Here is a 56,346-nt window from a genome sequence, read left to right as displayed (position 1 = left end):
GTTCCTCCAGACGCTGGACCATGTCGTCCTCGTAGATGTCGTCGAAGTCGACGGCGTCGTCGAGGGTCAGCTCCTCGAAGACCTTGGTGGCCTTCTGCAGGCTGCTGTAGAACTTCGTGCGCCGCTCCTGCACGCGCAGCTCGGGGTCGGCCTCGACGGTCTCGGCGACGAGGGTCTTCACCGTGTCGTACGCCTCCGCGGCCCACTCACCGGCCTCTTCGGAGTCGTCCAGCTCGTCGAGGAGGGACAGGTGCCGCTCGGCCTCGGCGCGCAGTTCGGCGGGGGCGTCCAGCTTCTGCCCGGCGGGCGTGCGGATCTGGCCCTCCTCGGCGACCTTGCGGACGTACTCGATGCGGTCCGCTGCCCTGGTCTCGCCCGCGACGGCCTTCTTCAGGTCGTCGGTGCGGGCGATGTCGCGGGCCAGCTCGGTCTGGAGGGCCGGGTCCTCCTTGAGGCGGTCGAGCAGCGCGTGCCGGGCGGCCTGGGCGGTGGAGGGGTCGGCCAGGATCGCGGCGCGCAGCGCGGTGGGGTTCTCGGCGACCTCCAGGGCCTTGGTCGGGCGGATGCCCTCTGCCTCGGCGGCGGCGGTGATCGCGGTGCCGCGCGCGGAGGTGGCGCTGGAGCGCGGCACGTAGTAGGTCAGCCAGACGTCGGCGTCGGGGAGTTCGACGTCCCCGCCAGGCGTCAGGGCCTCGAAGTGCGGCACGAGGCCGTCGTCGGCGGCCTTGTCCCAGGCCTTGTAGTAGCGCATGACGCGCTCGGCGGAGCACCCGGCCAGCTCGGCGAACTCCTTCGCGGAGACCTTCGGCGTGCCCTCGGCGGCCTGCCCGCCGGGCCGCACGCTGCGGGCCACCTTCAGGCCGAAGGTCCAGCCGCCGGTGCGGGCGTAGGCGCCGAAGTCACGGGCGTCGCGCGTCACCAGCTCCCGCGCGTCCTCGGGCGTGCCCGCCTGCGTGTCCGCGGCCGCGTGGGCGTCCGTGGGGGCGTCGGCGGCCGGGGCGAGGTGGGCGACCTCGGCTTCGGCCGGTGCGGCGGCTTCGGACGGGGCGATCGCTACGGTCACTGGTAACTCTCCGAGTGGGTCACGGGCTGAAGCAAACAGAACGTACAGCCTATATCGACCTGTTGCTCCCGCTTTCCACCGACGCGGCCGGTGCCCGCGCGGGTCCGCCGTCCCGTGGAGCGGTGTTCCCCGGGACGGCGGACCCGCGCGGGCCGACCGGCTAGCTCGCGCTCCGCAGCGGGCCGAAGAACGTCCGCAGCTCGGCGACGACCTGGTCGGGCTCCTCGTGCGCCATGAAGTGTCCGCCGCGCTCCGGCGTGTTCCAGTGGCGCAGGTCGGCGAAGACCCGCTCGGCGAGGCTCTTCGGGTAGTCCGTGAACGCCGGTTCGTTGCTGAGGGTGACGGCGGCGGGCACGGTGATACGCGGCATCCGCTTGTTCAGGTGGTAGTCGTAGTACTGCCGGAAGGACGAGCCGATGCTGCCGGTGGCCCAGTAGAGCGTGGCGACGGTCAGCAGGGTGTCCCGGTCCCAGCGCCGCGCGACGTCACCGTCGCAGTCGCTCCAGTCGCGGTACTTGTCGACGATCCACGCGAGCAGCCCGGCGGGCGAGTCCAGGAGCGCGGCGGCGATCGTGTCGGGCCGGGTGCACATGATCTCGCTGTAGCCCTGGTCCCCGATGTCGTATGCGGCAAGGGCGTCCAGGTACGTCTGCTCGGCGGGCGTCGGCGGCTCCTCCTCGAAGTCCGCGCTCGCCACGGCGGACGTGATGTGCACCCCGGCGACCTGCTCCGGGTACAGCGCGCCCAGCCACTGGGTGACGCCGCCGCCGATGTCGCCGCCGAACGCCCCGTAGCGGTCGTAGCCGAGGGTCTCGGTCATGAGGGAGTGCCAGATCTCGGCGACGTGCCGGCGGGTGAACGGCGCCTGCGGCAGGCCGGAGTAGAGGAATCCGGGCAGTGAGGGCACGACCACGTCGAAGGCGTCGGCGGGGTCGCCGCCGTGGGCGGCCGGGTCGGCGAGGCGCCGGGCGGCGCGCAGCATCTCCACGAAGCTGCTCGGCCAGCCGTGGCTGAGCACGAGCGGCAGCGGCGCCGTGGCGCCCTCGGGGCGTCGGGCGCGCAGATGGATGAAGTGCACCGGGGATCCGGCGACTTCGGCGATCCGGTGCGGGAATTCGTTCAGGGCGGCCTCGGCGGCGCGCCAGTCGAAGCCGTCGGCCCAGTACGCGACGAGGTCACGCAGGTGGTCCGGGTCGGTGCCCGCCGCCCAGTGGGCGGTGTCGGACGCGGTGGTGAAGCGGGTGCGGGTCAGTCGTGCGCGCAGGTCGCTGAGGACGTCGTCGGGCACGGCGATCCGGAAAGGCGTAGCGGTCATGGTTCCTTCGCTCAGGAGTGCTTCGATGCGGTGACATTCGATTGCTTGGACCGGGCGGGCCAAGCGGGGCGCTCCTGCGCGGCGGCCGTACGGATCAGACGCGTACGGCGGTCAGGAGGGCCCGGACTGTGATGCGTTCGGTTGAGTACTCGCGCATCGGGCTCACCTCCTTCTCTGGCACGCCACGCGGACTTGGTGCCGCGCGGCGTGAGGTGACTATACATACCGGGCGGGTGCGCCGGCCATGCGGAATCGGGGCACCTTGGACCTAGGTCCGGGGACGGGGGCCGGTCCCGCCCCCGGTCGGTGGCCGCACCGGCGGGCCGCGGTGAGACTTGCCCCATGGATACCGCCCGGACAGCCGCCTACCTGCGCCGCATCGGCGCCGACCGCCCCGCAGCCCCGACCTCCTCGGCCCTGCGCGCGCTGCACCTCGCCCACCTGCGCAGCGTCCCCTTCGAGAACCTCGCCATCCACCTCGGCCAGGAGGTGGACCTCACGGAGAAGGACCTGGTGGCGAAGGTCGTCGACGAGCACCGCGGCGGGTTCTGCTACGAACTCAACGGCGCCTTCGCCGCGCTCCTGACCGCGCTCGGCTTCGAGGTCACGCTGCTCCAGGCCCGGGTGTACGGGGACGAAGGACGACCCGGCATTCCGTACGACCACCTGGCGCTGCGAGTGCGTACCGAGGACGGCGGCGACTGGCTCGCCGACATCGGCTTCGGCACCCACACCCAGTTCCCGCTCGACCTCAGCGAGCGCGGGGACCAGGCCGACCCCGGTGGCACGTTCCGCGTCGTGGAGACGCCCGGCGGTGACCTCGACGTCCTCAAGGACGGCAAGCCGCAGTACGTGCTCGACCAACGCCCGCGCGAGCTGGCCGACTTCACGGCCGGGGCGTGGTACCACCGCACGTCCCCGAAGTCGAACTTCACCCGGTCCACCGTGTGCACGCTGGTCACCGAGGCGGGCCGGGTCACCCTCAGCGGCAGCAAGCTCACCGTCACCACCGGCGAGGAGCGCGACGTCACGGAACTGGCCACGGACGCCGAGGTCCTCGCCGCGTACGAGACGCACTTCGGCATCGCCCTGGACGAGGTGCCGCGGGTGGCGGAGCCGGTCCGGGTCGGTGGGCGCTGACGGTCCCCGGGAAGCGGCGCGCGGTGTCCGGAGGACGATCTTCCGGGTAGGGTCGGCGGAGCCGCCCGGCGTCCTGTGACAAGACACGCGGCGGCTCGGCGGAGCACTCGCGCACCCCGTCACGAAGCACGGGCGGACCCCTTTGTCCAGCCCTCTTGGCGGGAATCGAACGCCGATGCTGGCGGTGATGTTCATCGCGGCATTCGCGGCCTTCCCGGACGTAGGCTGCTGCACTGTGAAGAGACACATACCTTTCGAACGGCTGCACAACTTCCGTGACCTGGGCGGCTATGTCACTGAGGACGGCCGTGCGGTGCGCTGGGAGCAGGTGTACCGGTCCGACTCGCTGAGCAAGCTGCGAGGCGCCGACTGGGACCGCTTCCTCGCCCTGGGTGTCCGCACCGTCATCGATCTGCGCCAGCCGGGGGAGATCGAGGCGAAGGGCCGGGTGCCCGAGCACCCGGCGCTCGCCTACCACCATCTGAGCGTCGAGCACCGCTCCCACTCCCAGCCGTCGTCGAGCCCCGACCTGCCGTTGGGTCCCCACCTCCGCGAGCGCTATCTGGAGATGGCGGAGGATGGCGTGAAAGAGCTGCGCCGGGCCCTCGAAGTGCTCGCCGACGACGGCGCGGGCCCGGTGGTCTTCCACTGCGTGTCCGGCAAGGACCGCACGGGTCTGCTCGCCGCCCTCCTGCTCGCCCTGCTCGGCGTGCCCGACGCCGACATCGTCGAGGACTACGCGCTCACCGAGCTCGCCACGGACCGCTTCCTCGCGGACTGGCGCGCCGAGCACCCCGAGGGCGAACCGGCCTGGCTCGGCTTCGGGCGCGCGCCCGCCGAGGTGATGCGGCTGTTCCTCGCGGGGATGTCCGAGCGGTACGGGTCCGTGCGCGCGTACGCCGAGCATCTCCTCGGCGCCGACGCGGAGTTGGTGGCCGCACTGCGCCGCAACCTCCTGGAACCGGCGGCGGGGCGCGAGCTGTCGTTCCGGCGCGCCGACGAGTCCGACGTCCCCGTGCTCGTACGCCTGCGGGACGAGGCGGCGCGCTGGCAGATCGCGCAGGGCATCGCGCAGTGGAAGCCGGGCGAGCTGGGCGAGGAGCACTTCCGGGCGCGGCTCGTGGACAGCGAGATCTGGATCGCGACGCTCGGCCCGGACGGGCCGGTCGCGGGCGCCTGGGAGCTGTGGTGGGACGACCCGGCGGCGTGGGGCCCGCAACCGCCCACGGCCGGGTATGTGCACCGCCTGATGACCGACCGCCGGGTCGCGCCGCCCGGCACCGGCCGCCGCATGCTGGAGCACGCCGAGCGCCGGGTCCGCGCCGCGGGGCGCAGCCTGTGCCGTCTCGACTGCCGCGCCAACAACCCGCGGCTGCGGGCGTACTACGCCGCCGCGGGCTTCGAGGTCGTCGGCGAGCAGCCGTCGAAGGACGGCGGTGTGGCCGGACGCTTCGCGGCGACGCTGCTGCAGAAGCGGGTCCGCGAGGACGAGCAGCGACGGGGCGGGCGCGCGCACGCGGCCGACGGCGGGCAGTTGTCGGCCGACGGCGGCGCGGCGCTGTTCCACGGCGGCGCCTGGCGGCTCAAAGCGACGCTTTGATCCTGCGGGGCGCGTCGGCGAGCCGGCTGACCAGTGAGACGACTTCGGGCGGCTGACGGCTCGCGTGCCGGTCGGCGCTGAGCACGTAGTAGATCTGCTCCAGCGAGGGCGGACCCACGGCGACCGTGCGCAGCGCCGCCTGGCTGGGCGTCGCCTGGCCGGTGCGGACCAGGTACGCGGCGGTCATCGAGCCGGTGCGGCCGACGCCCGCGCCGCAGTGCACGAAGACCGGGCCGCGCGCGTCCGCGACGACGCGCAGGAACTGGTCGACCTGGCGGCCGTCGGGGGTCTGTCCGTCGCGGATCGGCATGCGGACGACGTGCAGTCCGGCGCGCTTCGGTTGCGCGAGCGCCGCGGCGCTCAGGTCTTCCGCGCGCAGGTCCACGACGGTGTGGATGCCGTGCGCGACGAGCGCGCGGTAGCCCGCCCCGCTGGGCGCGGAGCCGCGCCACAACCGGTCGTCGACCTGCTGGAAGTGCCGGATGCCCGCCAACTCGCCGTCGGCGGGGGCGTGTTCGCCCGCCCAGGCCGACACGGCGAGCACGCCGAGGGCCGAGGTGAGCCAGAAGACGGTGTAGCCGAGGACGCACAGGCCGACGGTCTTCAGCGTCCGGCGGGCGAGGGGGCGGCGGGGTGTGAGTCCGCCGCGCGCTCTGGCCCCGGCGGCGCGCACGGTGCCGAGCAGGGCGGCGGCGCGGGCCGACAGGGCCCTGGAAGGGGACGACGACGAAGGCGAAGCAGAGGGCGCGGAAGACAAGCGGTCACCACCTGATGGGGTACGCGCGGCGCACACCAGCACGGGACGGGGAGGAAACGCAGACGCCTTCAGGCTACCCGCGCGCGAGCGGCCCCGTGACCGCGCAAGACCGCCTCACCAGTCTCAATGACCTCTCCAACACGCCCTGATATCAAGGGAGTTGGCGTTACGGGGAGCTGCCCTCAGTGCGCTCACCCCTCCCGTCGGGCCGGTTCCACCTGGCTCTCGCCGAGGACCCGCGCGCGGGTGCGGTGGGCCGTCGCGTCGGTCAGGCAGCCACTGAGGCGCATCACGTCGTGCTCGGACAGGGCGGGGCGGATCACTCCGGCCCAGACGTCCGTGTCCAGACGGATCAGCGGGGCCCGCACGTTGAGGGCGGCGGTCGAGCGGCGGCACCGCTCCCACAACTCGCGCGCGGCCAGGGCGCGGGCGTTCGCGTCGTCGCTGCCGTGCACCTCGACCCGGTAGACGAGGGTGGTCGCGGCCGAACCCGTCGCCTCGCCCGGGCGGGTCTGGGTGGCGTCGGACAGGGTGTCCACGAGGAGGGCGAGCAGCAGCCCGCACGCCGCGACCACGACGGTCAGGAGGAGCGTCCGCGCGGCACGGGGGCGCGGTACGGCGGGCCTGGCCTCCAACTCCGGCGCCCGGCCGAGGAGTTCTTCGTGCGGCGCGGTCAGTGCCGTGAGGCGCCCGGCGAGCCTGCGCTCCGCCCCGGGCCGGGCGGTGGCCGCCGAGATCCGCTGCACGACCCAGGCGGCGCCGGACAGCAGCACCCCGGCCGCCATCAGGACGGGCACGAAGACGTACGTGCGGTGGGCGCCGTCGGGCTCGCGCGGCTCCAGCCAGCGGAACCGCGCACCCTGTTCCGGGCCGGACTCCCGCAGCCGCCGCCACACCTCCTCGGTGCGCTCCCCCGTGTCGGCGATCCGCCGTTCCAGACGGCCGATGCGGCCCAGGAGCAGCGCGCACACGAGCAGGCCCTCGACGACCAGGAGCAGCACGCCGCAGATGAGGGCGCGCTGCCACTCCCAGCGGGTGAGGTAGACGACGCTGTAGGTGGCGGCCGCGGCGGCGGTGAGGCCGCCGAGGAGATAGCTCACGTACTTCATGACGCCATGCCCTCCCGGTAGTCGGGGCAGTCGGGCGGGACGGGCCCGTGCACGTCGCCGTCGCTGTGGCTGTCGCTGTCGCTGTCGCTGTCGCTGTCGCGGGAGCACGGCGGCACGTCGGGCCCAGTGCCCGCCCGGGACGCTCCGCCGCGCTCGACGACTTCCTCGCCGACGGGTTCGACGCCGCCCACCTCTGCCCCGGCCGCCTCCGCTCCGGACTCCTCGGTGTCCGCCGGGTCCGCCACAGCCGTCACCCGTACCACGGCCACCTCTCCCGACCCCCCGTCCACGGAGAGCCGCGTCCCTTCCGGGAAGCGGCCGAGCGCGTCGGGGACGCCGACCGCCGTGGCCACCCGGTACTCGCGGGCGAGGACGGCGAGGTGGGACAGGACGCTGCCGGTCTCGGCGACCAGGCCGGTGAGCCCGGGCAGCAGCGGCGCGAGGGCCGGGTCGAGGGTGCGGACGACCAGGACCGGGTGCCGGGGCGGCGCGCCCGTCCCGTGCCAGGCGGTGCCCGAGCCGAAGCCGCCGCCCGCGCCCTGGCCCGGGCTCTTCTTGCGGCGGTCGCCCGGTTCGGGCACCGGGCGTCCGGCGGCGAGGCGGAAGGCGGCGGGCAGGGCGGGCCGGTGCGGGCGGGGCAGCCGTTCGGGCAGGTCGGCGGGGAGGCCGGCGCCGTCGCTCGCGGACGTCAGCTCGGTCCAGCGCAGCAGGGCGGCGCGGGACGGGTCGTCGATGAGCCCGGCCGCAGTGAAGCGTCGGGCTATCTCGCGCACCATGGCGGCCTGCATCTCCTGCACCCAGCGGACGCGCAGCCGCAGCCCCTCGCGCGTCGGCAGGGCCGCCGTACCGCGCGGCACCCCGGCCCACGCGGTGCGCGCGGGCAGCGGCGGGCGCGGGCCGAGCGACGGCGGCTGCAGGGAAAGCAGCACGGGGTGCCGGGCGACCAGGCGCGCGTCGTCGGGTTCGGCGGCGCGCGCCTCGGCCAGGACGGCCAGGGCTTCGCCGACGGCGGTGGCACCCGAGTCCTGCGCCAACAGGGCTCCGGCCAGAGCCTCTTGGGCGTGGAGCGACGCCAGGACGGTACGGCCCCAGGAGACGGCGGCGAACAACCGTCCGCTCAACATCGCCTCGGGTGGCGGCAGTTCGCCCAGGTAGCGGTCCACGTCGGCCATGAGGTCGACGGCGAGCATCGGCAGGGCGGCGCGCAGGCGTCCGGTCCGCCAGGCCGCGGCGGCGCGGCGGGCGCCCGGGGCGGGGTTGAGGAAGGCGAGGGCCGGATGGCGCGCCGGGGCCGCCCCGAGGAGGCGCAGGTCGGCGGCCGCGCGCCCGTCGACGGTGGTGACGACGGGCAGTCGGCGCAGCCGCCCGCGCGGGGCGGAGCCCGTGAGGTCGAGGGCGAGCGTCAGGCCGTACGACATGGGGGCCAGCCACAGGTCCTCCTCCAGCGGCTGTACGACGCCGGGGAAGGTCTCGGCCACCGGGCCAGGGCCGAGCAGGCGGGCGCCGCGGGGCGGGGCCGTGGGCATCGCGGTGATGGGGCGGGTCTGGAACAGCCAGAGGCGGTCGTCGGCGTCGAAGCCGAACTCGATGTCCTGCGGGCCGCCGAACTCCCGCTGGGCCAGGCGCGCGAGGCGCACCAGGCGGCGCAGTCGGCCGCGGCCGAGGAGGCGGGTGCCGCGCGGCTCGACGGGTTCGGTGCGGACCAGGCGGGCATGCCGGGTGAGGTGGTAGCGGACGCCGTCGACGACGCCGTCGACCAGCCGGTCGGGGCCGCCGGGCACGGCGCTGACGAGCACCCGGTCGTACCGCCCCGCGAGCGGGTCCGCGCCGAACATCACCCCGCCGGCCACGGCGCGCACCATGGGCTGCACCAGCACGGCCATGTCCGCGCGGGCGGCGCCGTCGTCCCCGCGGTCCGGCACGTGCCGTACGGGGACGCGGCGCGCGGAGCGGAGCACCCGCCGCACGGCGTCGGTGAACGCGTCCCAGCCGTGCACGTCGAGGACCGTCTCGAACAGGCCCGCCAGGGACGACTCGGCGCCGTCCTCGTGCGCGGACGACGACCGCACGACGAGCGGCCGCGCACCCCCGTCGCTCAACTCGCTCCAGGCGCGCCGCAGTTCACTCTCGCCCACATACTCGTCGGTGGTCTCCGCCGTGGCCGCCACGACGAATCCGGGCAGCACCGGCAGACCCGCTCCCGCGGCCCGCGCCAGATGCGCCGCCTTCGCCCCCGCGATCCGGACGTCCCGGGCGCGCCGGGAATCCAGAGCGACCACCGCGAGCCGGTCCCCGTCGACCTCGATCATGGTCAACCTCCTCCGCGCGACCGCGCCCCCGGGCCTTCGTCCGAGGAGCACGCGACACCGCTCCACGCGGGACGAAGGGCCTGGCAGCCGGGCTGAAAACGGCCCACCCCTTAGCACGGACGCGTGTCGTAGCACCGAAGTTGACTTCACGAACACGCGAATTGAGCCGAATCACCTCTTCGGTGCCGTTCCTTGCCGAATCAGCGCTGTTCAGCGTGTTTGGGCGCCCCGCCCGCCGCGGAGGTGGTCGAGGCGTATCCGGCGCGGTGGGCGTCCCGGTCGCCGACGGCGCTCTCCTCGACGGCGTCCAAGGCGAGTACGCCGACGGCGGTACGCAGGTGTGCGCCGGGCCGGGGCCGGGCGAAGGCGGCGGCCACCAGCCACCAGCCACCAGCCACCAGCCACCAGCCACCAGGAGGAGTCTCCATCAACCGGACGGCGGCCGCACGGGCAGCCGGGCCGCGGCCGCACAGCGCGGCGGCCCGGTGACCGTCTCGGTCACCGGGCCGCCGTACTACTCACGATGCGGTGTGCTGTCGGCCGTGGCCGAGCACGTCATCGCACGCGCTGCAGCTCACGCTCCGGGTCGCTGTACGGCGCGGCTCCGCCGTTCACGTCACCGAGCTGCTTGTGCAGCTTCTCGCCCTCCACGTCCACGTTGGGCAGGATCGCGTTGAGCCAGCGCGGCAGCCACCAGGCGGACTTGCCGAGCAGCGCGAGCACCGCGGGCACGATCGCCATGCGGACCACGAAGGCGTCGAAGAGGACGGCCGACGCGAGGCCGAAGCCCATCATCTTGATCATGTCGTCGTTCTCCATGATGAAGCCGGAGAAGACGCTGATCATGATGACCGCCGCCGCGGCGACGACGCGACCGCTGTGGGTGAAGCCGGTGACCACGGCCTCGCCGGGGCGCGCCCCGTGGACGTACGCCTCACGCATCCGCGTGACGAGGAAGACCTCGTAGTCCATCGCGAGACCGAACACCACACCGATCATGAAGATCGGCATCATGCTCATGATCGGACCCGGCTGGTCGACACCGAAGACTCCGGCGAGGTGGCCCTGCTGGAAGACCGCCACGACCGCGCCGAGCGCCGCGAGCACCGAGAGGAGGAAGCCCAGGGCCGCCTTCAGCGGAACCAGGATGGAGCGGAACACCAGCATCAGGAGCAGGAAGGCCAGGCCGACGACGAGAGCCAGGTACGGGATCAGGGCGTCGTCGAGGGTCTGCGAGAAGTCGATCGTCATGGCCGTCGAGCCGGTGATCAGGACCTCGGTGCCGGTCTTGGACTCGACGTCGCTGATGTCCGAGCGGATCTTCTTGACGAGCTTTTCCGTCTCGGCGTCGCTCGGGCCGGTCTTCGGCACGACGGTCATCGTCGCCGTGTTGTCTTCCTTGTTCGGCGCGGCCGGGGTGACGTTGACGACGCCGTCGAACTTCTTCAGCGCCTCGCCTACGTCCTTGGCGGCGGCACCCGCGCCCTTGCTGTCCTTGTCGACGACGACCGTCAGCGGGCCGTTGAAGCCCTTGCCGAAGGAGTCCGACAGCATGTCGTACGCCTTGCGCTGGGTGGTGTCCGTCGCGAACGTGCCCTCGTCGGGCAGGCCGAGCTCCAGCTTGGCGGCCGGGGCCGCGATGGCGCCGAGGCCGACGACGGCGAAGAGCAGCACGATCAGCGGGCGGCGCAGCACGAACCGGGCCCAGCGGGTGCCGAGCTTCGGCTTGGCGTGCGCGTCGGCGAACGGCGTACCGAACGGCTTCTTGCGGTCCTTGCGGCGCAGCACCTTGCGGCGGCCGAAGCCGAGCAGCGCCGGGATCAGGGTGAGGGCGATCAGCACGGCGATGACGACCGTGCCGGCCGCGGCCATGCCCATCTTGGTGAGCAGCGGGATGTTGACGACCATGAGGCCGGCGAGCGCGATGACGACGGTGAGTCCGGCGAAGACGACGGCGGACCCGGCCGTGCCGACGGCGCGGCCCACCGCGTCCTCGGGTTCACGTCCTTCGGCGATCTCGGCCCGGTAGCGGGAGACGATGAACAGCGCGTAGTCGATGCCGACCGCGAGACCGATCATCATCGCGAGCGTCGAGGTGGTGCTGGAGAGCTCCAGGGTGCTGGCGAGCGCCGTGATGCTGGAGATGCCGATGCCCACGCCGATGAGGGCGGTGAGGATGGGCATGCCCGCGGCGATCATCGAGCCGAAGGTGATGAGCAGGACCACCGCGGAGACGCCGATGCCGATCAGCTCGGCGCTGCCGCCCATGCTCTGCTCGGTCTTGACGGCGTCACCGCCCGCCTCGACGGTCAGGCCGTCCTTGCGGGTGTCCTTGAGGAGCTTCTCGAGCGCGTCCTTGTTCTTGTCGCTCAGCTCCGTGCCGGTGTCCGTGTAGGACACGGTCGCGTAGACGGTGGTCTTGTCCTTGCTGACGGCACCCGTCTTGAACGGGTCGTCGACCTTGGAGACCTTCGCGCCCTTGCCCAGGGCGGCGACGAGCTTGTCGACCTTCTCCTTGTTGTCCGTGGCGGTGATCTTCTCACCGTCCGGAGCACGGACCACCACGCGTGCGGTGGCACCGTCGGACTTGGTCTGGGGGAAGCGCTCGTCGAGCAGGTCGAAGGCCTTCTGCGACTCCGTGCCAGGCATGGAGAACGTGTCGGCGGGTGCTGCGGGGGCTGCCGAGGCGGCGAAGCCGGCGCCTACGAAGAGCAGCACCCATATGAGCGCCATCCACCAGCGCCGTCTGAACGCGAGACGGCCCAGCTTGTAGAGGAACGTAGCCACGGCGAAAGAGACCCCCGTCGGGATTGGCAGGCAAGGGTGACCATCCGGCGGCACGTTGATGCTCGTCGGTACAGGTCTTCAGGTTCCCCTCCATCGTGCCGTCCGCTTGGGGTGCCCAAGTCAGACTGCGGGCCGGACTATCGGCCCACGACCGGTGTAGTCCTGGCAGGTGCCCCTCATCCTCGGGTAGGAGACGCACAGAATCGGTGTAGGTCTCATGTACCAATGCCGCCGAACCGGTGTGATCTGCGTCTCTCGGGCATCAACTTGCCCACAATGTGCCCCATTTCAGGACAGAGGCCGCGTCCTTGATCACGGAACGAGAGTGATGCGGATACCCACGGTGCCGCGCGCCCCTCGCCGCAGCCTGCTGCCGAGCAGGACCAGGATCCCCGTGACGCCGTACTTCCGTGCGAGGAGTTTGCGGTAACGCGCAGTCGTCGTCCAGTCACAGATCTCGGCCGTGGCCGGAACCTGCTCCCCCGTCGGATTGCCGCGCAGGTCGCAGGGACCGACGAGAACGTCCGCCCGACGGCGGATCCGCTTCACCTTCCAGCTCCCCGTGACCGTCCAGATACCGAGCGCGTCACCGTCCCGCACCACCCAGACGGGCGTCGGCACCCCCGTGCCGTCCTTGCGGTAGCTGGTGACCAGCACGTACTTGCCGTTGGCGAGATGGTCGAGCCGCGTGGTGTCCATGCCCGGAGTCTAGGTTCGGGACGTGTGGAAGCCGCCGTTCCACGCGCGGATCGCGCGCGGAGCAAAGACTCCGGCTCGCGCCCCGCGCGCTCCGAACGCACTCCTTCGCGCCGGTCACTTCGGCGTCATCTTGACGCCATGGCAACGGAGTTGAAGGACGGGAGTGCCCCGAGATCGTCTCAATTGACCGGCTGAGCGCGGGCACCGCTGTTGCTATCGTGATGCGGAGTCAGACCGGGGGGTAGCAGTCTTGGGGGATCATCTGTGCCGAAGTTTCGCCGTCTCGGCGCCTGGCTCATCGACTTCGCTTTGGTGGTGGCGGCGGCCTGGGGGCTCGCTGTCCTGACCTTCAACCGCATCTCGGCACTCATCACCGATGTGCCCGAGCTGGTGACCAAAGGAAGCTGGCACTTCGTCAAGTCCGGGGGCGACGCCCAGGGAGCGGCCGACAAGATGGTCGACTCGCTGTGGAAGGACGCCGTCGGCTACGTCCAGCAGGGCTTCCTCGCCCTGGTCGTGCTCACGTTCCTCTACCAGTGGCTCACGCTCACCTTCACCGGCCGGACCCTGGGCAAGGCCCTGATGGGACTGCGCGTCACCCCGCGCACGCCCTCGCGCGCGGCGCTGCGTGCGGCCGTCACCACCTCGGCCGACGTCGCGGTGTACGCGCTGGCCTGCTGCATGCTGGTGCAGGGCTGGCTCTTCCTGTCCGTCCTGTGCTGGATCGCGGCGGTCGCCCTGTTCCTCCTGAACGTGTTCCCGGTGCTCTCGCGCTCCTCCCGCTCGCTCGCGGACCGGGTCGCCGGTACGTCGGTGGACTCCCCCGGATTCGCCGGGCTGCCCTCCGCCCGGCGCGCGCCCGAGCAGCCCCAGCGGGACCTCACCAGCAGTTGGTGACGGCGGTGGCGTCGGCCCGGACGGGCCGACGCCACACCGTGTTTCCGGACGCCGGGCCGCCCGCCGCTCCAGGCCCGGGTGCCCAGGTGCCGGGCGTCTAGGCGGTGGTCCCGCCCTTCCCGCGCAGCACCTCGATCACGCTCGCGTAGCTGTCCCCGCCGTGGCCGGCCGCCTTCGCCCGCTCCATGGTCGCCTTGAGCAGCTCCGGCAGGGCGTTGTCGACACCCCGGTCGGCCGCCGCGTGGATGAGGTGGTCGATGGCCCCGATCTGCACGTCGACGGTCGCGTCGTGGCCCGGGTAGCGGCCCTCGTCCACCTGCTCCGCGTACCGCGTGAGGAAGCCGCTCACCGCGCCGCCGAGCCAGCGGTTCGCGAGCGCGGTGTACTCCGTGGCGGCCACCTTGTCGGCGCCGACGAGCGCCGTGCCGTGCAGCCAGCCGTTGAACGTGGCCCACATCAGTCCGAGCAGCGCCGCGTCGTACAGCGACGCGACCGCCGGATCCGTGCCCAGGAACAGCGCGTCACCGAGGACGTCCAGGGTCTCCTTGTGCGCGGTGAAGGTGTCCTGCGAACCGCTGTAGAGGAACATCATGTCCGGGCTGCCGACGCCGGGCGGCGTCGTCATGATGGCGCCGTCGAGGTAGGTGGCACCCCGCGCTTCGGCCCAGTCCCTGAAGTCCCGTGCCTGCTCCGGCGATCCGGAGGTCACGTTCACCAGGGCGCGGCCCGCGAGCCGGTCGGCGACCGGGTCGAGCACGGTGTGCAGCGCGTCGTAGTCGAGGACGCAGGCGATCACCAACTCGGCTGCGGTCACCGCCTCACCTGGCGTCGCCGCGACCCGCGCGCCGCGCTCGGCGAGGGCCTTGGACTTCTCCGGCGAACGGTTCCAGACGGTGGTCGGGTGGCCGCGCTCCAGGAAGGCGGCGGCCAGGGCCGTGCCCATGTTGCCGAGTCCGATGACGGTCACGGGGGCGCGTCGTTCTGCGCTCATTGCGTGGTAACTCCTAGAAGATCCGCCTTCGGGCGGCTGATCACGTTGATCACGTACGGACCACCTTCGCAGCGCGCCGGGGGCCACGACAGTGACGGTGATGACGGTGGTCACCAAATTCCTGCCACCCCGACAGGCGTCGTATCCTCGCCCGCATGAGCGCTGGAACCGTCGCGGTGGTCGTGACCGAGGAGATCGGGGTCCCGTCGTGGGACCTGTACGAACTGAGCATCCCGTGCACGGTGTTCGGCAAGCCGCAGCCGGATCTGTTCGACCCCTGGTACGACCTCCGGCTCTGCGGCATCGGCGGCGGCGAGGAGGACGCCACCGCGCGGTCCCGCTTCTCGCTGCGCACCCCGTACGGGCTCGACGACATCGTCGGCGCGGACACCGTCATCGTGCCCTCCGTGCCCGACGCCTGCGTCGAGGAGGGCGCGCCGCTGCCGCCCGGACTCGTCGACGCGCTGCGCCGCGCCCACGCGGCGGGCGCCCGCATGGTGTCCCTGTGCAACGGCGCCTTCGCGCTCGCCGAGGCGGGCCTTCTCGACGGCCGCAGGGCCACCGCGCACTGGCAGCACACGGCCCAGCTCGCCGCCCGCCATCCGCGCGTCGAGGTCGACGACTCGGTCCTGTACGTGGACGACGGCGACGTCCTGACCAGTGCGGGCCTGACCGCGGGCCTCGACCTGTGCCTGCATCTGGTGCGCCGTGACCTCGGCGCGCACGTCGCCAACCAGCTCGCCCGCCGCATGGTGGTGCCCGCCCACCGGCCGGGCGGACAGGCCCAGTTCATCGATCTGTCGGTGCCCGCCACGGACGACGCGGGGTTGAGCCCGGTCCTCGAGTGGGCCCGGGAGCGCCTCGACCAGCCGTTGACGGTGACGGATCTGGCGCGCCGCGCGGCGATGAGCCCGCGCACCTTCTACCGCCGCCTCCAGGCCGCCACCGGCACGACCCCCCTCCAGTGGCTCCTCAACCAGCGCCTCGCCCGTGCCCAGAGCCTCCTTGAGTCCACCGGCCTGCCCGTCGAGAAGGTCGGCGAACTCAGCGGCCTCGGCACGGCGAACAACCTGCGCCACCACTTCCTGAAGCAGGTCGGGGTGTCCCCGAGCGACTACCGCCGGGCCTTCCCACAGCCGGATTCCGCATCTGTCGGAAAACCCGCTCCGGCGGCGCCCGCAGTGCCCGCCTGACGGCGTTCGACGGGGCCGCACAGGGGCTGGCGAACGCCGTCCGGGGAACGCCCGCCCGCGCCGGGCCGGCTCCCCGCACAAGCCCGCCGGCGCGCCCACTTCACCCCATCTGACCTGTGCTTTCTTCCGTGTCACCGATATTCTTGCGCCCTCTCGAAGGGGGTTCGGATGGACCGGAACATACGCTCCGTGGACGACGTACTGAAGCTGCTCGACGGGCTGTTCGCGCCGGAGGCCGACCGCTGGACGGCGGCCGCGGGCGACTGGTGGGACGACTTCTACAGCGACCGGTCCAAGCCGGTGCCGTTCTTCGTGGCGAAGCCCGACGCGAGCCTCGCCTCGTACGTCGAACGTGGCCTGATCCGGCCGGGGCGCGCCCTCGACCTGGGCTGCGGTCCGGGCCGCAACGCGACTCACCTGGCCGCGCTCGGCTTCGAGGTGGACGCCGTCGACGTATCGCCCACCGCGCTCGCCTGGGCCGAGGAGCGCGCCCGCGAGACCGGGGCCGAGATCCGGTTCCACCTCGGCGACGCGTTCACGCTCGCCCCCACCGCGCTCGGCGGACCGTACGACCTGGTCTACGACTCGGGCTGCTTCCACCATCTGCCGCCGCACCGCCGCGTCAGCTACCTCGCCCTGCTGGACCGCGCCCTCGCGCCCGGCGGCCACTTCGGCCTCACCTGCTTCGCCGCGGGCGGCATGGGCTCCGAACTGCCCGACGCGGACCTCTACGGCGGCTGCGGGCTCCGGGGCGGGCTCGCCTACACCGCCGAGTCGCTCCGCTGGATCTTCTCCGACCTCACGGAGGTCGAGCTGCGCCGCATGCGCGACGAGCCGCCCGAGTCCGCGCACTTCGGCGAACCGTTCCTCTGGACGGGGCTGTTCCGCAAGGACGCGCCCGGCGCGGCCGGTTAGGGCACCGCCGCCCACGGCCCCTCGGCCTCGGTCTCGCCCTGGTCCTTGGCGCCGCTCCCGCCGACGCCGCGGCTGCGCGCGAGCAAGGGTCGTCCCCGCGAGGACGAGCCCGATGGCCACCAGCTTCGCCGCGCCGCGCAGCACCACCAAGAGTCTGTACCTACTAGTATGTACGGGCCAGCGACCAGCGAGAGGAACACCGTCATGCCCTTTGTCCGCATAGACGCCCTGGAGGCCGGTCCCGACCGCCTCGACGCCCTCGGCAGGGCCGTGCACGACGCGCTCGTGGAGACCATCGGCATCCCGGCCGACGACCGGTTCCAGGTGCTCAACGGCCACAGTGGCGGGAGCGGCACACTGCGGTACGACGACTATCTCGGGGTGCGCCGCGACAGCGGCATCGTGTACGTGGCCATCACGATGCGCTCCGGCCGCACTCCCGACCAGAAGCGGGCCCTGTACCGGCGGATCGCCGAACTCGCGCACGAGTACGCCGACACCGAGCCCCGGAACGTGTTCGTCACCGTGACCGAGAACGAGTCGATCGACTGGTCGCTCGGCAACGGAGTGGCGCAGTACGCACAGGCGCCGCTCCGGAGCGGCGGCCCCCTATAGGGCACGCCCGCCCCGCGCGCCCGGCATTCGAGCACTTCGTCATGCTCCCGCGTGACGCGGCCCGCGCGGGGCGACGCGAGTCGGGACAATGCACCCATGTCTGACGACTGGAAGCGGCAGATCGACGCGCTGCACAGCGACTTGGTCCGCCGTGACGACCCGGCCGCGTGGGTCAGCGAGGCCGACGCGGTGGACGCCTCGTATCTGTACCCACAACTGGCGGTGCGCGGGCCGGTCTTCGGGATCGCCGCCCGGGAGGCCGGCCCGGAGGAACCCTGGCGCCTGCTCGGCGATGTCACCGAGGGCACGCCCCAGCAGGCCAGGGACAGTCTCAACTCCCTGCTGTGGTTCAAGGCGAAGGACGACACCGAGGACCGCGAGCAGCGCCGCGCGCTGCTCGCGGCCGTGACCCGGCTCGAACACGAGCCGGTCGACGAGGTCACCGTGCTCGGCACGCGCTACCGGGTCATCCGCGGCGACGAGTTCGCCCGCGCCGGCGAGGACGGCCTCGAACCGCCCCGGCCCACCGACCCGGAACCGGCCGTCGCGTCCTGGGACGACCGGCCGAACCCGCCCTCGCGGGACGTGGGCTTCACCCTCGGCCCGAACAGCGCCGAAGGCCTGATGGCGGGGGCGCTGCGCATCGCCCTGCGCGGCTTCACCTACTCCGGCGGCCATCTCCCCGCCGCCCTCCGCGAGGACTCCGAGCGGGCCGCCCGGGACTATCCGGAGGTCGTCCTGCTCCCGGTCAGCTTCGGCGTCGCGGAGCGCCGGGGCGAACGGTGGCGGCCGCGCGGCGCCCTCATGCCCACCCCGCACGACGCGCGCCGACTCCTCGTCCACGGCATGACCGAGCTGTGGCCGCTCCTGTACGACTTCGACGCCACCGAACGCGCCGAATTCCTCAGCGCCGCCGAGGAGTTCAAGTCCGCCGGCCGCGCCAACCAGATCGTCGTACGCGACCGCTGCTTCCGCGTCTGCCGCGTGGAACGCATGGTCAGGATCGGCGCCGACGGGCCCGAGTCGTCGCGCCCCTCGGACATGGAGACGACGGAACCGATGAAGCTGCACCCGACGATGGACGAGGACGGGGTCATCCACTACGACGAATGAGGGCGGACCCCGCCGACGGACAGCGGGCAGCGGGCAGCGGGCAGCGGGCAGCGGGCAGCGGATGAAATCTGTCAGCCGTCCGCTCTCGGTCGTCCGGGCGACCGGACATCTGTGTGTACGCGGCATCGGTGCGGGGTAGCGCTTCGGGCGCCGACCGAACCGCTACCCCGGGTTGCGGCACTTGCCCCGCTTCTGGTTCCGTCGCGCGGGCGACCACTTGAACCGCGGCCCGACCGCCTAGCTGCTCGACGGAGTACTGATGACCACCGAATCGAATCCCACCACCCACCGCCCCGGTGGCAACTCGGCCGCTCCCAAGCCCCGTTGGCTGCGCCGCACCCAGCCGCGCCCCGGCGCCCGCACCACCCTGGTGTGCTTCCCGCACGCGGGCGGCACCGCCTCCTTCTTCTCGCCGTGGGCGCGGCTCCTTCCGCTGGACGTGGAGCTGGTCGCGGTGCAGTACCCGGGGCGCCAGGACCGGCTCGCGGAGCGGCCGATCGGCACCATGACGGAGCTGGCCGACGCGGTCACGGAGGCGCTGCGGGCGGGTGTGCGCACCGATCGCGAGCTGGTCTTCTTCGGCCACAGCATGGGTGCGGCGCTGGCCTGGGAGACGGCGCTGCGCCTGGAGGCGGGGCCGGGCCCCGCGCCCCGGCGGGTCTTCGTGTCCGGTCGCCAGGGCCCGCGCCGCCAGCGCCCCGGGACGGTCCACCTGCTGCCGGAGGAGCGGCTCGTCGACGAGATCAAGCAGCTCGGCGGCACCGACCCGCAGCTCCTCGACGACCCCGACGTGCGTGAGATGGTGCTGCCCGCGATACGCGCCGACTACCGCCTGATCGAGACGTACCGGCCGGACCTGACGGCACGGCTGCGCTGCCCCATCGGCGTGTTCACCGGCGACCAGGACATCGAGGTGTCGCCGGAGGACGTGGAGGCGTGGCGGGACGCGGGCAGCGGTGACTTCTCCGCGCTCGTGCTGCCCGGCGATCACTTCTACCTGGCCGACCAGGCGGAGCGCGTCATCTCCTCGATGTTCGCGAGCCGCACCGTCTGAGGTCCGCACGGCGCCTCGGGACGGCCGCGCCTTCCGGGCGTCAGCCCGCGAAGGCCGTCCCCGGCAGCCCTTGGCCCGCGTCCTTGACCACGAGGACCGAGCCCGCCATCGGGTGCGGGCGGTCCTGGCCGGTCCGGGCCGTCGTGACGTACAGATCACGCAGGCCCGGGCCGCCGAACGCGCACGCGGTGGGGCGTGCCACGGGGAGCCGCAGGACGCGGTCCAGCTTCCCGTCCGGGGTGTAGCGCCGCACCTGCCCGCCGTCCCAGAGCGCCACCCACACGCAGCCTTCGGCGTCCACGGTGAGGCCGTCCGGAAAGCCGTCCGAGTCCGCGATCACAGCGAACTCGTGGCGTTCGGCAGGGCGTTGCCCGTCCATGCGGCAGACGTCGACGCGTCGTGTGGGGCTGTCCACGTAGTACAGGAGGGTGCCGTCGGGGCTCCAGCCGGTGCCGTTGCTGACGGCCACGCCGTGGAAGACCTCGGTCACCGTGCCGTCGGCGGTGACGCGCGTGAGGGCGCCGCCGCCGGGCGCCTCGTCGTAGCGCATGGTGCCCGCCCACAGCGCGCCGTCTGGGGCGACGGCCGCGTCGTTGCCACGGCGGCCGGCGACCGGATCGCGCACCAGCCAGGAGAAGGCTCCGTCCGGGGCGTAGAGCCCGACGCCGTCGCGGAGGTTGACGACGAGGCCGCCGCCCGCACGCGGCTTCGCGGCGCCGACGTGCTGTTCCGTGGCGAGCACCGTGCGGTGGCCGCTCGCCGGATGGTAGGTGTGAACACGGGAGTTGAGGATGTCCACCCAGATCAGGCGGTCGGCGACCGGGTCCCAGGTGGGGCCCTCGCCCAGCTCGGCCCACTCGCGCACCGCGACCTCGACGACCGGCTTCCAGTCCGTCACCGTCTCCCCTTTCGCCACTGCTCCGCCTCGTCCCGGCTCATCCAACCCCTCGAACCGATCGACGACGAGTGTCCGGGCATGCCGGAGACGCGATCGGCGTACGAACTCGCGGCGATCACACCCTCGTTCGTCGATGGTGCGTCGATGAGGGCGGCATCGGCACGGTACTGGTCGCCGTCGTCATCGGCCAGAGGTCCGACGCATGCGACGACGGCAGGTCAGGTGTCGGTGGCGGCACCGACTACGGGCAGGTCACCGCGGCGGGGGTCCTGCTCGTGGCGGTCGGGTTAGGTGTGCTCAGGGCGTGGAGGGCGGGGTGGTGGGACCCCGCCCTGTGGGCGGGGCCCACGCGGCGTATCAGCGTCCGCGCGGTCGGTGCGCCCCGCCTGACACTCGGCGGTGTGGCCGTCGGCGCGCACGCGCGGGCCGACGCGAAGTGGCCGGCCACTGCCGGACAGATGCATTCCACCCGGCCGCAGTACGGGCAGACAGGAACCATGGTTGTCATGCGTGTCAATATGCCCTGTCGAAGTCAAGATTCCGTTAGAACCGGGTGAGTATCGGCTAGGACCGGGTGGCCATTGTCCCTTTGGTGCGTGAAGTACTCCGTGACCAGCGGCACCGTAAGTGCGGTGGTTCGCCCGGAGCGCAACTCACGCCGCGCTGCCGCCTTTCTCCTTAGAGTGATCATGTGACTGAGACCTGGAATGAGACCGCTGAGGGCGTGCTGCGGCTGCCCTCGGGCCGGCTCGTGCGCGGCCGGGGACTCCGTCGCCCACTGCCCGCGGGGCCCGAGCCGATGTTCGCCGTGTATCTCCAGGGCAAGCCGCCGCCCGAGGTGTCGTGGGACGCGCGCTGGCTGCGCTGGCCGGACTTCCGGCTGCCCACGGACCGGCTCGCGGCGCGGCAACTCCTCGGCGAGGCCTGGGCCCGCGCCGCCACGGAGCGGGTGGAGATCGCCTGCGGCGGCGGGTTCGGGCGCACCGGCACGGCTCTCGCCTGCCTGGCCGTGCTCGACGGCGTCCAGGCCGGGGAGGCCGTCGCCTATGTGCGCGCGCACTATCACCGCCGCGCCGTCGAGACTCCCTGGCAGCGGCGCTACGTACGCGACTTCGGCACCGCCACCGTCGGCTGACGCCCGGTCGGGGCCTTGCCGTCAGTGGTTCAGGGCGGCGAGCGTCGCGTGCAGGTCGGTGTCGCGGGGGCGGTTGTGCGGCAGCCTCGCCAGGACGGCGGCCAGACCGCAGGTGTCCGTGAGCGCGGAGAAGACCAGGCCCCCGGCGATGGCGGCGGACAACCACAGGGCGTACGGCCACAACAGCCCGAGGGCCAGGCCGGCCAGGACCAGGGACCCCGCGGTCAGGCGGACTTGGCGCTCCATGGCCCAGGTGGCGCGGGCCGTGCTCCGGGTACGCTCGACGTCGTATCCGTGCTGCGTCCAGCCGGTGGTGCCACCGGTGAGGGTCGTGGCCGGGACGCCGTGCTCGGCCAGGGCCGCGCAGGCGCGGGCGGAGCGGTTGCCGGAGGCGCACACCATGAGGAGTTCCCCGCGTGCCGCCACGGCCTCCAGGGCGGGCAGGGCTTCGGAGAGGCGTTCCAGGGGGATGTTGTGGGCGCCGGGGAGGTGCCCGGAGGCGAATTCGGCGGGGGTGCGGACGTCGACGACGGCCAGTGCGTCCAGGCGGTGGCGGGCCTGGTCGGCGGTGAGCGCGGAGGGGGACGGCACGGGGGTTCCCTTCATCGGATGGCCTGAGGATGGCCTTGGGGATGCCTTGGTTGACGCGTGCACCACTCCCGTACGGTACCCATAGGGGTATCCAGATCGGAGTGAGCAGTGGAACTGACGATGGCGGCCGAGGAATTGAAGACGGCGGTCAACCGGCTGCGCCGGGCCCAGGGCCAGATCAACGGCGTGATCAAGATGATCGAGGAGGGCCGGGACTGCGAGGAGGTCATCACCCAGCTGGCCGCCGCGTCCCGGGCATTGGACAAGGCCGGGTTCGCCATCATCGCCACCGGCCTCCAGCACTGCCTGACCGACACGGAGTTGGCCGAAAGTGGTGACCGGGAGCGGATGCGGGCCCGCCTGGAGAAGCTCTTCCTGTCGCTGGCGTAGGACTGCCGCCACGGCCCCGTCACCCCGAGCCGCCGCTCTGGACGACCGCGTCCACTCCCATCGCGGCGGCCACGGTGAGCAGCGCGACCGCGAACGTGCGCCGCAGCGTGGCCCCGGTGAGCCTGGCGGCGAGCCGTTTGCCGTCCCAGGCGCCGAGGACCGCCGCGCCGGTGAAGGGCGCGACCACCGCCCAGTCGAGGCCGGTCGTCGTGCCGCCGCGCGTGACCAGCGAGGCAAGGGAGTTGACGGCGATGACCAGCAGGCTGGTCCCGGTGGCGGCCCTCATCTCGAAGGCGAGGACGGTGACGAGGGCCGGTACGACGAGGAATCCGCCGCCGACGCCGAGCAGCCCGGTCAGCGCGCCGAGCCCGGCACCGGCACCGGCCGCCCGCCCCGTCCGCGCGGCACCGGCCCCCGCGCGGACGCCACGGCCGCCCTCGCGCCGCACCCCGCCGCCGGGCGCGGCTCCACCCACGCACTCCGAGCCACCCCCGCGCTCAGGGCCGACTTCGCCCCCTGATCCGCCCTCGTCCACGGCTCCGCTCCCGCACTCCGGGCCGACCGCGAGCCCCGAGCCTCCCTCGCGCACAGCTCCGCCACCCCCACACTCCGAGGCCTCTCCACGCCCCGCGCGCCCCAGCCCGCCCTCGCGCTCCACCCCACCACCGCTCCCCGACTGCCCCGCCCGCACCCTCCGCTCATCTCGCCCCGTCCGCCCACCCCGCAGCATCAACACCCCCGCAATCCCCGCAACCCCTGCGAACGCCGCCGTCAGCGCCGCCTGTGGCAGCCTGCTCGCCGCCACCCCGGCCGCGGCGGCGGGCAGGATTCCGGTCGCCGCGAACAGCGCGCCCGCCCGCCAGCGCACCTGCCCGGAGCGGGCGTGGGCGTACAGGGCGGTGGCCGAGGTGACGGCGACGATCAGCAGGCTCGCGGTGGTGGCGTCGGCCGGGGTGAAGCCGAGGAGGTAGATGAGGGCGGGGACGGCGAGCATGCTGCCGCCTCCGCCGAGCGCGCCGAGGGCCAGTCCGACCACGGCCCCGGCGACCAGGGCCAGGACGAGGGTGCTCACGCGCGGGCGTGGCCGTCGTGGACGGGCAGTCCGGCCCGGGCCAGGGCGTCCGCGTCGAAGGCGTCGTCGACCACGACGACCGCGCGCCCGACGGCGGCGAGGAGCGACGCCCCGATCGCCGCGCGCATCCCGCTGCCGCAGTGCACCCACACTTCGCCGTCCGGCACCTCGCCGTGGCGTCCGTGGACTTCGTGGAGCGGCACGTGCACGGAGCCCTCGATGTGGGCGTCCGCCCGTTCCGAGGCGCGGCGCACGTCGAGGATCACCACGTCGTCCCGTTGCTTGCGGGCATCGGCCAGGTCGGCGAACGTCGCCCGGGGGAAGGACCCGAGGCGCTCCCCCGCACGCACCCAGCCACCGGGGTCACCCGTGGCGCCCGCCGCCGGACGGTCGATGCCCACGCGCACCAACTCCCGCTGCGCATACGCCAGTTGGCGAGGCGAGTCGGCGAGCAGCGTCACCGGGGTGCCCCACGGGATCAGCCACGCCAGATACGTGGCGAGCTTGCCCTCGGCCTCGAAGTTGAAGGACCCCACGACATGTCCGGCGGCGAACGCCACCCGACCGCGCAGGTCCACCACCCACTCCCCGGCCGCGAGGCGCGCGGCGACCTCGGCGGCGTCGGCGGTCCGGGGCGGGGTCAGGTCGACCGGAGCGGGCCCCGCCGCGTTGGCCGGGCCCATGTGGGCGTAGTACGCGGGCACGTCGTCGAGCCCGGCGAGCAGTTCGGCGACGAACGTGTCCTCGTCCTGGGTGAGGGCCGCGTTGGCCGCGCGCTCCGCGCCGATGGTGGTCGTGTCACCCTCGGACCGCGTCGCCGAGCAGAAGCTGCCGAAGCCGTGCGTGGGCAGCACGCGCACCGCGTCGTCCAGTTCCTCGGCCAACCGGCGCGCCGAGGCGTGCTGGGCCCGGGCCAGCGGCTCGGTGAGGCGCGGCTCGACCAGGTCGGGGCGGCCCACCGTGCCGATGAGCAGGGAGCCGCCGGTGAACGCGGCCATCGCGCGGCCGCCGACCGTCAGGACGTACGACAGGTGGTGCGGGGTGTGACCGGGCGTGGCGACCGCGCGCAGTGTCACGGCCCCGTCCGCCCGGGACGCCCCGCCCGCCCTGCCCGCCTCGGCCGCCTCTTCCACTCCGACCGCCTCGTCCACGCACACCACATCGCCGTCCATGACCGGCGTGTGCGGGAACGACACAGAGGCGCCGGCGGGCACCAGGTACCGGGCCCCCGTCACGCGGGCCAGCTCCAACCCGCCGCTCACATAGTCGTTGTGGACGTGCGTCTCCGCGACGTACCCGATCCGCACCCCGCGCCGGACCGCCGCCGCGATGACCTGCTCGATGTCGCGCGGCGGGTCGACGGCCACAGCGGTGTCCGGGCCTCCGGCCAGATAGCTGTGGTTCCCGAGCCCCGCGAGTTCGAGGGTGTCGATGAAGAACACGGCTGTCACTCCTTTTCCGCTTCGGCCCTTCCGGGGTTCCGCTTCGGCTCTTCCGGGGATCCGGGTTCCGGTGTTCCGGGGTGCGCTTCCACCCTTGCGGGACCGCACCCCTGGCCCATTACCCCCGGGGGTATTCACTCCTTATCTCCCACCATACCTAGGGGGGTATTTCCGACTCCGGCCGGCCGGGCACGATGACCGGTAATGAGCCGCCCCGCCCCGGACGGCTTCCGCGCCCAGGAGCCCCGCCCCCAGGAGGAACGACGAGCATGAGTGCCGACGACGTGGTGACGAACTGGGCGGGGAACATCGCCTTCACGGCCCGTGAGCTGCGCCGCCCCGCCTCGGCGGAGGAGCTGCGGGCGCTGGTGACCGGCTCCCGGCAGGTGCGTGTGCTCGGCAGCGGGCACTCCTTCAACCGGATCGCGGACACCGACGCCCCGGACAGCACGCTCCTCTCCCTGGCCGGGCTGCCGCCCACCGTGGACGTCGACACGGCGGCGCGCACGGTGCGGGTCGCGGGCGGCGTCCGGTACACCGAACTGGCCCGCCGCGTGCACGCGTCCGGGCTCGCGCTGCCCAACATGGCCTCGCTCCCCCACATCTCGGTCGCGGGTTCGGTGGCGACGGGTACCCACGGCTCGGGGAACACACTGGCGCCGCTGTCGTCGTCGGTGTGCGCGGTGGAGCTGATGACGGCGGACGGCGGGCTCGTCACCCTGCGCCGGGGGGACGCCGGGTTCGACGGGGCGGTGGTCTCGCTCGGCGCGCTGGGCGTGGTGACGGCGCTGACCCTCGACCTGGAGCCCGCGTACGACGTGGCCCAGCACGTGTTCGTGGACCTCCCGTTCGCGGGGCTCGACTTCGACGCGGTGACGTCGTCGGCGTACAGCGTGAGCCTCTTCACCGACTGGCGCGGCCCGCGCTTCACGACCGTGTGTCTCAAACAGCGGGCGGGGCGCGGCGTCGACTTCCCGTGGGCCGCCCCCGCCACCGCGCCCCGGCATCCGGTGCCCGGTGCGCCCGCGGCCAACTGCACGGAGCAGCTGGGCGTCCCCGGACCCTGGCACGACCGACTGCCCCATTTCCGCGCCGACTTCACGCCGAGCAGCGGCGCGGAGCTGCAGTCGGAGTATCTGCTCCCGCGCGCCGAGGCGCTCCCCGCGCTGCACGCGCTCGACGCCGTCCGGGAGACGATCGCGCCGGTCCTCCAGGTCTGCGAGGTCCGCACGGTCGCGGCGGACACCCAGTGGCTCAGCCCCGCGTACGGCCGTGACTCGGTGGCGTTCCACTTCACCTGGGCGCCGGACCCGGCCGCCGTCCTGCCGGTGATCGCCCGAACGGAGGAGGCCCTGACGCCCTTCGCACCCCGCCCCCACTGGGGCAAGGTCTTCCGCACCCCTCCGGCGAGCCTGGGCACCGTCCATCCGCGCCTCGCGGACTTCGCCGCGCTGGCCGCGGCCCTCGACCCGGCCGGGACGTTCCGCAACGCCTTCGTGCGGAACGTCCTCGGCCGGGCCTGAGCGGCGGCCGTCAGCCGCGCCGGAACACCGCGACCGTCCGCGCCGGGACCCGGAAGGTCCCCGAACCCTTCGCGTACGCGGCCGACTTGACCACGGGGTCGGCTCCGCGCGCCTGCGTGGGATGCAGCGCGTACGCCTTCCCCTCCAGGGCCTCGACGTGCTGGGACTGCTCCTGGGGTGTCGCGTTGAAGACGACCACGAGGGAGCCGAGGCGCATGGTGATGACGCCGGGCTTCTCCCCCGGGGTGCCGGACAGCGGGAAGGACAGCTCCTTCTGGACCCGCTCGCCGGTCGCGAGGGAGAACTCCGGTGCGGTGGCGCGCAGCCGCAGCAGGTCCCGGTACGCGGCCGCGGCTCCGCGGATGTCCGCGCAGGCCGGGGCGAGCGCGGGGTCCGCCAACAGGGGCTTTGCGTAGGGCCACTTGGGCTTGTTGTCGGGGGCGGGCGGCAGGCCGCGGCCGAAGCCGTTGCCGTCGCGGCAGTCCCAGTGGATGGCGTTGAACCAGTCCCCGCTGTCGTAGGAGTTGCGGTCGAGGGACTTGGAGCGCAGCAGGTCGCTGCCCGCCTGGTACAGCGCGGGACCCTGCGAGAGCGTGGCCGTCGCCGACGCGAGGACCTGCATCCGGGCCCGGTCGGCGGCCGCCGTGCCGCGCGGGAGCTTGAAGGCGAGGGCGTCGTACAGCGTCTCGTTGTCGTGGGCGTCGGCGTAGGCGAGGGCGTCGCCGGGCGCGGCGGCGTATCCGGCGGGGGCGCCGTTGTAGTCGACGTCGGCGCCCGTGACCCTGCGTCCTGAGGAGTCGGTGAAGGCGTACGCGGCCAGGTTGCCGGTGAGGCCGACCTTGATCAGGTCCTGGTAGTGCAGGAGGCGGGCCTTCTGCTCGGCGGGCGTGCCGTTCGCCTTGGAGGTGTTGGGGTCGGTGTACAGGCCGCTGGCGAAGCCCTGGACGCCGGGGTCCTCGTCGAAGGGGCCGCCGCCGCGCACGGCGTCGCGGGCCCGGTCGGAGAAGGTGGCGACGCCCGTGCCCGCCATGTTGCGCTGGGTGGCCTGCTCGAAGCGGGCGTCGTCGGCGATCTCGCCGAAGTTCCAGCCCTCTCCGTAGAGCACGATCTTCTTGCCGTCGACGCCGTCCCTCTTCGGGGTGAGGGCGTCCAGGGCCTTGCGGACGGCGAGGATGTTGGCCTTCGGGTGATGCCCCATCAGGTCGAAGCGGAAGCCGTCGACCTTGTACTTCTTCGCCCAGGTGACGATCGAGTCGACGACGAGCCTGCCCATCATGGCGTTCTCGGGCGCGGTGTTCGCGCAGCAGGTGGAGGTGGCGACGGAGCCGTCGGCGAGCAGCCGCTGGTAGTAGCCGGGCACGATCTTGTCGAGGATCGACCTGTCGGCCTGGCCGCTCGCGACGGTGTGGTTGTAGACGACGTCCATGACGGTGCGCAGGCCGGCGTTGTTGAGTCCTTGCACCATCTTGCGGAACTCGACGGTGCGCCGGGGGCCTTCGGGGTCGCTCGCGTAGGAGCCCTCGGGGACGGTGTAGTGCAGCGGGTCGTAGCCCCAGTTGTAGGCGTCCTTGGCGGCGGTCTGGCCCACGCAGGCCTGCTGCTCCTCGGAGTCGGGTGCGAAGGACGCCAAGTCACAGCCGGGCGTGGCCTGTTCGGACTTGCGCTCGGGGATGGTGCCGATGTCGAACGCGGGCAGCAGGTGGACGTAGGACGTACCGGACCTGGCGAGCTTGCGCAGGTGTCGCATGCCGTTCGACGTGCGGTCCGTGAACGCCAGGTACGTGCCCGGATGCTTGGCCGTGCGGTCCGCGATGGAGAAGTCCCGGATGTGCAGTTCCTGGATCTGCGCGTCCCGCAGGGGGGTCGCGGGCGGCTTGCGCAGGGTCCGCCAGCCCTTGGGTGCGAGCGCGGGGTCGTCGAGGTCGACGAGCAGGCTCCGGGCGGAGTCGGTGGTGAGGGCGGTGGCGTAGGGGTCGGTGACCTTGTTGGTGACGACCTTGCGCACGCTCGGCGCCCACACCTTCACGACGTACCGGTACGGCTTCCCGGTCCAGCTCCGCGGCCCGCTCGCCGACCAGACGCCCGAGGCCGCGTCCCTGCGCATCGGCACGGTCCGGCCGCCGATGTCGAGCCGCACGTCCTGGGCGGTGGGCGCCCACACCGCGAGCGACGGCTTGCCGTGAGTGAAGCCGGGGCCCAGCGCGGCCTTCGTGGCGGCGGGGGCGTAGACGTCGTCAAGCACGCCCTGCGTCTGTACGCCGGTGGCGGCCTTCAGGGCGCCGTCCGACGCGCGCTGGACCGCGACGAGCTGGCCGGTGAGGGCCGTGCGGATCCGGTCGCGGTCGCGCGGGTCGACGCGGAAGGCCGCGTGGGTCCGCAGGTGCGGAAACTTCGCCCGCTGCGCCTCGGTGAGGCCGCCGGGCACCGGGGCGAGGCGGATGCGGTGCGCCCCACCGGTGGGGCCGCCGTCCTCGACGGTGATGCCGCCGCGCCGCGCGTACGCCAACTCCGTGCTGACGGGCGCGCGTTCACCGCCCCGCGCGGCGGGTTCGGCGTCGGTGTTCCAGACGACGGTGTCGCGGTCGATCCACTGTGCCTCGGCCTTCGTCGGGCCGGGAGCGGCGGCCGGGGCGCCGGGCGCCGCCGCCGCGCCCGTCAGGGGCACGGCGGCGGCGAGCAGGGCCAGGGCCATCGCGGTGGCGGTGCGGCGTGCGGAGCCGGTCACGGGGGTGCGTTCTCCTTCGGCGTGGTCAACGGGACTCGGGGTGGTCAGGGGGACCAGGCGACCCGGGTGCGGTCGGCTGCGGTGCGCAGGCGCCCTGAAGGGGCGCGGGGAACCGCGCGACCAGCCAGGACGGCCCCGCGGAGGCACGACGGCCGGGTCCGCCTCATCCGGCGGAGCACTTCGCGCCGGTATACAGGGCGAGGGCGGTGTTCGGCGCCACGGAGGCGGTGAAACGGCCCGAGCCGTCGACGGTGACGCTCCGGCCGCTCTGCACGTCGCAATAGGTGCCCGCGGCCAGGGACGTCTGGAAGGTCCGGTCGAGCGCGGCGCCCTCGTGGTTGATCACGACGTACGCCTTGTCGCCGCGCCCGAACGCGATGGCGTTGTTGCCGTTGTCCCACCAGTGGGTGACGTCGGCGCCACGCGCGGTGTTGCGCAGTTTCACCATGCCCTTGATCTCGGGCCAGGCGTGCTGGCACTTCCAGCCGTCGCGGTAACAGGCGTTCACCTCACCGCTGTTGGGCGGTCCGGCGTCCCGGTCGGTGAACTCGTAGCCGGAGTGCACGTCCGGGGAGCCGTAGGGCCAGGCGAGCATGAAGACGTGCGCCAGGGTGTGGTTGGCGCCGTCCTTGTAGGTGAGGGTGTCGCCGCCGCGCTCGGTGTCGTGGTTGGCGACGAACACGTTGGACCTGCCGGACGGCATATAGCCCCAGCCCTCGCCGTAGTTCTTCAGGTACGCCAGCTTCTCGCCGGTGAACACGCGCTTGAGGTCGCGGGCGTAGCGGAACTCCTGCACATCGCCGTTGCCCAGGTACTCGTCCGGCGAGACGGCCTCGCCCGCGCCGAAGATCGCCTCCTGCTTCCAGTAGACGTTCCGGTCCTTCAGGCGCGACTTGATGTTCGCGAGGTCTCCGGCGGCCATGTGCTTGGCGGCGTCCACACGGAATCCGTCGGCGCCGAGGGAGAGCAGATCGTTCATGTACGCGGCGATGCGGCCGCGTACGTAGTCCTCGCCGGTGTCCAGGTCCGCGAGGCCGACGAGTTCACACTCCTGGACGTTCGTGCGGTCCTGGTAGTCGGTGATCTGCGCGGTGCAGTTGTCGAGGTCGGGGCGCGAGTAGCTGCCCGGGTAGTTGTACTTCGTGTACGACGTGCCGCCGGTGCCGGTGCCGTCGCCCGCCGCCATGTGGTTGATGACCGTGTCGACGACGACCTTCACGCCCGCCGCGTGGCAGGTGTCGACCATGCTCTTGAAGGCGGCCCGGTCGCCGAGCCGACCCGCGATCTTGTAGCTGACGGGCTGGTACGACGTCCACCACTGCGGGCCCTGGATGTGCTCCTGCGGCGGCGACACCTGGACGTAGCCGTAGCCGTCGGGGCCGAGCCGGTCCGTGCACGCCTTGGCCACCGAGCTGAACTTCCACTCGAAGAGCACCGCGGTGACGTCCTTGGTGCCGGGCGGGGCGGCGGCGGCCTGCGGCGCGCCGCCGACCAGCCCCCCGCCGACCCCGACGAGCAGGGCGAAGGCGGCGGCCTGGGCCTTGCGTCCTGTTCCTTGCTTCCTGCGCGTACGACGTGTCACGGGGGCCTCCTGCGCGGGTGAAGTGGGGGCCTTCTCCGGCGATGGGGGTGCTCGTCAGGCCGTTGAAGGTTGTTGCAGCAAGATTGCGGCAGTGTTTTCGCCCGTGACCGTACGACCGTCAACCATCACGGTCAACCCTTGGGACGCACCTGGGCCGTTGAGCCTCGTACGACGAGTTCGGGCTGGAAGACGAACTCGGTGCGCTGCACGGGATTTCCGTTGATCTCCTCGAGGAGGGCGCCGACGGCGGCCGACGCCATCGCCTGCACGGGCTGACGCACCGTGGTCAACGGCGGGTCCGTGAACGCGATGAGGGGCGAGTCGTCGAAGCCCACCACGGAGACGTCACCGGGCACCGAGAAGCCGCGCTCCCTGGCGGCCCTGACGGCGCCGAGCGCCATCATGTCGCTGCCGCACACCACGGCGGTGCAGCCGCGATCGAGCAGCGCCCCGGCCGCTGCCGCACCGCCCTCGACGGTGAACAGCGTGCGCTGCACGAACGGTTCGGCCTCCCCCTGTGCCAGGCCGACGTACTCGTGCAGCGCCGTCGCGAACCCCTCCGCCTTGCGCCGCGAGGGGACGTAGCGGGTCGGCCCGATGGCCAGGCCGATCCGTTCGTGCCCGAGGTCCACGAGGTGGCGCACCGCCATCCGTACGGCCGCGCGGTCGTCGGCGGAGACGCAGGAGACGGGGATGTGCGCGTTGTAGCCGTTGATGAGGACGAACGGCACGCCCCGGCCAGCGAGTTCGAGGTAGCGCCCGTGGTCGGCGCTCGCGTCGGCGTGCAGCCCCGACAGGAACACGATGCCGCTGACACCGCGTTCCTCCAGCTGTTCCACCAGCTCGTCCTCGGTGGCGCCGCCCGGCATCTGGGTGCACAGCATGGGGGTGTAGCCGTGCCCGGCCAGGACCTGCTCCACGACCTGCGCGAAGGCCGGGAAGATCGGGTTGGTCAGCTCGGGGATGACCAGGCCGACCAGGCCCGCGCTGCGGCGCTTGAGCCGCACGGGCCGTTCGTAGCCGAGCACGTCGAGGGCGGCGAGGACGCGGCGCCGGGTCGCGGCGGCCACGCCCGCCTTGCCGTTCAGGACGCGGCTCGCGGTGGCCTCGCTGACCTCCGCCTGGGCGGCGATGTCCGCGAGCCGCGGGGCGCCGCGTTCGGCGTCCCGCGGCGGGGAGGTCGTCACACCGCCCACCAGACGGTGGTGTCGGCGGGCAGCTCCACCTCGCCCCCGGTCACCTCGACGGGGCCGCTCGCGAGCAGCATCCGGCCGGGCGCCACGATCCGTACGGGCGCCCCGGTGGTGTTCGCGGTGCACGCGAACTCATCGCGCCGGAAGGCGAGCACGCCCGCCGGGGCGTCGGTCCACTCAAGGCCCTCACCCGCGCCGAGACCCGGCTGCGTCCGGCGCGCCCGCAGCGCCGCGCGGTACAGCTCCAGCGTCGACGTCGGGTCGCCGGTCTGCGCCTGGACGCTCAGCTCGCCCCAGCCCGCGGGCTGCGGCAGCCAGCTACCACCGGTGCCGAAGCCGTACGACGGCCCGTCGACGGTCCACGGGATCGGCACCCGGCAGCCGTCGCGGAACCCGTCCTGCCCCTGCGCCCGGTGGAACGAGGGGTCCTGGCGGACCTCGTCGGGCAGGTCGGTGACGTCGGGCAGGCCCAGTTCCTCGCCCTGGTAGAGGTACGCGGAGCCGGGCAGCGCCAGCATCAGGAGCGTGGCGGCGCGGGCGCGGCGCAGGCCGAGGGCGCGGTCGCCGGGGGTGCGGAGCTGGGTGCCGAGCCCGGCCGGGTTGGCGAAGCGGGTCGCGTGCCGGGTCACGTCGTGGTTGGACAGGACCCAGGTGGCGGGGGCGCCGACGGGGCGCATCGCGGCCAGCGAGCTGTCGATGACCTCGCGCAGCTCGGCGGCGTCCCAGTGGGTGCCGAGGTACTGGAAGTTGAAGGCCTGGTGCATCTCGTCGGGGCGCACGTAGTGCGCGGTGCGCTCGACGGTGGGCGTCCAGGCCTCGGCGACCAGAACACGGTCGCCCGCGTACTCGGCGAGGACCTGGCGCCAGCTGCGGTAGATGGCGTGCACGCCGTCCTGGTCGAAGAACGGCATGGTGTCGTTGCCGAGCAGCCTCAGCTGGTCGTGGTGGCCGATGTCGGGCAGCCCCTCGGCCTTGACCAGGCCGTGGGCGACGTCCACGCGGAAGCCGTCGACACCCATGTCCAGCCAGAAGCGCAGGATCGAGCGGAACTCGTCGCGTACGGCGGGGTGTTCCCAGTTGAAGTCGGGCTGCTCGGGCGCGAACAGGTGGAGGTACCAGTCGCCGGGGGTGCCGTCGGGGTCGGTGGTGCGGGTCCAGGCCGGGCCGCCGAAGATGGACTCCCAGTCGTTGGGCGGCAGTTCGCCGCCGGCGCCCTTGCCGGGGCGGAAGTGGTAGCGCTCCCGCAGGGGCGAGCCGGGGCCGTCCGCGAGCGCCCGGCGGAACCAGTCGTGGCGGTCGGAGGAGTGGTTGGGCACCAGGTCCACGATGATGCGCAGGCCGAGGGCGTGCGCGTCCCTGATCACCGCGTCGGCGTCGTGGAGGGTGCCGAACATCGGGTCGATGGCGCGGTAGTCGGCGACGTCGTAGCCCGCGTCGGCCTGCGGCGAGGCGTAGAACGGGGAGAGCCAGACGGCGTCCACGCCGAGGTCCTTCAGGTGCGGCAGGCGGGCCCGGATGCCCTCGAGGTCGCCCATGCCGTCGCCGTTGCCGTCGGCGAAGCTGCGCGGATAGACCTGGTAGATCACCGCGTCGCGCCACCAGTCCGTACGCGTGCCGGAGTCGGGGGCGGCAGGGGCAGCGAGATGCTGGGTCATGTGTTCCCTGAGAGGTCGAGTCTGGTCGAGTCGTGGTGCGGGTCGGGCGGGGCCGCCGGACGCGGGGTCCGGCGGGGCGCCCGGGTCAGGACTTCGTCGCGCCGGCCGTGAGCCCGGAGACGAGGTGGCGCTGCACGAAGCCGAAGATCACGGCGGCGGGCACGGCCACGATCACGGCCGCGGCGGTGAGCGAGCCCCAGTCGCTGGTGTACTGGTTGACGAAGGTCTGCAGGCCGCCCGCGAGCGTCAGGTTCTCCTCGCCGGTCATGAACGCGGAGGCGTAGGCGACCTCGGCCCAGCCGGTGATGAAGCTGTAGAAGGCGGTGACGGCGAGGCCGGGCTTGGCCAGCGGCATGATGAGCCGCCAGAAGGTGCCGAACGGGTTGAGGCCGTCGACGCGGCCCGCCTCGTCGATCTCCACGGGGATGGTGTCGAAGTACCCCTTCATCATCCACGCGGAGAACGGCACGGCGATCGTCAGATAGGTGAGGACCAGGCCCATGGGCTGGTTCAGCAGCTCCATGCTCGCGAGCAGGTTGTACAGCGGCACGATGAGCACGGCGACCGGGAACATCTGCGTGATGAGGAGCAGCCACATCAGGGGCCGCATGCCGGGGAACTTGAACCGGCTCACCGCGTAGCCCGTGGTCGCGGAGATGAAGACGCCGATGACGGTGGTCAGGCCGACGACGAACAGCGAGTTGACGACCCAGTCGAGGAACTTGGTGTCGTTCAGGACGTGGTCGTAGTTGCCGAACGTGAAGTCCTTCACCAGGGCGGTGGAGAACGCCTCGCTCTGCGGCTTGAACGAGGTGACGAGCAGCCACAGCGGCGGCAGGACCGCGATGAGGGAGGCGATCAGGAGGGTGGTGTGCAGGGCGACGGAGGCGAGCGGGCCGCGCTCGCCGCGCCGCCTGACCTTCCTCGGCCGCGGGCCGTGCCCGCTCCGCGCGGGCCCTGGCACCTTCTTGTCCGGGGTCACGGTGGTCACCACACCTCTCCTTGCTTGCGGAGCGCGCGGCGGTAGACCACCGCGAAGAGCGACAGGAGCAGCAGGATGAGCACGCCCCAGGCCGCGGACCCGGCGAAGTCCCGTGGGCTGACGACGAACGACAGGCGGTAGGCGTACGTCACGAGGATCTCGGTGGCGTCCCCCGGGCCGCCCCGGGTGAGCAGGAAGATCACCGGGAACATGTTGAAGGTCCAGATGGAGCTGATGAGGATCACGGTCGTGGCGACGGACCGCAGGCCGGGCAGCGTGACGTGGCGAAAGCGCTGCCAGGGGCTCGCGCCGTCCATCTCGGCGGCCTCGTACAGTTCGCCGGGGATCGACTGGAGCCCGCCGAGCATGGCGACGAGCATGAACGGCACGCCGAGCCAGACGTTGACGGCGATCACGGAGAACTTCGCCCAGGTGGGGTCGTTCAGCCACGGGATCGCGTCGATGCCGCCGCCTTCGAGGACCTTGTTGAGGACGCCGTTCTTCTCGTTGAAGAGCAGCCGCCAGGTGAAGACGGAGACGAACGCGGGCACCGCCCAGGGCAGGATCAGCGCCATCCGGTAGAAGGAGCGGCCCTTGAGCTTGCGGTTGAGCATGTTCGCGAGGACGAGGCCGATGGCGAACGACAGGGCGACGCAGGAGACCGTCCAGATGACGGTCCAGCTGAGCCGGTCCCAGAAGACGCCGTCGTCGAGGATCGCCTTGTAGTTGTCCAGGCCGACGGACTCGTAGGTCGCCGGGATGTGGTTGACGCCGATGGTGCGCTCGACGTTCGCCTCGTTGGCGTTCGTCGTCGACAGGAAGACGCCGCGGGCCAGCGGGTAGCCGACGATGACGCCGATGACGATCACCACGGGGGCGACCATCGCCCACGCGTACCAGTGGGTGCTCAGGGCCCTGCGCAGGCGTCCGGGGTTCTTGCCCGGGCGGGGGCCGCGGCCGCGGACGCCGACGGCGTCCGCGGCCTTGACCGCTCGGGGGCCGCTCTCGACAGCCATCGCTACTTGTAGTCCTTGAGGAGCTTGCCGTAGGCCTTGCCGATGCTCTCGGCGCCGCCTTCGGGCGAGGTCTTGCCGCTGAGCACCTTCTGCATCTCCAGGCGGATCGGCTCGAACAGCGAGTTGGCCTCGGGGATCCAGGGCCGCTGCACGGACTTGTCGACGGCAGGCTTGAAGAACTGGACCATCTGGTTGTCCTTGACGGACTTCACCTCGTAGACGGAGGTGCGGGTGGGCAGCAGGCTCAGCTTCTCGGTGGTCTGCTGCTGCACCTTCGCCGAGCTCATGTACTTGATGAACTCGTAACTGGCGTCGAGGTTCTTGGAACCGGCGTACGCGGCGAGGTTCCAGCCGCCCTGCGGCGAGGCCTGCCGGGCGCTGCCGCCGGGCACCGGCGCGACACCGAGGTTGGCCTTGCCAGCGGAGCCCTTGAACTGCTTGCCCTGCAGGGCGCCCTCGATGGACCAGGGGCCGTCGAGCGCCATGGCGACGTCGCCGTTCTTGAAGGCGTTCAGCTGGTTGTTGTAGCCGTCGCTGGCGTCGGTGACGGCGGCCTTGGAGTCGACGAGGTCCTTCATGACCTCGAAGGCCTTGCCGCCCTCGGCGTCGTCGACGGTGATCTCCTTCTTCTTCGTGTCGAGGAGGTCACCGCCCTCGCCGTAGAGGTACGGGAGGTAGAAGTACGGGTCGTCGCCGCGCAGGTAGAGACCGGTCTTGCCGGACTTCGACTTGATCTTCTTGGCGGCGGACTTCACGTCCTCGAAGGTCTTGGGGACCCCGACGCCCGCTTCTTTCAGCATCTTCTTGTTGTAGAAGAGCGCGAGGGTGTCGATGGTCTGCGGCACCGCGTACGTCTTGCCCTTGAACTTGGTGCTCGCGGCGGCCTGCGGCAGGAAGTCCTCCGGCTTGTCCAGCGCGGCGGTGCCCTCCAGCGGCGCCAGGTAGCCGAGGTTCGCGAAGTCGGCGACCCAGGCGACCTCGGTGCGCATCACGTCGGGGGCGCCGGAGTTGCCGCCGGCCGCGTTCTTGAACTTGGCGTTGGCCTCACCGAACGGCACGTTCACGTACTTGACCTTGACGCCGGGGTGGATCTCCTCGAAGCCCTTGGCCAGCTTCTCGTACGTGCCCTTCTCGGCGTCGTTCGAGGTGTCCCAGAAGGTGACGGTCCCGGAGAGCTTGCCGCCGCTCTTCTTGCCGCCACCGCCGTCGTCGCCGCCGCACGCCGCCGCTGTCATCGCAAGGGCTGCGACCAGTGCGGTGGCCGCTATGCCACGCCGCATGTGTACTCCTTCAACTGGTCCCGGAATGACCCGGAATGAGGAGAGACGAAGAGGTGCCTCCTGCTGGCCGCACTCGAGGCGGCGCCGGGTTGGCAGGAACGTAACAGGCTTGAAAACCAGCCGAAAGACCTTGCGAGAAATTTCTGCAAGACGAGGTGATCGTTACCGTCGCGTGTCCTGTACGTTGCGGCGAGGCCGCGTCAGGGCTTGCTGCAAGCTTGCGCAACAGGTGGGCAAGGCCGCGGTCGGCCGGTACAGTCCCGTGCATGACCGCGCGGCTCGTCGACATCGCAGCCCAGGCGGGAGTCAGCGAAGCCACCGTCAGCCGGGTCCTCAACGGCAAGCCCGGCGTGGCCGCGGCCACCCGCGAAGCCGTTCTCGCCGCACTCGACGTGCTCGGCTACGAACGGCCCGTCCGGCTGCGCAGACGCGGCAGCGCGGGCCTGGTCGGCCTGATCACGCCCGAGCTGGACAACCCGATCTTCCCCGCCCTCGCCCAGGTCATCGGCCAGGCCCTGACCCGCCAGGGCTATACGCCGGTGCTCGCCACCCAGACCCCGGGCGGCTCCACCGAGGACGAGCTGACCGAGATGCTGGTGGACCGCGGCGTCGCCGGGATCATCTTCGTCTCCGGACTGCACGCCGACACCACCGCCGACATGACGCGCTACGGCTCCCTGCGCGCCCAGGGCGTCCCGCACGTCCTGGTCAACGGCTTCTCCCCCGAGGTCGACGCGCCCTTCGTCTCCACCGACGACCGGGCCGCGACGCAGCTGGCGGTGCGCCACCTCGCCTCGCTCGGCCACACCCGCGTCGGCCTCGCGGTCGGTCCCCGGCGCTTCGTCCCTGTCGTCCGCAAGATCGAGGGCTTCCGGCTCGGCCTGCGGGAGCGGCTCGGCCTGTCCGACGCGGCGGCCGACGAGCTGGTCCAGCACTCCCTGTACACCCTGGAGGGCGGGCAGGCCGCGGCGACGGCACTGATCGCCAAAGGGTGCACCGGCATCGTCTGCGCCAGCGACATGATGGCCCTCGGCGCCATCCGCGCCGCCCGCGAGCAGGGCCTCGACGTGCCCCGCGACATCTCGGTGGTCGGCTTCGACGACTCCCCGCTGATCGCCTTCACCGACCCGCCGCTGACCACGGTCCGCCAGCCCGTCCAGGCCATGGGCCAGGCCGCGGTCCGCACGCTCCTGGAGGAGATCGGCGGCACCCCGGCGCCGCACAGCGAGTTCGTGTTCCTGCCGGAGCTGGTGGTCCGGGGGTCGACGGCGTCGGGGCGGCGAAGCGGGGCCCCGGCGTCCTGAGCCCGCGTCGCGGTGGCCGGGCGCGCCACGCCGGTTACCCTACTTGCATGGACGCGCAAGGACAGGCGTGGGACGCGGCCGCCGCGGACCGCGCGGTGGCGGTACTGAAGGCGGTGGCCGACCCGTCGCGGTACCGGCTGCTGTGGGCGCTCAGCGGGCAGGAGCTGCCGGTCAGCGCGCTCGCGGAGCTGCTCGGCGCGCATGTCGCCGCGACCTCCCAGCACCTGGCGAAACTGCGGGCGGCCGGGCTTGTGGTGTCGCGCCGCGAGGGCACCCGGATCTACTACCGTGCGGCGGACGTGCGGGGACTCCTGAACGAGGCGGCGCTGGTGGCCCGCGCCTCCGCCGCCGAGGCGACCGGCGCGGCCGCGGAGCCCGCGGAGGCCGGCGCGCGGGAGCAGACCGCCACCGTGCGCGGGACGAGGGCCAAGGCGGTCCGCCGCCGCCCGGCCACCGGGCACTAGCCGGACACGGCCCGGGCCGTCGGCCCCCGGGCCGCGAGCCCGCCCGACCAGTCCCGCTGCCCTCCCGTACGGGAACCGCGGCGCTGCCGCGCACAGAGCACACCGATCCCGCCCGGACGCATCCGCGCCACGGGCGCGAGCCGAAAGAAGGGCAGCGAAGCTGCATCGGGCAGCGCGGTGGAGGTGGTCGCCATGTCCTGGAGCCGGGGCGGGCCGGATGTCCTCGTCGTGGGAGCCGGGCTCGCGGGGCTCGCCTGCGCCCGGGACCTGGTGGGCGCGGGGCTGGACGTGCGGGTCCTCGAGGCCTCCGACGCGGTGGGCGGCCGCATGCGCTCCGACCTCGTCAGCGGATGCGTGATCGACCGGGGCTTCCAGGTGTTCAACACCGCCTACCCGCAGGTCCGCAGGCGCATGGACCTGCGTGCGCTGCGGCTGCGCCCGTTCACTCCCGCGGTCCTGGTCCACACGGATCAGGGCCGGCTGAGGCTGACGGATCCCACCCGGGCCCCGCACGGCATCCGGGACCTGGCCCGAGACCGACCGGTCGGCCCACGGGACCTGGCCGCCCTCGCGCTCCTGGCCGGCCGCGACGCTCTTCCCCCCGCCGTCCGGCTCAAGCGCCGCCGGGACCGCAGCACCCGTGCTGCCCTGAGTGCCGCCGGTTTCTCCGAGGCGTTCATCGAAGGATTCTTCCGTCCGTTCCTGTCCGGGGTCTTCCTCGAGGAAGACCTGGAGACATCGAGCCGCTTCTTCCATCTGACGTGGCGCAGCATGCTGCGCGGCAGCCTCTGTCTGCCTGCCGCGGGCATCGGCGCCGTACCCGCGCAGCTCGCCGCGGCGCTCCCCGGGGGCACGGTGCGTCTGGAGTGCCCGGTGGAGGGTCTGACCGACGAGGGAGTGCTCCTCGGCGGGGGCGGGGAGGCGGCGGCACCGGTCGTCGTCGTGGCGACCGGCCCGGGACCCGCCGCCGGTCTGCTGCCTGGCCTGCCCCGCCCCGCGTACCGGACGGTCACCACGTACTACCACCTCTGCGCCCGCTCGCCGCTGGAAGAGCCGACCCTGCTCACGGATTCCGGCCGGGGTTTCCTCAACACCTGCGTACTGAGCGAGGCAGTGCCCTCCTACGCTCCCCCGGGCCTCTGTCTGGTGGCCACCTCGGTCCTGGGCAACGACGACCCGGACCGGGAGCGCACGGTGCGCTCCGCCCTCGCGAACGCGTACGAGGACGACACCGCGGGCTGGGACCTGCTGACGGTACGGACCGTGCCCGACGCGCTGCCCGTCATGCTGCCCGGGCACCCGCTCAGCCGCACCAGCCGGATCGCGCCGGGGCGCTACGTCTGCGGCGACCACCGTGCCACCGGATCGGTCCAGGGGGCACTGGCCTCAGGCTCCCGGGCGGCCCGTGAGGTCCTCGCCGATCTGCGCACGACTCGCACCTGACGGCACCCCTCATGGCACCTGGTCGCTGCGGTCGGCCTCCTCCCGCAGCACCTGGTCGAGGTCGCCGAGTCGTCCGAGTCCGCGCACGGCCTGTGCCGTGCGGGGGTTGGCGGCGAGACGGTGCTGGTGCCGGTGCAGGAAGGACCAGTACCCGGCGGTGAAGGGGCAGGCCCGCTCACCGGTGCGCCGGGTGGGCGAGTAGGCGCAGCCTCCGCACAGGTCGCTCATGCGGTTCAGGTACGCGCCTGCGGACGTGTACGGCTTGGTGGTCATCCGGCCGCCGTCGGCGTACTGGGACATGCCGACGACGTTGGGCAGCATCACCCAGTCGTAGCCGTCGACGAAACAGCGGTGGAACCAGTCGGTGACCGCGCGTGGATCGTAGCCGCGCTGCAGGGCGTGGCTGCCGAGCACCATCAGGCGGGGGATGTGATGGGTCCAGCCGGTGTCGCGGACCTGGGCCAGCACGGTCGCCAGACATCGGGCTGTGACCGCGTCCGCGTCCAGCGCCAAGAACCAGTCGGGCAGCGGCTCGTGGTGGCGCAGCGCGTTGCGGTGGCGGTAGTCCGCACCGAAGTACCAGTACAGGTGCCAGACGTACTCGCGCCAGCCCGCGATCTGCCGGATGAAGCCCTCCACGCTGCTCAGCGGTGCCCGGCCCGCGCGCCAGGCGTCCTCGGCCCGCTCGACGCATTCCGCGGGATCCAGCAGGCCGAGGTTGAGGGAGGAGGAGAGCAGGCTGTGGCTCATGACCGGATCGGCCGCGAGCATCGCGTCCTCGTGCGGCCCGAACCCGGCGAGCCGGTGCTCGACGAACCGGGCCAGCGCCGCACGCGCCTCGCGCCGTGAGGCGGGAAACAGGCGTGGGCCGTCCCGGCCCACGAACACGATCCCGTCCTCGCGCTCCCAGCGGTCCAGGTCCCGCCGCACCTGGTCGTCGATCTCGTCCTCGCGCGGCCGGTAAGGGGCCGGGGCGCCCAGGGTGCGTACCTTCCGAGGAGGTGGTTCGCGGTTGTCGTGGTCCGTGTTCCAGCGCCCGCTCACCGGTGACTCGCCGTCCATGAGCAGACCCAGCCGACGTCGTGTCCAGCGGTAGAAGTCCTCCTGCCGCAGCCGCGTTCCCCTGTGCCGGTCGGCCCAGGTCCCGAACGCCTCGTGGTCGACGAGGAAGCCGCGGGCGGGCAGCACCTGGACCTGCGGCAGCCGCGCGACCATGTTCAGGGCGGCTCGGGAAGTGGGGTGGCGCACCGTCACCGGCCGGTCGGCCACGGCCTCACGCAGGCCTTCCCGGTAGGTCTCGGCCCGGACGTAGCGGACCCGGTCGCCCAGTTCGACGGCGCGATGGCGCATCGCGGACAGGACGAGGTGGGCCTTGGCGCGGTGGAAGCGGCGGCGCCGGAACACCGACTTGGCCTCGATCAGGACGAGCGGTGCCCCCTGTGCCGGGCCGGAGTCGTCCGGGTGGAGGAAGTGCGGACCCAACTGGTCGCCGAACAGCCAGTGCGCGGTGGTCATCGGGCCCCGCCCTCGGCGCGTTCGCGCGATCGCCGGAAACGGTCCCGCGCGTCGGCGAGATCGACGATCGGGTCGGGGTAGTCGCACGCGGCGCGGTCCAGTCCGGGCAGCTTCCACGGCTCGTGGACGGCCGGGGCCCGCAGCCCTTCGAGTTCGGGAACCCACCGCCGGACGTACTCCCCGTCGGGGTCGTGCCGCTTGGCCTGGGTGAGCGGGTTGAGGACCCGGTTGGGGCGGGTGTCCGTGCCGGTGCCCGCCATCCACTGCCAGTTGAGCTGGTTGTTGGCGATGTCGCCGTCCACCAGCAGGGACAGGAAGTGCCGTGCGCCGATGCGCCAGTCCACGTAGAGCGTTTTGGTCAGGAAGCTCGCGGTGAGCAGACGGCCGCGGTTGTGCATCCAGCCCTCGTGGGCCAGTTGGCGCATCGCGGCATCGATCACCGGGTAGCCGGTGCGGCCCTGCTTCCAGGCCTCGATGTCGTCGTGTGCTTCCGCTGTGCCGCGCCAGGCGTCGTGCCGACTGCGGTAGTCGCTGAACGCGACGCTCGGGCGGGCGGCCAGGACCTGCTGGTGGAAGTCGCGCCACGCCAGCTGGCGGACGAACGCCGCGGGTCCGGGTCCGTGCTCCGTACGCAGGCGGTGGAGGAGCTCGACGGCGGACAGCGTGCCGAAGTGAAGATGCGGGGACAGCCGCGAGGTGGCATCGCCCGCCAGGTCGTCGTGACGTTCGTCGTAGGCGGACACCCCGGTTCGCAGCCAGGCGGTGAACTGTCGGCGGCCCAGGCTCTCCCCGCCCTCGGCCAGCCCCGGAGACACGCCCGCGACGTCGCCGCGGGCCGGGAGCGCCTCGGAGCCGACGGCGTCGGGCACCGGCACGGCGCGGGGGGCTGCCAGGGGCTCCCGCAGGACCTGTTGCGACCAGCGCTGGAAGTACGGCGTGAACACGGCGAAGTGGTCCGAGGACGCCGGGGTGACCGAGCCCGGGGCGACAGCTGTCCGCACAGTCTCGTGGACGAACAGGCGCAGCCCCTGGGCCGCCAGAGCACGGCGCAGGCGGCCCTCACGGCGGTGCGCGTGACTGCTGTGGTCCGCTGCCATGTGCACCTCGTCGGCCTGCGCCTCGGTGGCGACCGCGCACACCGCGTCGACGAGGTCACCGCGGCGGACGATCAGCCGACCGCCTCGCGCGCGCAGACTCGCGTCGAGGTCGGACAGGGAGTCGGCGAGGAACGCCAGCCGGTTGGGGACGGCGAACCCGGCGGCGTCCACGGCGGGGTCCCGCACGAACAGGGGCACGACGGCGTCGGCCCCGCGCAGCGCGGACCGCAGCGGCGGATGGTCGTGCACGCGCAGGTCCGAGGTGAACAGGACGATCGAGATGGTCATGGCGCGGCTCCTTGAGGGCGGGCAGGTCCCGCATCAATGATTCCGGTCCGACGCCGTGTCCAGATGCGGTGTGTGTGCGGCACCGCCGGTTCAGCGCGTGGTTCCGCAGTCGCCCGGTTCTTCGACCGCCACTGGTCGGAGTGTTTTCCGGGTAGCTTCCGGACAACGTCCGGACAAGAAGGCCCGGCGTTCGACGCACGATCGACTCGTGGTGAACGGCGAGGTCACGGCGCTCAGGCTGGGAGCCGATGGGCACTCATCCTGGAGGCGAAGGTCATGAAGCTCCGCGAGGAACTCCCCGTCGATCACCGGCTCGCCGTCGTGTACCGGGTCGGTGCGGCACTGTGCGGTGTGATTCTGCTCGTGTTCGGCTGTCTCGGCTTCGCCGATCAGCTCGCCTTCTTCACCACCGACGGCTCTCGGGTCGCGGGCCTGTCGAGCAACGGGCTGCTCAGCCTGCTCTCGGTGGTGGTCGGGACCGGCATGGTCGCGGGAGCGGTGGTCGGCGGCAACTTCGCCTCCACGCTCAACATCGCGATCGGCTCCCTCTTCCTCCTGAGCGGTTTCGCCCACCTGTTCGTACTCGACCGGCCGGTGAACGTCCTCGACTTCAGCATGCCGAACGTCATCTTCAGCTTCGTCATGGGGCTGCTGATCGTCACGTTCGGTATGTACGGACGGGTCAGTGGCGGTCTGCCGCACGACAATCCGTACTGGCGCCGCCGTCACCCCGACCAGGCGCGACGCGAGGAGGAGGCCGCCGACGCGGGCGGCACCCACCGTTCTCCGGCCCGTCCTGCCGCCGCCCCGCGGCCGCCCGCCCGGTCGGCCGGCTGAGATTCGTGCCGGGCCGGTGCATCCGCGGGGCCGTCTCGCACGGAAAGGCGGGCATCGACGGACAACCGGCGAGGGGCCCATGCACGACACGCAGATCGCCATCGTGGGGGCAGGCGCGGCTGGGCTCTCGCTCGCCTACCGCCTGGCCACCGGCCATCCCGGCGGCCGCGTGCCGTCGGTCGTCCTGGTGGACGCTCCGGCAGGGCCGCGGAAGCCGGGAGAGCGCACCTGGTGCTTCTGGGAGGGACCGAACGGCGATTACGACGCCGCCCTGACCGCCGCCTGGGACACCCTGCGCGTGCACGCCCCCGACGGCACCGCCGTCGCCGCCTCGCCCGCCCCTCTGCGCTACAAGATGCTGCGTTCCAGCTCCTTCGAGTCCCTGGTCGGTGACCGCCTCGCCGGCGAACCGAACGTGTCCCGGCTCACGGCGGTGGTGGAAGCGATCAACGACTTCGGCCACGGTGCCGAGATCCGCACGCGCACCGGGGCGGGGCACCGCTTGGCGGTGCGGGCACGGTGGGTGTTCGACTCCCGTCCGCCCTCGGTCCTGCCGCCGGGCCGGACCACGCTGCTGCAGCACTTCCGCGGCTGGTTCGTCCGGACCGACCGACCCGCCTTCGACCCCCGGGCGGCCGTCCTGATGGACTTCCGCACTCCGCAGCCCGCACACGGCGTGTCTTTCGCCTACGTCCTGCCGACAAGCCCCAGCCAGGCCCTGGTCGAGTACACGGAATTCTCCCGCCAGGTCCTGGACGACCGGGCGTACGAGCACGCGCTGCGCCGCTACCTGACACGCGAACTGGCCCTGGAGCACTACGAAGTCGCCCGTGCGGAGCACGGCGTGATCCCCATGACCGACGCGGCCTTCCCGCGCCGCGCCGGCCCCTCCGTCTTCCGCATCGGGACCGCGGGCGGGGCGACACGGCCCTCGACCGGATACACCTTCGCCGCCATCCAGCGACAGACACGGGCCATCGCCGCCGCCTGCCACCAGGGCCGCACGCCCCGACCGCCCCCCGCGCACTCGGCGCGGTCCCGGGCCATGGACGCCGTTCTGCTGCGGGCCCTGGACACCGGACGGGTGAGCGGGGCGTCGCTCTTCACGGACCTCTTCCGCCACGTCCCGATGGAGCGACTGCTCCGCTTCCTCGACGGCCGCACCAGCGCCTACGAGGACCTGACGATCGGGCTGCGCACCCCCGTGGGTCCGATGGCGCGCACCGCCGTCGAACTGCCCTGGCTCCCCAAGCGTCACGCCCCCGCTCCCTCCCACGAGGCGGCGGGGCGCCCAGCCGACCGGAATGAGACCTGAGATGACCGTGCTGCGCGACGACACCCTGTCCGCCGCGTTCGACCACGCCGCCCGTACCTACGACCGGCTGGTCGCCGTCAATCCCGGCTACCACGCCCACCTGCGCCGCTCCGCCCGCCGACTGCGGCTGCCAGACGGCGGCGCGGGGCTGCGGCTGCTCGACCTGGGTTGCGGAACCGGGGCGTCCACCGCGGCGCTGCGTCGCGTCGCGCCGCGGGCCGAGATCGTCGCGGTCGACGCCTCCGCGGGAATGCTGGCGCACGCCGCCGCCAAGTCCTGGCCGCCCACGGTCACCTTCGCCCAATCATCCGCCGAGCGGCTCGAACAGGCAGGCGTGCGGGGGCCCTTCGACGCGGTCTTCGCCGCCTACCTGTTCCGCAACCTCGCGGACCCCGATGCCGTGCTCTCCTCGGTCCGCGCTCTGCTGGCACCGGGCGGGCGCCTGGCCGTGCACGAATACACCCTCAGCGGGCGGCTGGCGGACCGCCTCGTGTGGACGGCCGTCTGCAAGGCGGTGGTACAGCCCGCGGGGACCCTCGTCGGCGACGGGGCCCTCTACCGGCATCTGTTCAGCAGCGTCTCCGGCTTCGACACCGCACAGGCGTTCGCCGCACGGACCCGGCGGGCCGGATTCACGCGTGTGCGCGTCCTGCCGATGCCCGGCTGGCAGACCGGCATCGTGCACACCGTGCTGGCCTCGGCCGGCGAAGCGGAGAAGGGCGCTCGATGAGCCGATCCGACATCGCCCCGGACGGGCGGGCCCGCCGGGGCCGTGACCGTCGCGCCCGGGTGTGGCGGGCACCGTCCGGGCTCCCCCGCGTCCCACGGGAGCAGGCGCCGACGACCGCAGTCGTGGGCGGCGGCCTGGCCGGTCTGGCCGCCGCCACGGCCTTGGCCGAACGAGGCGTACGGGTAACGCTGTACGAACGCGAGTACCAGTTGGGCGGCCGCCTGGCGGGCTGGCCGATCGAACTCGCCGACGGCTCCACGGCGACGATGACCCGGGGCTTTCACGCCTTCTTCCGCCAGTACTACAACCTGCGCGGCCTGTTGCGCCGCGTGGACCCCGGCCTCACCACGCTGACCGGCCTGCCCGACTACCCGCTGCGGCACAGCACCGGGCTCCGGGACAGCTTCGCCAAAGTGCCGCGTACACCACCGTGGAGCGCCCTCGGCTTCGCCGCGCGGAGCCCCACGTTCGGCTGGCGCGACCTGGCCCGCATGAACGCGCGCGCCGCGCTGCCCCTGATGGACGTACGCGTCCCCGAGATCTACCGCCGACTCGACCGGATCAGCGCGCAGGAACTGCTGGAACGGATCCGTTTTCCCCCAGCGGCCCACCATCTGGCGTTCGAGGTGTTCTCCCGCAGCTTCTTCGCCGACCCGCGCCGGCTCTCGGCCGCCGAACTCGCCCTCATGTTCCACATCTACTTCCTCGGCTCCAGCGAGGGCCTGCTCTTCGACGTGCCGCAGGAGCCCTTCCCGGCGGCCTTCTGGGAACCGCTCGCCGCCTATCTCGACGCTCACGGCGTCGAGATCCGCACCGGGCACGCGGTGGAGAACGTGCGGCGCGCGCCGACGGGAGGATTTCACGTCACCACCCGGGACAGCGAGACGCGGCACGACACCGTGGTGCTCGCCCTTGACACGGCGGGCCTGCGCCATGTGGTCGCGTGCTCGCCCCGACTGGGCGACCCCGACTGGCGAGAACGCATCATGCGCCTGACCACGGCCCCACCGTTCCTCGTCTCCCGGCTGTGGCTGGACCGCCCGGTCTCCTGCGAGCGCCCGGGATTCCTGGGCACCAGCGGATACGGTCCCTTGGACAACGTGAGCGTGCTGGAGCGGTGGGACGGCGAAGCCCTGCGCTGGGTCGCCCGCACCGGCGGCTCCGTGGTGGAACTGCACGCCTACGCCGTGGAACGGACCGCTCACCGGACGGCGGTGCAAGAACAACTGCTGGACCAGTTGCGGCGCCTCTATCCCGAGACGCGTGACGCCAAGATCGTCGATGAGCGCCACGAATGGCGCGCGGACTGCCCGCTATTCGCGGTGGGCGGCTACCACGACCGGCCCACCGTGCGCACCGCCGACCCGGCCCTGACCGTCGCGGGCGACCTGGTCCGTATCGACCTGCCTGCCGCGTTGATGGAACGGGCGGTCACCTCGGGGTTCCTCGCCGCCAACGCGCTGCTCGAGCGGTGGGGGCTCGACGGCCAGACCTTGTGGTCGGTCCCGGACCGGGGCCGGGTGTCGGCTCTGAGGGTGCTCAACCGGCTGGCCGGTACCTAGGGTCCGTTCGGCGTCCGCCGTGAGTCGGCCGGGCAGGCGCTGGTGGCGGCCGCGCCCCCGAACAGCGAGGGAACAGCTCAACCGGGGAATCGCCCCGTGCTGCGCAGGGTCCAGCGGCGCTCGGCGTAGGCGATGTCGTCCCGCCACAGACGGGCCGCGGCCGCCCGCATGAGCGGCCGCAGCGCGGGAGCCACGGCCCGGGCCGCGAGGAAGCCGGGGCGTTCGGATGTGGCGATCACCGCTTCGACGACCGCGGTGCGGGGGTGCCCGGCGCGATCCGTGCCCAACGGTGTCGCGTGCGTCTCCACCACGGAGCCCGCGCCCTCGCCGTGGGTGATGTGCATGACGACCGTGCGCGGTTCCGGAGCGGTGAAGACCGCCCGCACCGGTACGACCGCGCGCCCGGCCACCTTGAAGGACACATCGACGGTGAAGGCGTCGTCCTCGGCACCGTCCCGGCCGTCCCCGGCGAGCGGCGCCACGGTCAGGTCGACGAAGGAGTACGGGTGGAACCAGGCGCCGTGCCAAGGGTCGAGGCGGTTGGCGATGACGTCTTCCGGTTCGCAGCGCCCACTGGTCGCCATCACGGCCGCCACACCGCGCGCGAGGCGGGGGCGCGGGGGTAGCACCGGCCGGTCCAGGGCCGGTTCGCCGCCGATGTCGTCGAGTCTGACCCAGGTCAGCACACCGTCGTCGAAAGCCGGATAAGGGCTCCAGTCGCCGAGGGGCCGCCCGTCCAGGGCCAGCCCGTGCCAGTGGCAGATCACCGTGCCGCAGCGCACCGGGCTGTCCTTGAGCGGGGCGCCCAGGTGCGGGCAGGCTCCCGGACCCGCCCGCACCGCGCCCTGCGCATCGCGCCACAACACGATCTCCCGGCCTGCCACCGTGCGGCCCAGGGAGCGGTCGCCCCTGAGCTCCCGCGAGGCACCCAGCACGTACCAATTGCCGGACGGGCGGCCCTGGGCGCGCTTCAGCGCCGCGGCGATCACTCCGGGCCGCGCTTCACGCCAAGTCGGGTGCTGCTGCTCCCAGGCCACGGGCCGGCGGCGCAGCCGCAGCGGGTAGCGTCCGGGTCCGGGCGGGCGATCGGCACTCATACCGGCTCCTTCCACGGCTGCGGGCTGCTCTCCGCCGACGGCCGCCGCACGGGCCGCTCGGGCAGCGGCACGACGTCGCCGTGCAGGCGGTGGCGCAGCCGGGCGGCGGCCACCCGGGCCAGGCCGTCGCAGGCAACGGCGGCGCGGCGTCGGCGGGCCACGACTGCCCGGCGGTGCAGGACGGCGTAGCCGTCGGCGGCGATGGCGTCCAGGATGGCGGCGTACAGCACGAAGGCGGTCCGGACGCACGGGCGCGCGACGGGGTCGAGCATGCCCGGGCCCGGTGCCGCCGTGCGGTAGACGTCCCGGGTGACGGCGCAGGCTGCCCTCAATGCCTCGGTGATCCGGTGGTCCCGGCGCCCGGTGGTACGGCTCCAGCACAACAGCTCGCGGTCCACACCGTGCGCGGAGAGCAGGTCCTGGGGGAGATAGATCCGGCCCCGGTCGAGGTCCTCGCCCACGTCCCGCAGGAAGTTGGTCAGTTGGAAGGCGACCCCGAGGGCCGCGGCGTACGGCGCGGCCTCCGCGCGGGGGACGACCGTGCCGAGGACCGGCAGCATCTGCAGGCCGATGACGGCGGCCGAGCCGTGCATGTACCGCTCCAGATCGCTGTACGTGGCGTACTCGCTCACCTGGAGATCCAGGCGCATGGACGCCATGAAGTCGGTGAAGTGCCGGGGGTCGATGGCGTAGCGGCGGGCGGTGTCGGCCAGGGCCGTCACGACGGGTTCGCTGCTCGTGCCCGTGCGCAGTCCGTGGTCCAACTGGTCCTGGAGGCGGCGCAATGCCAGGGGCCTGTTCTCCGGTGCGGCTGCCCCTTCGACGTCGACGATGTCGTCGGCCCAGCGGGCGAAGCCGTACAGAGCGTGGACGGCGGGCCGCCGTTCGACCGGCAGCAGCCGAGTGGCCAGGAAGTACGTCTTGCCGTGGCGGGCGTTGAGGCGCCGGCAGTGCGCGTAGGCGGCACGCAGCGCGGGATCGGTGATCGCTGCGGCGTTCAGTTCCCGGGCACTCATCCGCGTCCCCCCGTGACCCTGAACCGTCCGGCGGCGGGGGATGACGCTCCCGGTGGGCCGGTGACGCGTGCCGCGGCCAGCTTGCCGGAGACGAGGACGGTGGGCACGCCGACGCCGGGGGTCGTGCCGCAGCCCGCGAGAACGGCGTTGTCCGTGCCTCGCACCAGGTTGCGGGGGCGGAAAGGGCCGGTCTGCGGGAAGGTGTGGGCGGCGGAGAAGGGGCTGCCGGCGGCGTGTCCCTGCGCCGTCCAGTCCGCCGGGGTCACCAGGCACTCCTCCTCGACGGCCGCGTCGATCCCGGCGAGCCCGCGCCGCTCCAACTCGGCGACGAGGCTGTCGCGGTAGCGGGGCGCGAGGTCCCTCCAGTCCCGCGCCCCGGGGCCGATGTCGGTGTTGGGACAGGGAGCCAGTACGTAGTGCAGGTGACGTCCCGGCGGTGCCAGGCCGGGGTCGGTGGCCGTCGGACGGGTGATGAGCAGGGACGGGTCGGACATGAGGTTCCCGGTGCGTGTCAGTTCGTGGAACGTGGACTTCCAGGCGGCCCCGAAGGAGATCGTGTGATGCGCCAGTTGGGGCCAGGTGCGGTTGCTGCCGAGGTGCAGGAGCACGGCGGAGGGCGAGTGGCGCAGTGGCCAGGGACGGCGTGGCGCGCGGCCCAGCAGTCCGTAGGCGACGGGCAGGTCCGGGGTCAGGACCACGGCGTCGCAGGCGATGCGTTCCCGGTCGGTGATGACGGCGGTGATCCGGGATCCGGTGCGCTCCAGGCTCTGGACGTCGTGCCCGTACCGGATGTCGGCGCCCCCTTGTGCGGCGGCTTCCGCCATGGCCCGCGGCAGGGCGTGCATGCCGCCTCTCGGGAAGTAGACCCCGGCGACGGTGTCCATGTAGGCGATGACCGCGTATGCGGCCAGGGCCCGTGCCGGGGGCACGCCCGCGTACAGCGCCTGGAAGGAGAAGATCCGCCGCAGTCGTTCGTCGGAGATGAACGAGGCGATGCGCGCGTCCAGGCTCCGGAAGCCGCCGAGGGCGGCGAGCCGGGCCAGGTCGGGGGTCAGCAGTTCCAGGGGCGAGTCGAAGTTGGTGTCGATGAACCGACGCATCTGGAGTTGGTAGAGACGCTCCAGCCACGTGCGCAACCGCCGGTACCCCACGGCGTCCCGGGAACCGGCGAAGCGTTCGATCTCGGCTTCCATGGCGCTGGGGGCGGTGTGGACGTCCAGGCTGCTGCCGTCGGCGAACTGGGCCCGGTAGGCGGGGTGCAGCGGGATGAGGTCCAACCGGTCACGCAGGCTCCCGCCCACCGCGGCGAAGGCGTCCTCGACGAGTTCCGGCATGGTCAGGACGGTGGGTCCGGTGTCGATCCGGTAGCCCGCCCGCTCCAGGAGCCCCGCACGTCCGCCCGGGTGGTCGGCCCGTTCCACCACGGTCACGGCTCGTCCGGAGCCCAGCAGATGCAGAGAGGCCGACAGGCCCGCGAGTCCGGCGCCCACGACCACCACATGATCGGTCCGCCCCGGCAGGGTCCTCATCGGCTGCCGCCTTCGGCATCGGGATCGCGCGGCACGGACGGCGCCGCCGGGCCACCGGCTGCGCGGAGGCCCGCCACGCGGTGGAAGAGTTCGCGCAGCCGCCGTTCGGCCTGCGGGACGAAGACGCTGGCGCCGAGGTGCCGGTTCGCCTCCTTGACCAGGCGGAGGATCTTGTCCTCGACGATCGCTCGTGCCCCCGTCGTCACGAATGCCTCGCGCACCCTGCGCACGTCGGCGTCGGCCAAGTCGGACCTGCCCACGCAGGCGTTGAGGAGGGCCAGCAGTTCACGGTCCGCCGCGGCCTCGGCCCGGGCGGTGGCCACGGCCAGGAGATACGTGCACTTGCCGTCACGGATGTCGTCCCCGGAAGGCTTGCCGGTCTCGGCGGGATCCCCGAACGCGCCGAAGAGGTCGTCACGCAGTTGGAAGGCGATGCCGGCGCAGCGGCCCGCCGAGCGCAGCGCGCGCGTCGCGGCCTCGTCCGCACCGGCCAGCGCCGCGCCGAAGGCCAGCGGACGTTCCACCGAGTACAAGGCGCCCTTGAGCGACGCCGTACGGATGGACCTGGCCATCGACCGCGAGCCGATGGCCTGGCCCTGCAGGTCGAGATACTGGCCGGCCACCATCTCCGTGCGCATGGACTGCCACAGCGCGCGCACCTGGCGCGCCTTCCCGCCCTCGAGGTCGACCGCAGCCACCACGTCATCCGCCCAGCTGAGCGCCAGGTCGCCCACGAGGATGGCGGCGGCCGCGCCGAACGGCTCGCCGGGCCCGCCCGCCGCGGGCGTCCCGTACTGCGTCTGGACGTCCACATGCACGGCGTCCCTGCCCCGGCGCAGCGGTGAGCCGTCCATGACGTCGTCGTGGACCAGGGCGCAGGTCTGGACGAGTTCGAGGCCCGCCGCCAGGCGCAGGGCCGCCTCCGTCTGACCGGGGTCGGAACCTCCCGCGCACGCCCTCAGTCCCCACCAGAGGAACTGGGAGCGGATGCGCTTGCCGCCCTCCAAGGTGAACCGAGCCACCCGAGCCGCGATGTCCTGCGCGAACGTGCCGTCGATGGCTCCGGCGTCGTCAAGTCGCCCCTGGAGGACGACCGCGAGGGCGCGCCCCACCGCGGCGGGCACATCGGCGTCGACGTCATGTGCGTTCGCAGCGCCCAGGGTGCTGCGCCTCGTCTCCGCCGCGGCGTCCGAGCGGCCCCGGGCACGGGTGCGGGCCTCTGCGGCGACTGATCCGCTGCCGCTCGTCGCGGGCGGTGCTCCTGTCCCGGGGCGCATTGCACGTCCTCTCAGCCATTCGAGCGGTATGGGCTAAAGAACGTTCGGCCGCAGAGGGACTCCTGGATGCATCGGAAGCTGTTCGCCGGACCGAACCCGGACATGGGGCAGCGGGGGCCTCGGACCCGTCCTCGGGGCGACGGCCCCTGTCAGGGGCCGGTCTTCAGCGCACCGCGGACCACGCTCTTGCCCGAGTGTGCCGGGCTGCCGTTGTACGCCTGGTCCGAGACGTCGACGAGGGGGTAGTCGGCCAGGTCCACGCCCTCCGGCACCGGCAGGGTGGCCGATCCCTCCGCGTCGAGGACACCCACCGCGATGAGCTTCTTGTGGGTCGGATCCATCAGCCACACCTCGAAGTAGCCGTTCGTACGCGGCAGATCACTCACATCGATGTGCACCTGCCGTCGGGCGCCCGCCGATCCCTCGAGCCGCGCCACGCCCCGGGCGTCCCCCGGCGCCAGCGGGGCGAGCGAGGACACGGCTCCGGTCCGGGTGCCTTCCCCGTCGTCGCCGCGCAGCTGCCACCACGTGGCACCGCTCCCCAGCGTCGCCCCTGCCACGAGGCAGGCAGCGGCAAGAAGCAGGGGCAGCTTCCTTCCCCTGCCTTGCGGCCGTACGGGTTCTTCGGCTGCCCCGCTGATCGGCGGGGCGAGATCCAGTTCCGCGGAGATCGCGCGCCAGACCCGCTCGGGCGGCGGAGCCGGAACGTCGTCCGGGGACACGGCCCGCGCCGCTCCGACGACCCTGCGCAAGGAGTCGAGTTCGGCCCGGCACTGATCGCACTCCGCCAGGTGGGCGGTGTGGGCGCCGAAGGTTTCGGAGGGCTCGTCCGTGAGGGCGAGGTCGGCGAGATCGGCCGGGTGCAGATGCTTCATGGCTTCTCGCCTCCCCGCGGCGTCAGGGCTTCGAGGCCCTGAACCAGTTCCTGTCTGACTCTGTCCACCGACAGCGTGAGCCGTTCGGCCACTTCTGTCGCCGTCAGATGCCCGTACAGAGCCAGGCGCAGGATGGAGGCGCGCAAGGGCGGCTGATTCGCGAGCGTCTCCCGGGTGACGGCCTGCCGGACGGTGCGCTCGAAGGCGGCTGAGCCAGGCGGCTCGCAGCGGCGCGCGGCGATTTCTCCGCGGGTGCGTTCGAGCAACCAGCCGACCAGGGACGAGGCGGGGTCGAAGGAGCCGCGATCGCGCCAGGCCTCGGCGAAGACGCGCTTGGTGGCCTCCTCCGCGACACCGGGCTGCGGCAGAAGGCGCAGGGCGAGGGCGTAGACGTCGGCGCCCCACAGGCTGTAGGCCCCGGCCAGGGCAGTGGTGTCACCCGAGTGGAAGGCCACGGCGAGCTCGGACTCGGCACCCCGTGGCGCTTGGGGACGCGCGGGCACGCGGGGAGCGGAGTGCTTGTGCGCCGGGCCGGGTTCGGGCACCGCGGACGCGTAGCCGTGGCCATCACCTTTCACCTCCTGCCCGCCTCAACCGCTCGTCGGCACCGCGGTGACCACCAGATTTCTCCGGTAGCCGCCGCGGGCCGGATCGAAGGGCGGCGCGCACGTGATCAGCGTGAGCACGGGGCGGCCGTCCCGGCGGAAGGCCGACGGGGGCAGGTCCTGTTTGGGCACGGTGCGGCGGGCCGTCACCCGGTAGCGCACGGGCTCGGCTGCCTCGCGCACCACCATGACGGTGTCGTCGGCCCGGATGTCGTACAGCGCGGCGAAGGCGCCCAACTCGCCGCTGCGGGAGTCGACATGGCCGACCAGAACGGCGGAACCGTTCGGGGCGCCGGGCGCGGGCCCGTGGCGGTACCAGCCCGCCGCAGCGGGGTCGGTGGGGATCTCGGTCCTGCCCCGGGCATCCACACCGACCGCCTGGACGCGTGCGCTGAGCTGCAGCCGAGGCAGGCGCACCCGCAGGGGTGCCGCCTCCGGCTCCTCCCCCGTGGTGCGGCCCGCGCCGTCCACGGGCCCGGCCGCCTTCCCCCCGGCCTGTGAGGGGCCGACGGCCGGGGCGCCCGGGCGTTCGGTGGCCGTCGGTTCCGGTGTCCCGGGCGGTGCCGCCATGTCAGGTCCGAAGTCCTGCCCGAACTCGGCAGGCGGCCTGTCGTCGGACGGATCCAGCGCGAGGAGCAGCCCGGTGGCGAGCAGGAAAGAGAGCACAGCACTCATCACGGACCCACGCGACCGCAGCACCCTGGCCACCTTGCCGGTGGTGGGCTCAGGCATGTCGCCGGGCTCGGCGACGGACGGTCAGCGCCCCGGCCACGACGAGGAGACCCGCGGCGGCGCTCCAAGCGGGCCAGTCGTGGGCGGAGTTGGCCGCGGCTGCGCCCGAGAAGCCGGCATCGACACCACCGGGCGCCGAGTGCATGCCGTCGAACGACTGCACCTTCAGGGCGAGGTTCTTGTCGTCGGCGCTTCCCCAGGCGTACACCACGTTGCTGGTGCCCTCCTCGAGGTTGACGTCGGCGGGGCCGACGGCGACGGTGTCCGTCCCGGCCAGCACGACATCGGCGGGTACGGTACCGGCCTTCACCTCGGTCTTCGCCTCCTTCGGGTTCTCCAGGGCTTCGAAGACGGGCTTCTCGGCGGCCCGCACATCGACGGCGGGAGCCGCCGCGACGTGCCGGACGGTGAGCCGGGACTCGCCGGCCGGCACCTTCGTCACGTCGTTGACGAACGCGTTGAGTTGAGGCTTTCCGTCGGCGGAGAGGTGAGCGACCACCGTCGCGTTGGCACCGGCGGGCACCTCAACCTTCTTCCGCAGGGCGGGACTGCCGCCGGGGCCGTCACCGTCCTTGAACACCTTGAGGTCATAGGAACCGGCGGGCAGTTCCTGCGGTTCGGTGAGCGTTCCGGGCTTGAAGTTCGAGAGCAGTTCGTCACCGTTGGCGTACACGTCCACGGTCAGGCCCGGGATCCCGTGGAAGACGGAGACCATTGCCTTGTCGTCGTCGGCGCGCGGTGCGGCCCCGGCGGGTCCGGCGCCCGTGAGAGCGAGAGTGAGCGCGCCCGCGGTGGCGGCCAGCAGAGTGGGGGTGCGCGAGATCATCGGAGGACTCCCTTCGCGGCGGATTCCGCTCTGTGCGGAACTCACCCTCACTTCTCTCGCGCCAGTGGCCGCGGATGCGGCACGGCCGCTCCTCCTCGACTTGTGCCGCCCCGTTCGACCTGTGGCGCGGTGAACCAGGGGTGGCGTCCTGTGCGCGGAGAGGGACGGCAGCCGGTGGGTCAGGCCGCCGCCGTCGCGGACGGTCTCATCGCGCCGCGGGCCGCCGCCGGACCTCGTCGCCCACCGCCGCCTCCACTGCCGCCAAGGCTTCGGCCAGCCCTGAGGGCCGTGGCAGTCCGGGCACGGTCTGACCGGCCCACCCCGGCCCGAGTGTCAGCACGAGGGGGCGTCTGCGGGCGCCGCGCACGCCCCACTCCATGGCCGCCACGTGCTGCGCGAGGGGGCGGTTCGCGGTGGTCCGGGACTGGGCCCACAGTCCGATGACCGCGGGCCCGGTCCTGCGGACCGCGTCCACGAGCGCTTCGGCAGGCATGGCCGCCCCGAACATCCTGACCGGCAGGCCTCGATCCGTGAGGGCGGCGGCCAGCGCTTCCAGCGGCAGTGTGTGAATCTCGCCCGGCACGCAGGCGAGCAACGTCGTGGCGGCCGCCTGGTCGGCCGGGATTCTCTGGGAGCTTCGCCGCAGCGCACCGGTGATGTGCCAGGAGAGGAAGTGCTCCACCTCCACGTACTTCTCGCCCGAGCTCTCCCACTTGCGCCCCACCGCCTGCAGCGTCGGCATGATCACTTCCTGCCATGCCGTGACCAGTCCGTGGTCGTCGATCGCCGCGGT

General features: G+C 72.7%; 48 protein-coding genes and 3 pseudogenes (2 of these 51 running past the window's edge). 18 read left to right on the top strand and 33 right to left on the bottom strand.

Translation table 11 applies throughout. The features are described from left to right. Window positions 1-1,063, bottom strand: the 5' portion of a protein-coding gene (locus tag ACZ6BG_RS15715) for a hypothetical protein (RefSeq protein ID WP_469001049.1). It extends 59 nt beyond the left edge of the window; the window shows 1,063 of its 1,122 coding nt (coding positions 1-1,063); it begins with the start codon at window positions 1,061-1,063; its stop codon lies off the left edge, out of view. A 160-nt stretch (window positions 1,064-1,223) separates the two neighbouring features. Further along, a complete protein-coding gene (locus ACZ6BG_RS15710) occupies window positions 1,224-2,378 on the bottom strand; it encodes an epoxide hydrolase family protein (RefSeq protein ID WP_469001047.1) in 1,155 nt (384 codons plus the stop codon). 342 nt (window positions 2,379-2,720) lie between these two features. Between ACZ6BG_RS15710 and ACZ6BG_RS15705 the strand changes: the two genes are divergently transcribed. After that, a complete protein-coding gene (locus ACZ6BG_RS15705) occupies window positions 2,721-3,518 on the top strand; it encodes an arylamine N-acetyltransferase family protein (RefSeq protein WP_469001044.1) in 798 nt (265 codons plus the stop codon). A 235-nt stretch (window positions 3,519-3,753) separates the two neighbouring features. Next, the gene (locus ACZ6BG_RS15700; protein WP_469001041.1) at window positions 3,754-5,118 is read left to right on the top strand and encodes a GNAT family N-acetyltransferase; all 1,365 of its coding nucleotides are present in this window, start codon (window positions 3,754-3,756) and stop codon (window positions 5,116-5,118) included. Here ACZ6BG_RS15700 and ACZ6BG_RS15695 read toward each other — a convergent pair. The 6 genes from ACZ6BG_RS15695 to ACZ6BG_RS15670 form a co-directional block, all read right to left on the bottom strand. Further along, window positions 5,102-5,875 (bottom strand): fused DSP-PTPase phosphatase/NAD kinase-like protein, encoded by a 774-nt coding sequence (locus ACZ6BG_RS15695; RefSeq protein WP_469001039.1) that lies wholly within the window; start codon window positions 5,873-5,875, stop codon window positions 5,102-5,104. The two genes, ACZ6BG_RS15700 and ACZ6BG_RS15695, sit on opposite strands and share 17 nt — an antisense overlap. Window positions 5,876-6,066: 191 nt before the next feature. Continuing rightward, the gene (locus ACZ6BG_RS15690; RefSeq protein WP_469001036.1) at window positions 6,067-6,984 is read right to left on the bottom strand and encodes a hypothetical protein; all 918 of its coding nucleotides are present in this window, start codon (window positions 6,982-6,984) and stop codon (window positions 6,067-6,069) included. Then, window positions 6,981-9,293 carry a PEP/pyruvate-binding domain-containing protein gene (locus ACZ6BG_RS15685; RefSeq protein WP_469001033.1) on the bottom strand — a complete coding sequence of 771 codons (2,313 nt, stop codon included), beginning with the start codon at window positions 9,291-9,293 and terminating at the stop codon, window positions 6,981-6,983. The genes ACZ6BG_RS15690 and ACZ6BG_RS15685 overlap by 4 nt, the downstream gene beginning before the upstream one ends. Before the next feature lie 200 nt (window positions 9,294-9,493). Beyond that, the gene (locus ACZ6BG_RS15680) at window positions 9,494-9,721 is read right to left on the bottom strand and encodes a hypothetical protein (protein WP_469001031.1); all 228 of its coding nucleotides are present in this window, start codon (window positions 9,719-9,721) and stop codon (window positions 9,494-9,496) included. A gap of 127 nt (window positions 9,722-9,848) precedes the next feature. After that, the gene (locus ACZ6BG_RS15675; RefSeq protein ID WP_469001029.1) at window positions 9,849-12,080 is read right to left on the bottom strand and encodes an MMPL family transporter; all 2,232 of its coding nucleotides are present in this window, start codon (window positions 12,078-12,080) and stop codon (window positions 9,849-9,851) included. Between the two features lie 312 nt (window positions 12,081-12,392). Next, window positions 12,393-12,779 carry a PPOX class F420-dependent oxidoreductase gene (locus ACZ6BG_RS15670; RefSeq protein ID WP_469001027.1) on the bottom strand — a complete coding sequence of 129 codons (387 nt, stop codon included), beginning with the start codon at window positions 12,777-12,779 and terminating at the stop codon, window positions 12,393-12,395. A 264-nt stretch (window positions 12,780-13,043) separates the two neighbouring features. Between ACZ6BG_RS15670 and ACZ6BG_RS15665 the strand changes: the two genes are divergently transcribed. Next, window positions 13,044-13,676, top strand: a complete 633-nt coding sequence (locus ACZ6BG_RS15665) for an RDD family protein (RefSeq protein WP_469001025.1) — start codon at window positions 13,044-13,046, stop codon at window positions 13,674-13,676. A gap of 97 nt (window positions 13,677-13,773) precedes the next feature. Here the strand turns inward: ACZ6BG_RS15665 and ACZ6BG_RS15660 are convergent, their stop codons facing one another. Continuing rightward, on the bottom strand, window positions 13,774-14,667 hold the full coding sequence (locus ACZ6BG_RS15660) for an NAD(P)-dependent oxidoreductase (RefSeq protein ID WP_469001021.1): 894 nt from the start codon (window positions 14,665-14,667) through the stop codon (window positions 13,774-13,776). Between the two features lie 176 nt (window positions 14,668-14,843). On the opposite strand from ACZ6BG_RS15660, the gene ACZ6BG_RS15655 reads away from it, so the two are divergent. From ACZ6BG_RS15655 to ACZ6BG_RS15635, 5 genes are all read left to right on the top strand, one after another. Then, a complete protein-coding gene (locus tag ACZ6BG_RS15655) occupies window positions 14,844-15,860 on the top strand; it encodes a GlxA family transcriptional regulator (protein WP_469002924.1) in 1,017 nt (338 codons plus the stop codon). A 168-nt stretch (window positions 15,861-16,028) separates the two neighbouring features. After that, a complete protein-coding gene (locus tag ACZ6BG_RS15650; RefSeq protein ID WP_469001017.1) occupies window positions 16,029-16,775 on the top strand; it encodes a class I SAM-dependent methyltransferase in 747 nt (248 codons plus the stop codon). A 204-nt stretch (window positions 16,776-16,979) separates the two neighbouring features. Further along, the gene (locus ACZ6BG_RS15645; RefSeq protein WP_469001015.1) at window positions 16,980-17,390 is read left to right on the top strand and encodes a tautomerase family protein; all 411 of its coding nucleotides are present in this window, start codon (window positions 16,980-16,982) and stop codon (window positions 17,388-17,390) included. Window positions 17,391-17,486: 96 nt separating this feature from the next. Next, on the top strand, window positions 17,487-18,503 hold the full coding sequence (locus ACZ6BG_RS15640; protein ID WP_469001012.1) for a DUF5954 family protein: 1,017 nt from the start codon (window positions 17,487-17,489) through the stop codon (window positions 18,501-18,503). Between the two features lie 259 nt (window positions 18,504-18,762). After that, on the top strand, window positions 18,763-19,557 hold the full coding sequence (locus ACZ6BG_RS15635) for a thioesterase II family protein (RefSeq protein ID WP_469001010.1): 795 nt from the start codon (window positions 18,763-18,765) through the stop codon (window positions 19,555-19,557). 40 nt (window positions 19,558-19,597) lie between these two features. On the opposite strand, the gene ACZ6BG_RS15630 is transcribed toward ACZ6BG_RS15635, so the two are convergent. Continuing rightward, window positions 19,598-20,455: an SMP-30/gluconolactonase/LRE family protein gene (locus ACZ6BG_RS15630; protein ID WP_469001007.1), complete on the bottom strand. Its 858-nt coding sequence runs from the start codon at window positions 20,453-20,455 to the stop codon at window positions 19,598-19,600. 691 nt (window positions 20,456-21,146) lie between these two features. Between ACZ6BG_RS15630 and ACZ6BG_RS15625 the strand changes: the two genes are divergently transcribed. Next, window positions 21,147-21,590 (top strand): protein-tyrosine phosphatase family protein, encoded by a 444-nt coding sequence (locus tag ACZ6BG_RS15625; RefSeq protein ID WP_469001005.1) that lies wholly within the window; start codon window positions 21,147-21,149, stop codon window positions 21,588-21,590. Between the two features lie 21 nt (window positions 21,591-21,611). On the opposite strand, the gene ACZ6BG_RS15620 is transcribed toward ACZ6BG_RS15625, so the two are convergent. Further along, window positions 21,612-22,196, bottom strand: a complete 585-nt coding sequence (locus ACZ6BG_RS15620) for a rhodanese-like domain-containing protein (RefSeq protein ID WP_469001002.1) — start codon at window positions 22,194-22,196, stop codon at window positions 21,612-21,614. Window positions 22,197-22,289: 93 nt separating this feature from the next. Here ACZ6BG_RS15620 and ACZ6BG_RS15615 point away from each other — a divergent pair, with 93 nt between their 5' ends. After that, window positions 22,290-22,571, top strand: coding sequence for a metal-sensitive transcriptional regulator (locus ACZ6BG_RS15615; RefSeq protein WP_468459224.1), 282 nt, complete (start codon window positions 22,290-22,292; stop codon window positions 22,569-22,571). A gap of 19 nt (window positions 22,572-22,590) precedes the next feature. Here ACZ6BG_RS15615 and ACZ6BG_RS15610 read toward each other — a convergent pair. The 3 genes and pseudogenes from ACZ6BG_RS15610 to ACZ6BG_RS15600 all read right to left on the bottom strand — a co-directional run. Then, window positions 22,591-22,980, bottom strand: a pseudogene (locus tag ACZ6BG_RS15610) (TSUP family transporter); the annotation flags it as partial. 210 nt (window positions 22,981-23,190) lie between these two features. After that, window positions 23,191-23,643 (bottom strand): annotated as a pseudogene (locus tag ACZ6BG_RS15605) (TSUP family transporter); the annotation flags it as partial. Further along, the gene (locus ACZ6BG_RS15600; protein ID WP_469000997.1) at window positions 23,640-25,085 is read right to left on the bottom strand and encodes an MBL fold metallo-hydrolase; all 1,446 of its coding nucleotides are present in this window, start codon (window positions 25,083-25,085) and stop codon (window positions 23,640-23,642) included. The gene ACZ6BG_RS15600 and the pseudogene ACZ6BG_RS15605, both read right to left, overlap by 4 nt. Before the next feature lie 269 nt (window positions 25,086-25,354). Here ACZ6BG_RS15600 and ACZ6BG_RS15595 point away from each other — a divergent pair, with 269 nt between their 5' ends. Further along, window positions 25,355-26,608 carry an FAD-binding protein gene (locus ACZ6BG_RS15595; RefSeq protein ID WP_469000994.1) on the top strand — a complete coding sequence of 418 codons (1,254 nt, stop codon included), beginning with the start codon at window positions 25,355-25,357 and terminating at the stop codon, window positions 26,606-26,608. 10 nt (window positions 26,609-26,618) lie between these two features. On the opposite strand, the gene pulA is transcribed toward ACZ6BG_RS15595, so the two are convergent. The 7 genes and pseudogenes from pulA to ACZ6BG_RS15560 all read right to left on the bottom strand — a co-directional run bounded on the left by pulA (window position 26,619) and on the right by ACZ6BG_RS15560 (window position 37,041). Beyond that, window positions 26,619-29,333, bottom strand: coding sequence for a pullulanase-type alpha-1,6-glucosidase (gene pulA / locus ACZ6BG_RS15590; RefSeq protein WP_469000991.1), 2,715 nt, complete (start codon window positions 29,331-29,333; stop codon window positions 26,619-26,621). A gap of 166 nt (window positions 29,334-29,499) precedes the next feature. Continuing rightward, window positions 29,500-30,915, bottom strand: a pseudogene (locus ACZ6BG_RS15585) (alpha-amylase); the annotation flags it as partial. A 131-nt stretch (window positions 30,916-31,046) separates the two neighbouring features. Continuing rightward, a complete protein-coding gene (locus ACZ6BG_RS15580; RefSeq protein ID WP_469000988.1) occupies window positions 31,047-32,111 on the bottom strand; it encodes a LacI family DNA-binding transcriptional regulator in 1,065 nt (354 codons plus the stop codon). After that, a complete protein-coding gene (locus ACZ6BG_RS15575; protein ID WP_469000986.1) occupies window positions 32,099-33,763 on the bottom strand; it encodes a glycoside hydrolase family 13 protein in 1,665 nt (554 codons plus the stop codon). Before ACZ6BG_RS15575 ends, ACZ6BG_RS15580 begins: the two co-directional genes overlap by 13 nt. Before the next feature lie 85 nt (window positions 33,764-33,848). Next, on the bottom strand, window positions 33,849-34,727 hold the full coding sequence (locus tag ACZ6BG_RS15570) for a sugar ABC transporter permease (protein ID WP_469002920.1): 879 nt from the start codon (window positions 34,725-34,727) through the stop codon (window positions 33,849-33,851). 23 nt (window positions 34,728-34,750) lie between these two features. Next, window positions 34,751-35,761, bottom strand: a complete 1,011-nt coding sequence (locus ACZ6BG_RS15565; RefSeq protein ID WP_469000982.1) for a carbohydrate ABC transporter permease — start codon at window positions 35,759-35,761, stop codon at window positions 34,751-34,753. Between the two features lie 2 nt (window positions 35,762-35,763). Next, window positions 35,764-37,041, bottom strand: a complete 1,278-nt coding sequence (locus ACZ6BG_RS15560) for an extracellular solute-binding protein (RefSeq protein WP_469000979.1) — start codon at window positions 37,039-37,041, stop codon at window positions 35,764-35,766. Window positions 37,042-37,307: 266 nt separating this feature from the next. Between ACZ6BG_RS15560 and ACZ6BG_RS15555 the strand changes: the two genes are divergently transcribed. Then, the gene (locus tag ACZ6BG_RS15555; RefSeq protein ID WP_469000976.1) at window positions 37,308-38,345 is read left to right on the top strand and encodes a LacI family DNA-binding transcriptional regulator; all 1,038 of its coding nucleotides are present in this window, start codon (window positions 37,308-37,310) and stop codon (window positions 38,343-38,345) included. A gap of 47 nt (window positions 38,346-38,392) precedes the next feature. Further along, window positions 38,393-38,809: an ArsR/SmtB family transcription factor gene (locus ACZ6BG_RS15550; protein WP_469000974.1), complete on the top strand. Its 417-nt coding sequence runs from the start codon at window positions 38,393-38,395 to the stop codon at window positions 38,807-38,809. Here ACZ6BG_RS15550 and ACZ6BG_RS15545 read toward each other — a convergent pair. After that, complete coding sequence (locus tag ACZ6BG_RS15545) at window positions 38,806-39,003, bottom strand: hypothetical protein (protein ID WP_469000972.1); 198 nt, start codon at window positions 39,001-39,003, stop codon at window positions 38,806-38,808. The genes ACZ6BG_RS15550 and ACZ6BG_RS15545 overlap by 4 nt on opposite strands. On the opposite strand from ACZ6BG_RS15545, the gene ACZ6BG_RS15540 reads away from it, so the two are divergent. Then, window positions 39,002-40,252: an NAD(P)/FAD-dependent oxidoreductase gene (locus tag ACZ6BG_RS15540; protein ID WP_469000970.1), complete on the top strand. Its 1,251-nt coding sequence runs from the start codon at window positions 39,002-39,004 to the stop codon at window positions 40,250-40,252. The genes ACZ6BG_RS15545 and ACZ6BG_RS15540 overlap by 2 nt on opposite strands. Before the next feature lie 9 nt (window positions 40,253-40,261). Here ACZ6BG_RS15540 and ACZ6BG_RS15535 read toward each other — a convergent pair whose 3' ends face one another. Then, window positions 40,262-41,767 carry a cryptochrome/photolyase family protein gene (locus tag ACZ6BG_RS15535; RefSeq protein WP_469000968.1) on the bottom strand — a complete coding sequence of 502 codons (1,506 nt, stop codon included), beginning with the start codon at window positions 41,765-41,767 and terminating at the stop codon, window positions 40,262-40,264. After that, window positions 41,764-43,152, bottom strand: a complete 1,389-nt coding sequence (locus ACZ6BG_RS15530; protein WP_469000965.1) for a cryptochrome/photolyase family protein — start codon at window positions 43,150-43,152, stop codon at window positions 41,764-41,766. The genes ACZ6BG_RS15535 and ACZ6BG_RS15530 overlap by 4 nt, the downstream gene beginning before the upstream one ends. A 276-nt stretch (window positions 43,153-43,428) precedes the next feature. Between ACZ6BG_RS15530 and ACZ6BG_RS15525 the strand changes: the two genes are divergently transcribed. The 4 genes from ACZ6BG_RS15525 (at window position 43,429) to ACZ6BG_RS15510 (ending at window position 47,596) form a co-directional block, all read left to right on the top strand. Next, on the top strand, window positions 43,429-43,989 hold the full coding sequence (locus tag ACZ6BG_RS15525; protein ID WP_469000962.1) for a DUF4383 domain-containing protein: 561 nt from the start codon (window positions 43,429-43,431) through the stop codon (window positions 43,987-43,989). A gap of 79 nt (window positions 43,990-44,068) precedes the next feature. Further along, window positions 44,069-45,304 carry a lycopene cyclase family protein gene (locus ACZ6BG_RS15520; RefSeq protein WP_469000959.1) on the top strand — a complete coding sequence of 412 codons (1,236 nt, stop codon included), beginning with the start codon at window positions 44,069-44,071 and terminating at the stop codon, window positions 45,302-45,304. 1 nt (window position 45,305) lies between these two features. Beyond that, window positions 45,306-46,034 (top strand): class I SAM-dependent methyltransferase, encoded by a 729-nt coding sequence (locus ACZ6BG_RS15515; RefSeq protein WP_469000955.1) that lies wholly within the window; start codon window positions 45,306-45,308, stop codon window positions 46,032-46,034. Then, entirely contained in the window at window positions 46,031-47,596 is a 1,566-nt protein-coding gene (locus tag ACZ6BG_RS15510) for an FAD-dependent oxidoreductase (RefSeq protein WP_469000952.1), read from the top strand. The genes ACZ6BG_RS15515 and ACZ6BG_RS15510 overlap by 4 nt, the downstream gene beginning before the upstream one ends. 77 nt (window positions 47,597-47,673) lie before the next feature. On the opposite strand, the gene ACZ6BG_RS15505 is transcribed toward ACZ6BG_RS15510, so the two are convergent. The 9 genes from ACZ6BG_RS15505 to ACZ6BG_RS15465 all read right to left on the bottom strand — a co-directional run. After that, on the bottom strand, window positions 47,674-48,693 hold the full coding sequence (locus ACZ6BG_RS15505; protein WP_469000949.1) for a DUF5914 domain-containing protein: 1,020 nt from the start codon (window positions 48,691-48,693) through the stop codon (window positions 47,674-47,676). After that, on the bottom strand, window positions 48,690-49,709 hold the full coding sequence (locus ACZ6BG_RS15500) for a phytoene/squalene synthase family protein (RefSeq protein ID WP_469000945.1): 1,020 nt from the start codon (window positions 49,707-49,709) through the stop codon (window positions 48,690-48,692). Before ACZ6BG_RS15500 ends, ACZ6BG_RS15505 begins: the two co-directional genes overlap by 4 nt. After that, window positions 49,706-51,238: a phytoene desaturase gene (locus ACZ6BG_RS15495; RefSeq protein ID WP_469000941.1), complete on the bottom strand. Its 1,533-nt coding sequence runs from the start codon at window positions 51,236-51,238 to the stop codon at window positions 49,706-49,708. The genes ACZ6BG_RS15500 and ACZ6BG_RS15495 overlap by 4 nt, the downstream gene beginning before the upstream one ends. Further along, window positions 51,235-52,515 (bottom strand): polyprenyl synthetase family protein, encoded by a 1,281-nt coding sequence (locus ACZ6BG_RS15490; protein ID WP_469000938.1) that lies wholly within the window; start codon window positions 52,513-52,515, stop codon window positions 51,235-51,237. Before ACZ6BG_RS15490 ends, ACZ6BG_RS15495 begins: the two co-directional genes overlap by 4 nt. 149 nt (window positions 52,516-52,664) lie before the next feature. Beyond that, window positions 52,665-53,390 carry an anti-sigma factor gene (locus tag ACZ6BG_RS15485; protein WP_469000936.1) on the bottom strand — a complete coding sequence of 242 codons (726 nt, stop codon included), beginning with the start codon at window positions 53,388-53,390 and terminating at the stop codon, window positions 52,665-52,667. Continuing rightward, window positions 53,387-53,893 (bottom strand): sigma factor, encoded by a 507-nt coding sequence (locus ACZ6BG_RS15480; protein WP_469000933.1) that lies wholly within the window; start codon window positions 53,891-53,893, stop codon window positions 53,387-53,389. The genes ACZ6BG_RS15485 and ACZ6BG_RS15480 overlap by 4 nt, the downstream gene beginning before the upstream one ends. Window positions 53,894-53,980: 87 nt before the next feature. Continuing rightward, a complete protein-coding gene (locus tag ACZ6BG_RS15475) occupies window positions 53,981-54,727 on the bottom strand; it encodes a class F sortase (protein ID WP_469000931.1) in 747 nt (248 codons plus the stop codon). Beyond that, window positions 54,720-55,553: a DUF4397 domain-containing protein gene (locus tag ACZ6BG_RS15470; RefSeq protein ID WP_469000928.1), complete on the bottom strand. Its 834-nt coding sequence runs from the start codon at window positions 55,551-55,553 to the stop codon at window positions 54,720-54,722. Before ACZ6BG_RS15470 ends, ACZ6BG_RS15475 begins: the two co-directional genes overlap by 8 nt. Window positions 55,554-55,758: 205 nt before the next feature. Beyond that, window positions 55,759-56,346 carry the 3' portion of a MerR family transcriptional regulator gene (locus tag ACZ6BG_RS15465; protein ID WP_469000925.1) on the bottom strand. It continues 405 nt past the right edge of the window, so only the last 588 of its 993 coding nucleotides appear in the window; its start codon lies beyond the right edge, outside the window — the gene reads right to left on this strand; it ends in the stop codon at window positions 55,759-55,761.

This window comes from Streptomyces sp. NPDC041205 (assembly GCF_055591765.1).
Note: the sequence above shows the minus strand (reverse complement) of the source record. Positions and strands in the feature narration are given on the sequence as shown.

Coding starts and splice junctions, on each gene's coding strand:
- ACZ6BG_RS15545 (WP_469000972.1), bottom strand. CDS start 39,003: ATGGCGACCACCTCCACCGCGCTGCCCGATGCAGCTTCGCTGCCCTTC.
- ACZ6BG_RS15495 (WP_469000941.1), bottom strand. CDS start 51,238: ATGAGGACCCTGCCGGGGCGGACCGATCATGTGGTGGTCGTGGGCGCC.
- ACZ6BG_RS15705 (WP_469001044.1), top strand. CDS start 2,721: ATGGATACCGCCCGGACAGCCGCCTACCTGCGCCGCATCGGCGCCGAC.
- ACZ6BG_RS15595 (WP_469000994.1), top strand. CDS start 25,355: ATGAGTGCCGACGACGTGGTGACGAACTGGGCGGGGAACATCGCCTTC.
- ACZ6BG_RS15500 (WP_469000945.1), bottom strand. CDS start 49,709: ATGAGTGCCCGGGAACTGAACGCCGCAGCGATCACCGATCCCGCGCTG.
- ACZ6BG_RS15540 (WP_469000970.1), top strand. CDS start 39,002: ATGTCCTGGAGCCGGGGCGGGCCGGATGTCCTCGTCGTGGGAGCCGGG.
- ACZ6BG_RS15530 (WP_469000965.1), bottom strand. CDS start 43,152: ATGACCATCTCGATCGTCCTGTTCACCTCGGACCTGCGCGTGCACGAC.
- ACZ6BG_RS15650 (WP_469001017.1), top strand. CDS start 16,029: ATGGACCGGAACATACGCTCCGTGGACGACGTACTGAAGCTGCTCGAC.
- ACZ6BG_RS15710 (WP_469001047.1), bottom strand. CDS start 2,378: ATGACCGCTACGCCTTTCCGGATCGCCGTGCCCGACGACGTCCTCAGC.
- ACZ6BG_RS15685 (WP_469001033.1), bottom strand. CDS start 9,293: ATGATCGAGGTCGACGGGGACCGGCTCGCGGTGGTCGCTCTGGATTCC.
- ACZ6BG_RS15680 (WP_469001031.1), bottom strand. CDS start 9,721: ATGGAGACTCCTCCTGGTGGCTGGTGGCTGGTGGCTGGTGGCTGGTGG.
- ACZ6BG_RS15535 (WP_469000968.1), bottom strand. CDS start 41,767: ATGACCACCGCGCACTGGCTGTTCGGCGACCAGTTGGGTCCGCACTTC.
- ACZ6BG_RS15520 (WP_469000959.1), top strand. CDS start 44,069: ATGCACGACACGCAGATCGCCATCGTGGGGGCAGGCGCGGCTGGGCTC.
- ACZ6BG_RS15620 (WP_469001002.1), bottom strand. CDS start 22,196: ATGAAGGGAACCCCCGTGCCGTCCCCCTCCGCGCTCACCGCCGACCAG.
- ACZ6BG_RS15565 (WP_469000982.1), bottom strand. CDS start 35,761: ATGGCTGTCGAGAGCGGCCCCCGAGCGGTCAAGGCCGCGGACGCCGTC.
- ACZ6BG_RS15490 (WP_469000938.1), bottom strand. CDS start 52,515: ATGCGCCCCGGGACAGGAGCACCGCCCGCGACGAGCGGCAGCGGATCA.
- ACZ6BG_RS15640 (WP_469001012.1), top strand. CDS start 17,487: ATGTCTGACGACTGGAAGCGGCAGATCGACGCGCTGCACAGCGACTTG.
- ACZ6BG_RS15690 (WP_469001036.1), bottom strand. CDS start 6,984: ATGAAGTACGTGAGCTATCTCCTCGGCGGCCTCACCGCCGCCGCGGCC.
- ACZ6BG_RS15505 (WP_469000949.1), bottom strand. CDS start 48,693: ATGAGTGCCGATCGCCCGCCCGGACCCGGACGCTACCCGCTGCGGCTG.
- ACZ6BG_RS15660 (WP_469001021.1), bottom strand. CDS start 14,667: ATGAGCGCAGAACGACGCGCCCCCGTGACCGTCATCGGACTCGGCAAC.
- ACZ6BG_RS15635 (WP_469001010.1), top strand. CDS start 18,763: ATGACCACCGAATCGAATCCCACCACCCACCGCCCCGGTGGCAACTCG.
- ACZ6BG_RS15475 (WP_469000931.1), bottom strand. CDS start 54,727: ATGCCTGAGCCCACCACCGGCAAGGTGGCCAGGGTGCTGCGGTCGCGT.
- ACZ6BG_RS15525 (WP_469000962.1), top strand. CDS start 43,429: ATGAAGCTCCGCGAGGAACTCCCCGTCGATCACCGGCTCGCCGTCGTG.
- ACZ6BG_RS15670 (WP_469001027.1), bottom strand. CDS start 12,779: ATGGACACCACGCGGCTCGACCATCTCGCCAACGGCAAGTACGTGCTG.
- ACZ6BG_RS15560 (WP_469000979.1), bottom strand. CDS start 37,041: ATGCGGCGTGGCATAGCGGCCACCGCACTGGTCGCAGCCCTTGCGATG.
- ACZ6BG_RS15555 (WP_469000976.1), top strand. CDS start 37,308: ATGACCGCGCGGCTCGTCGACATCGCAGCCCAGGCGGGAGTCAGCGAA.
- ACZ6BG_RS15515 (WP_469000955.1), top strand. CDS start 45,306: ATGACCGTGCTGCGCGACGACACCCTGTCCGCCGCGTTCGACCACGCC.
- ACZ6BG_RS15485 (WP_469000936.1), bottom strand. CDS start 53,390: ATGAAGCATCTGCACCCGGCCGATCTCGCCGACCTCGCCCTCACGGAC.
- ACZ6BG_RS15470 (WP_469000928.1), bottom strand. CDS start 55,553: ATGATCTCGCGCACCCCCACTCTGCTGGCCGCCACCGCGGGCGCGCTC.
- ACZ6BG_RS15575 (WP_469000986.1), bottom strand. CDS start 33,763: ATGACCCAGCATCTCGCTGCCCCTGCCGCCCCCGACTCCGGCACGCGT.
- ACZ6BG_RS15645 (WP_469001015.1), top strand. CDS start 16,980: ATGCCCTTTGTCCGCATAGACGCCCTGGAGGCCGGTCCCGACCGCCTC.
- ACZ6BG_RS15510 (WP_469000952.1), top strand. CDS start 46,031: ATGAGCCGATCCGACATCGCCCCGGACGGGCGGGCCCGCCGGGGCCGT.
- ACZ6BG_RS15550 (WP_469000974.1), top strand. CDS start 38,393: ATGGACGCGCAAGGACAGGCGTGGGACGCGGCCGCCGCGGACCGCGCG.